This is a genomic window from Mangrovibacter yixingensis (genome assembly GCF_020523985.1).
GTDB classification, from domain to species: domain Bacteria; phylum Pseudomonadota; class Gammaproteobacteria; order Enterobacterales; family Enterobacteriaceae; genus Mangrovibacter; species Mangrovibacter yixingensis.
In genome coordinates this window covers 1-57,671 of sequence record NZ_JAIVKM010000008.1, presented here as the reverse complement: position 1 = coordinate 57,671, position 57,671 = coordinate 1, and the positions used below count along the sequence as shown (strand labels likewise).

Genomic DNA, 57,671 nt, shown 5'->3' with positions numbered 1-57,671 from the left:
AATAACCGATTGTCAGTGCGCCAAGAGGCGAAAAGGACAGAAAAAGCATGAGTGCAAAAGAAAATAACCTGATTTGGATTGACCTGGAAATGACGGGTCTGGACCCAGAGCGTGATCGCATTATTGAGATTGCTACGCTGGTGACCGATGCTAATTTGAATATTTTGGCTGAAGGCCCGGTAATTGCGGTACACCAGTCTGATGAACAACTGGCTCTGATGGATGACTGGAATGTGCGTACTCACACCGCCAGTGGCCTGGTCGAGCGTGTAAAAGCCAGCCAGATGGATGACAATGCGGCCCAGCAGGCGACACTGGCATTTTTGCAGGAGTGGGTGCCCGCCAATACTTCACCCATTTGCGGTAACAGTATTGGCCAGGACCGCCGCTTCTTATTCAAATACATGCCCGAGCTAGAAGCGTATTTTCATTACCGCTACCTGGATGTCAGCACGCTGAAGGAACTGGCGCGCCGTTGGAAACCAGAAATTCTCAGCGGGTTTAAGAAACAAGGTGCACACCAGGCGCTTGATGATATTCGTGAATCTGTAGCGGAACTGGCTTATTACCGCGAGAATTTTATCAAGTTGTAACAAGCCGGATGAGGGCAAGCCCCTCATCCGCTGGGAAAATCACCGTTTTGTTGAATAAGTAGCCATTCAAACAAAAAGCACGAAATTTTCTCATTCAGGGCTTGCGGTAAATGCGAATTCTCGTATAATGCGCCTCCCGTGACGATGCAGTTTTGCAAAGTTACTCAGGGCGGGAATAGCTCAGTTGGTAGAGCACGACCTTGCCAAGGTCGGGGTCGCGAGTTCGAGTCTCGTTTCCCGCTCCAAAAATTTGACAGGCCGTCAGGCCAGCACCACCCAAGCGGGAATAGCTCAGTTGGTAGAGCACGACCTTGCCAAGGTCGGGGTCGCGAGTTCGAGTCTCGTTTCCCGCTCCAAAATTTGACAGGCCATCAGGCCAGTACCACCCAAGCGGGAATAGCTCAGTTGGTAGAGCACGACCTTGCCAAGGTCGGGGTCGCGAGTTCGAGTCTCGTTTCCCGCTCCAAATTTTCTCATCATACTATCCACAGCATTAAAGCGCTGCAGGGTGGTTTTTTTATTGCCTGTAAAAAAGTTTTGAACAAACTTATCCACAGGTTGATAAAAAAGTCACTGGCCCGGTTTCTTTTGGTTTTTTATGGCTGGGCATTATCTAACTTAATGATTATTAAGTGATTTAAATATATTGATAAATGTTACCTGGATCACTTGACGATTTTTTTACTGTTGAATGACAACCTGTTTTTTTTCTTATGAACAGGCTGTGGATACTTAAGCATCCCGAGGTAATCCTTTTTCAATGACCCTGACCAGGCGTTGTTGTTGTGCTGAAGAAACGGTCACATTCAATGCTTCCCGCTTTGCCAATTGTTGCGCAATCGACCATTCAATATGCTCATCCAGAAGTGGGTGCTCACCTCTGCGTTGTTCCAATGCATTAAGTACCGCACTTTCCCAGGGTGCATTCCCCAGTGCTATCGCAATATTTCTTAGCCAGCGCAGGTGCCCTATGCGGCGAATCGCCGAACCTTCGGTGACTTTAAGGAACCGGGTTTCATCCCAGGCAAATAATTCCAGCAGTTCTGGGGTGTGTAACGCTTTACGTGGGGAGAAATCGGCTTCATCCGTCAGTTGGGAAAAACGGTTCCATGGGCAAATTAGCTGGCAATCATCACAGCCGTAAATACGGTTGCCCAGCAAAGGACGGAATTCCTCAGGAATGACACCTTCATATTCAATGGTAAGGTAGGAAATACAGCGCCTGGCATCCACGGTATAAGGCGCGACAATAGCCTGGGTTGGGCAGATAGTCATGCAGGCAACACAGCGCCCACAGCCTTCTTCAACCGGCTTATCTACCGGGAGAGGGATATCGACCAATAACTCGCCAAGGAAAAAAAACGAACCTGCTTCTTTGTTGAGGATAAGTGAGTGCTTACCTGTCCAGCCTAACCCGGCTTTTTCAGCCAAAGGGCGTTCAAGAAGCGGCGCTGAATCCACGAACGGTCTAAAATTCAGTTCAGTGCAGTGTTCACGAATGCGTTCCCCCAGTTGTTTCAGGCGCTGGCGCAGTAGCTTATGGTAATCGCGGCCCAGCGCATAACGGCTGACATAACCAAGACGTGGATTTTTCAGCGTGCTGGCAAAAGCAGCCCCGGTGGGGAGATAATTCATGCGGACACTGATCACCCGCAATGTGCCAGGCAATAATTCATGGGGGCGTGCGCGCATCATGCCATGGCGAGCCATCCACTCCATTTCTCCGTGATACTGTTTGTCGAGCCATGCCTGAAGCGCGGGTTCACTGGCGCTCAGGTCTGTATCGCAAATACCGACCTGCTGGAACCCCAGTTCCTTGCCCCACTGTTTAATTTTTTGCGCTAATTCATCAAGAACGAAGGGCTGAGACATGACGGACCATTACCTGAACAGAAACCCAGAAAGTATACCACAGTCAGTCTGGTCCGCAGACTGGTTACGTAAGGCGGAAGCCCAGGCTGCGTCCGCAACGGGCGTCACATTGAATGAACTGATGCAGCGTGCTGGCGAAGCGGCATTTGCAGTTGGCCGCCGGGCTTTTCCCACTCGCCGACACTGGCTGGTATTGTGCGGCCATGGCAATAACGGCGGTGACGGCTATGTGGTTGCCCGCTGTGCCCTGGCTGCAGGTATTCAGGTGACCGTACTGGCTGTAGAGAGCGTCAAACCTTTGCCAGGGGAAGCGCAGGCCGCACAGAACGCGTGGCGCGCAGCAGGTGGGCATATTTTCCCGGTGACATCATCCTGGCCGCAGGGGGTTGACCTGGTTGTTGATGGGTTACTCGGCACTGGTATTCGCCAGGCTCCCAGAGAAAACCTTGCAGCAGTGATCAGGCAGATAAATCAGCATCCGGCCCCTGTATTAGCCCTGGATGTGCCATCGGGCCTGGATGCTAATACTGGAGCCACTCCTGGTGCAGTGGTTTCAGCCAGCCATACGGTGACGTTTATCGCCCTGAAAACGGGCCTGCTGACCGGCAAGGCTCGCGATGTTGTCGGGCAATTGCATTACCATTCGTTGGGGCTGGAAGGCTGGCTGGCAGAGCAGGATGCGCCGGTGAAACGTTTTGATCAGGATGACCTGAAGCATTGGTTGCATCCGCGTAAAGCAACTGCACATAAAGGGGACCATGGGCGACTGGTGGTGATTGGCGGGGATACCGGCACCGCGGGGGCGATTCGTATGGCTGGAGAAGCGGCGCTGCGTGCCGGTGCTGGGTTGGTCAGAGTGTTGACGCGCCCGGAAAATGCCGCCGCGCTATTAACGGCTCGCCCTGAATTGATGGTTCAGGCTCTTACCCTGGAATCATTGGATGAGAGCCTGCGCTGGGCTGATGTTGTGGTGATTGGCCCTGGGTTAGGGCAGCAGAGTTGGGGGCGAGATGCCCTTGAGCGTGTAAAGCACTGTACCAAACCCATGTTATGGGATGCGGATGCCCTTAACCTTCTGGCAATAAATCCCATACCAGGTGACAATCGTGTGCTAACGCCCCATCCCGGTGAAGCAGCGCGTTTGCTGGGGTGTTCCATTGCTGAAATCGAAAGTGATCGCTTACTTTCCGCACGCCGTTTGGTTGAACAATACGGTGGGTGTGTGGTGTTAAAAGGCGCAGGTACAGTCGTCGCTACAACGCATTGCCAGGCTATTATTGATGTGGGAAATCCCGGTATGGCAAGTGGCGGAATGGGGGATGTGTTGTCTGGTATTATAGGTGCGTTGTTAGCCCAACATCTTCCGTTGTTTGATGCCGCCTGCGCGGGTTGCGTAGTGCACGGCGCGGCTGCCGACAGTTTAGCGGCGCGTTATGGCACACGCGGTATGCTGGCAATGGATCTCTTGTCTGCGCTGTATTCGTTTGTTAACCCTGAAATTGAATTGATAAAATCATGACAAATTGTGTTATCCCACTGGCCGATGAACAGGCAACGATTCACCTTGGCGAACGTCTCGCAAAAGCCTGCCAGGGGGCGACGGTAATCTATTTATATGGTGATCTGGGGGCCGGTAAAACCACGTTCAGCCGGGGCTTTTTGCAAGCGCTGGGGCATAAGGGCAATGTGAAAAGCCCAACTTATACGTTGGTCGAACCTTATGAACTGGGCGATATGATGGTGTATCACTTTGACCTGTACCGCCTGGCAGACCCGGAAGAACTCGAATTTATGGGCATTCGTGATTACTTTACCCGTGATGCGATTTGCCTGGTTGAATGGCCACAGCAAGGTAAAGGTGTGTTGCCAGAGCCTGATTTGGAACTGCATTTATCCTGGCAAGGTGAAGGGCGTGAAGCGGTTGTCACCCCAGTCTCGGATGCAGGAACGGCGTTGATCGCTCGTCTGGCTAATTAACAAGGAAGATTGCATGTCTGTTCGGGGAATCATGTGGCTGTTAGCCACCATTATGTTGTTCTTATGTTTGCCTGTCCGCGCGGCGACGGTTGCGGATATCCAGGTATCTAATGGTGCTGAACAGGCCAGAATTACGTTCTTATTTATGGGAGACCCACAGTATCAGTTCTCCCAGTCCTCTCCCCGAACAGTATTCCTTGATATTCAGCAAAGTGGTGTGATTCAGGGCCTGCCACTGGTATTCAGTGGCGACAACCTGGTGCATCAGATTCGCTCTACCTCATCAGGTAACCCACAAACATTGCGTCTTGCTGTCGATTTAACAGAAAAAGGGACGATTCGCGCCAGTAAACAACAGCGGGGTGCTCAGGTTGCAGTGGTCTTTACTATCGATGCAGTAAAACCGCCACCAATACAGTCCGTCACGCCAACGGTGAAAACTTCCCCTGTAGTCCGCACACCAGTGACTGCCAGTGTGCCAGAAAGTGGCCACAACCCGTTTCACAGTGATGAACCGAAAGTCACCGGCGTGGTGAGTACCCGTACACCGCCTCAACCGGTTAAGCGCCGCCCATCGGGCAGTGGCAGCCAGGTGGTGGTGGCGATTGATGCAGGCCACGGCGGGCAGGATCCGGGCGCGATTGGTGCCGGTGGCACTCGTGAGAAAAATGTCACGTTATCCGTTGCCAGAAAACTGCGTACCTTACTGAACAATGACCCAATGTTTAAAGGTGTGATGACCCGCGATGGTGATTACTTCATTTCGGTTATGGGGCGTTCGGAAGTGGCCCGTAAACAGAATGCGAATTTACTGGTTTCTATTCATGCTGATGCCGCACCAAACCGTGAAGCCACAGGCGCTTCCGTCTGGGTTCTGTCTAACCGGCGCGCAGACAGTGAAATGGCTGGCTGGCTCGAACAACATGAAAAACAGTCTGAGTTGTTGGGCGGTGCGGGTGATGTGCTGGCAAACCAGGTTGATCCGTATTTGAGCCAGGCTGTGCTGGATTTACAGTTTGGTCACTCACAGCGAGTTGGTTATGATGTCGCCACTTATGTGATTCGCCAGTTGAATAATATTGGCGATTTGCACAAGCGCCATCCGGAACATGCCAGTCTTGGTGTGCTGCGTTCACCGGATATCCCTTCATTGCTGGTGGAAACAGGGTTTATCAGTAATAGCCGCGAAGAGCAGTTACTGGCAAGTGATGACTACCAGCAAAAAATTGCCAATGCGATTTACCAAGGGCTGAGAAACTATTTCATTGCTAATCCGTTGCAGGCATCACCTGGTGGTCAAACAAACGGTATGATTAGCCGCAACTCACAGTAAGGAGAGGCCATGCCGATTCAGGTACTACCACCACAACTGGCAAACCAGATAGCCGCTGGCGAAGTGGTTGAGCGCCCGGCATCGGTTGTGAAAGAGCTGGTTGAAAATAGCCTGGATGCAGGAGCAACGCGTATCGATATTGATATTGAACGCGGCGGTGCAAAAATGATTCGCATACGCGACAACGGTAGTGGTATTAACAAGGATGAGTTAGCACTGGCGCTATCGCGTCACGCGACCAGTAAAATTGCTTCACTGGACGACCTGGAGGCCATTATGAGCCTCGGTTTTCGTGGTGAGGCGCTTGCCAGTATCAGTTCAGTTTCTCGTTTAACGCTGACATCCCGGACTGCCGACCAGCAGGAAGCCTGGCAGGCCTATGCCGAAGGGCGTGACATGGAAGTTACAGTCAAACCTGCCGCTCACCCTCAGGGAACCACGCTGGAAGTGCTGGATTTGTTTTATAACACCCCGGCACGTCGCAAATTTATGCGTACTGAAAAAACCGAATTTGCGCATATCGATGAAATTATTCGTCGTATTGCTCTTGCCAGATTTGATGTCACTATCAATTTGTCCCACAACGGTAAAATGGTGCGCCAGTACCGGGCCGTGAAAGAGGGAACGCAAGAGGAACGCCGCCTTGGGGCCATTTGTGGTACGGCGTTTATCGAACACGCGCTGGCGATTGAATGGCAGCATGGTGATTTAGGGTTGAAAGGTTGGGTGGTGGCGCCAGACAGTCGCAGTCCAGCCAATACCGATATCCAGTACAGCTACGTCAATGGCCGGATGATGCGTGATAAATTGATTAATCATGCCATTCGCCAGGCCTGCGAAGACCGCCTTGGGCAAGACCAGTTGCCCGCATATGTCTTGTATCTTACTGTTGACCCGCATCAGGTGGACGTAAACGTGCACCCAGCGAAGCACGAAGTGCGTTTTCACCAGTCTCGCCTGGTTCATGATTTTATTTATCAGGGCGTATTGAGTGTCTTCCAGCAATATCAGGAAAACCCATTAGGGTTAAATGGCGCGCTTGCAGATGCACCAGCGGCCAGTGCATGGCAGCCGGAAAACCGAACTGCCGCCGGGGAAAATCAGTTTGCCCGAGCCAGTTCAACGGCTGAAAAACGTACGCATTCCGTGCGTGAAACGCCTGAACAACCATACTCCGCACGCCAGAATATTGAACGGCCTGAGAATAGAATGTCTTCCGGCCGTTTATCGGGTGGCGAAACCTACTCTGGAGATAACACATCTTCTGGTGGGCGTACCTCGGGAGTACGGCATTCTGGTTCTGGCGAACCAGCGGCTCATAACAGTTGGCCTAATGCCGTGCCTGGCTACCAGAAAAAACAAGGTGCGCTTTACCAAAAACTATTGGAAACACCACAGCCAGCGACAGTACCAGAACAACCCAATCAACCCCAGGCAGATAGCAGCCAGCTCTCTTCTCGCGAGCAAAGTCTGGGGCGAGCACTGGCTGTAGTAGCACCGGATATGGTTCTGCTTGAGCGGCGTGCAGGCATTTGCCTGATGGCATTGCCAGTGGCGCAGCGTTGGCTGCGTCGTGCACAGCTTATGCCGGGGCAGGAAAAAGCCTGTGCTCAGCCCCTGTTGATCCCGGTGCGGCTAAAACTGAACACCGAGGAACGGGCAACCTTAAAACAACAGCAAGAAACACTACAAGAAGTAGGGATAATCTTAGATATTGACGCGCAATTTGTGACTGTGCGCGCAGTGCCTTTACCCTTGAGGCAACAAAATTTACAAAACTTGATTCCTGACCTGATAGGCTACCTGGCCGGACAAGAAGAATGTGATACAGCGCAACTTGCGCACTGGCTGGCAGGAAAGCTGGAAAGTGAGCCACATGAGTGGTCTCTTTCTCAGGCGATTACTCTCCTGACAGAACTGGAGCGCCTTTGCCCACAATTGGTAATGTCCCCGCCTGGTGGTCTGTTACAACCTATAGATTTGGAACCGGCGATAAGTGCTCTGAAACATGACTGAAGTGAGTAAGCAAAACCTGCCAAAGGCAATTTTTTTGATGGGGCCGACAGCCTCCGGTAAAACCGCACTGGCAATTACATTACGGCGTTTTTTACCCGTAGAGTTGATTAGTGTTGATTCAGCCCTGATATACAAGGGAATGGATGTCGGTACGGCGAAGCCGGATGCGCAAGAACTGGCGCAGGCGCCCCACCGGTTGTTAGATATTCTGGACCCAGCCGAGGCATATTCCGCAGCAGATTTTCGTCGTGATGCTTTGGCCGAAATGGAGTCTATTACTTCAGCCGGAAAAATTCCGTTGTTAGTTGGTGGAACAATGCTTTATTTCAAAGCATTACTGGAAGGGCTATCGCCTTTACCTTCAGCGGATGCAGCGATAAGAGCACAGATTGAGCAGCAAGCACAGGCACAAGGATGGGATGCTTTACATCGGCAATTACAGGCGATAGATCCTGTTTCTGCCGGGCGTATTCATCCGAATGATCCTCAAAGACTTTCCCGGGCACTGGAAGTTTTTTTTATTTCGGGTAAAACTTTAACTGAGTTGACGCAAACGTCAGGGGAAGCTCTGCCTTATCAGGTGCATCAGTTCGCCATCGCCCCGGCGAGCCGTGAACTGCTCCATCAACGTATTGAGCAGCGGTTTCATCAGATGTTGGCTTCGGGATTTGAAGCAGAAGTGCGGGCGCTTTTTGCCCGCGGCGATTTGCATACGGATATGCCTTCCATTCGTTGTGTGGGGTATCGTCAGATGTGGTCTTATCTGGCGGGGGAGTACACCAGGGACGAAATGGTTTATCGCGGTATTTGCGCCACGAGGCAGTTAGCTAAGCGGCAAATGACCTGGTTGCGGGGGTGGGAAGGTGTTCACTGGCTTGACAGTGATAACCCGGAACAGGCCTGCAATGAAGTATTACAGGTAGTTGGTGCGAAGGCTGACTGAATGTGTACAATTGAACCGCATCGTGCGCGAGATTTTACGTCTTTTTATGAGCCTGAGGGTTCTTTAGTACAAACAACAAGCATATAAGGAAAAGATAGAATGGCTAAGGGGCAATCTTTGCAAGATCCGTTTCTGAACGCATTGCGTCGGGAACGTGTTCCAGTTTCTATTTATTTGGTGAATGGTATTAAGCTGCAAGGTCAGATTGAGTCTTTTGACCAGTTTGTGATTCTGTTGAAAAACACAGTTAGCCAAATGGTTTATAAGCACGCGATTTCTACTGTTGTTCCGTCCCGCCCTGTTTCTCATCACAACAATCCGGGCGCTACGGGTAGCAATAGTAATTTCCATCATGGTGGTAATGCGCAAGGCGCAGGATCACAACAGGACAGTGACAGCGCTGAATAAGTTGCTGGCTGTTAATCCACGCCGGGGAACCAGATTATCTGTGTTCCCCGCTGGTATTTTGAGAGGTTTTACGCTTGTTTGACCGTTATGACGCCGGTGAGCAGGCGGTACTGGTACACATCTATTTTTCGCAAGACAAAGACATGGAAGATCTCCAGGAGTTTGAATCTCTGGTTTCTTCTGCAGGTGTCGACGCTTTGCAGGTGATTACTGGTACCCGTAAGGCGCCGCACCCGAAGTATTATGTTGGTGAAGGTAAGGCTGAAGAGATTGCTGATGCAGTGAAAGCCACTGGGGCATCAGTTGTTCTTTTCGACCATGCATTAAGCCCTGCTCAGGAACGTAATCTTGAGCGTTTATGCGAATGTCGGGTTATCGACAGGACCGGACTCATTCTGGATATATTTGCCCAGCGGGCGCGTACACACGAAGGGAAATTGCAGGTGGAACTGGCGCAGTTGCGTCATCTTGCAACTCGTCTGGTACGTGGCTGGACTCACCTTGAACGCCAAAAGGGGGGGATTGGCCTGCGTGGCCCGGGTGAAACGCAGTTGGAAACGGACCGCCGTTTATTGCGTATTCGCATATCCCAAATTTTATCGCGCCTTGAACGTGTTGAGAAACAACGTGAACAAGGCCGGCGAGCACGAACCCGCGCTGATGTCCCTACAGTGTCACTGGTTGGGTATACCAATGCCGGGAAATCCACACTATTCAACAGCCTGACGACTGCGGAAGTCTATGCAGCTGATCAGCTTTTCGCAACACTCGATCCTACCTTACGCCGTATTGATGTGGCGGATGTGGGGGAAACGGTGCTGGCGGATACCGTTGGGTTTATCCGTCATTTACCGCATGACCTGGTGGCGGCGTTTAAAGCCACATTGCAGGAAACGCGCCAGGCAACATTGTTACTGCATGTTATTGATGCATCAGATGTCAGGGTGCAGGAAAACATCGATGCCGTAAATGCGGTACTTGATGAAATTGATGCACTGGAAATCCCTACGCTGCTGGTGATGAACAAAATCGACTGCCTGGACGGTTTTGCGCCACGTATCGACAGGGATGAAAACAATGTACCCGTTCGTGTCTGGTTATCCGCACAGACAGGGGAAGGTATACCACTGCTTTTCCAGGCTTTAACTGAACGTTTATCTGGGGAAATTGCGTTGCATACGCTACGTTTACCTCCTCAGGCTGGGCGTTTGAGAAGCCGTTTTTATCAGCTTCAGGCGATAGAAAAAGAGTGGATGGAGGACGACGGCAGCATGGGCTTACAGGTGCGTTTACCTGTGGTTGACTGGCGTCGCCTTTGTAAACAAGAGCCTGCATTGGTGGATTACATCACCTGATGCAGGTATGCCCTGAAGACATTTCCCCTGCGGGGGATATCACCGCATAACAAGTATGGAGCATAAACATGGCGTGGAATCAGCCCGGTAATAACGGACAGGACCGCGACCCGTGGGGCAGCAGCAATAATCAAGGCGGCAACTCTGGGGGAAGCAAAGGAGGGCGGGATCAGGGGCCACCTGATCTGGATGATATCTTCCGTAAACTGAGTAAAAAGCTCGGTGGGTTTGGCGGCGGTAGTGGCTCAGGCAATACACCGCAAGGTTCGCGTAGCCCTATTGGCGGGCGAATTGTTGGTATTGTTGTCGCAGCCGTCGTTATCATTTGGGCGGCCAGCGGCTTCTATACCATAAAAGAAGCGGAACGAGGGGTTGTTACCCGTTTCGGAAAATTTAGTCATCTGGTGGAGCCGGGTCTGAACTGGAAACCGACTTTCATTGATGAAGTCAGGCCGGTTAACGTTGAGTCTGTGCGTGAATTAGCTGCTTCAGGCATCATGTTGACTGCTGATGAAAACGTTGTGCGCGTTGAAATGAACGTGCAGTACCGGGTCACTGACCCTGAAAAATACTTGTTCAGTGTAACCAGCCCTGATGACAGCCTGCGCCAGGCAACAGACAGCGCACTGCGTGGCGTTATCGGCAAATACACGATGGATAAAATTCTGACAGAAGGCCGTACGCTGATTCGTGCCGATACCCAGCGTGAACTGGAAGAAACCATCAGGCCTTACAACATGGGGATTACGCTGCTGGATGTGAACTTCCAGACTGCGCGTCCGCCAGAAGAAGTAAAAGCGGCGTTTGACGATGCGATTGCCGCACGTGAAAACGAACAGCAATACATCCGTGAAGCAGAAGCTTATGCGAATGAAGTTCAGCCGCGTGCGAATGGTCAGGCACAGCGTATCCTGGAAGAAGCTCGTGCTTATAAAGCCCAGACAGTGCTGGAAGCACAAGGTGAAGTAGCACGCTTTGCTGAGTTGCTGCCGGAATATAAAGCCGCACCGGAAATTACCCGTGAGCGTCTGTATATCGAAACCATGGAAAAAGTACTGAGCCACACGCGTAAGGTTCTGGTAAACGATAATGGCAATAAGTTGATGGTGTTGCCGCTTGACCAACTGATGAAGGGGGCATCCTCTTCTGATGCAAAGTCGGAAAGCAGTGACAGCACCAGTAAATTGTTACATCTTCCGCCTGCCTCTGGCAGTACCGCCAGCAGCAAATCGTCATCCAGCCAGGGCGATATCATGGACCAGCGCCGTGCGAATGCGCAGCGTAACGACTACCCGCGCCGTGGAGGGGAGTAACAATGCGTAAATCATTGATTGGAATTATTATTGTTGTGCTGGTCGTCATGTACACCTCGATGTTTACGGTGAAAGAAGGCGAGCGAGGCATTATCCTGCGTTTCGGTAAAGTGCTGCGTGATAACGACAACAAGCCCGAAATTTTCGAACCGGGCCTGCATTTTAAATTGCCGTTTATCACGACTGTGAAAACGTTGGATGCCCGTATCCAGACTATGGATAACCAGGCAGACCGCTTCGTGACCAAAGAGAAAAAAGACTTGATCGTTGATTCCTATATCAAATGGCGGATCAGCGATTTCAGCCGGTATTACCTGGCAACAGGTGGCGGTGATGTTTCTCAGGCAGAAGTATTGTTAAAACGTAAGTTCAGTGACCGTCTGCGTTCTGAAATTGGCCGTCTGGATGTAAAAGACATCGTAACGGATTCCCGCGGGCGCTTAACGCTGGAAGTGCGCGATGCACTGAACTCGGGCTCTTCTGGTTCCGATGATGAAGTTGCTACCCCAGCGGCTGACGACGCCATCGCAACTGCGGCCGCACGTGTGGAACAGGAAACGAACGGTAAAGTTGCTGCAGTGAACCCAAACAGTATGGCTGCTCTGGGGATTGAAGTGGTCGATGTCCGCATCAAGCAAATCAACCTGCCAGCGGAAGTCTCTGAGGCGATTTACAACCGTATGCGTGCTGAACGTGAAGCTGTTGCCCGTCGCCACCGTTCACAGGGCCAGGAAGAGGCCGAGAAATTACGCGCCGCAGCAGATTATGAAGTGACGCGCACTCTGGCTGAAGCACAACGCCAGGCACTGATTGAACGCGGGGAAGGGGATGCACAGGCAGCGAAACTGTTTGCTGATGCATTCGGCAAAGACCCGGATTTCTTCGCCTTTATTCGTAGCCTGAAAGCGTATCAAAGTAGCTTTGGTGGTAACGATGTGATGGTGATGAGCCCGGACAGTGACTTCTTCCGCTACATGAAGACACCAACAGGTAATTCACGCTAAGATAGCGAACATTATTTGCTAAAGAGCCGGTTTAATCCGGCTCTTTTTTTGTCCGTGGAAAATGAAAAATGAACACAACAATTTGGATGGCTGTCGCACTGGTTTTAGTGCTGGAAGGGATTGGCCCAATGATATATCCCGGTGCCTGGCGCAAAATGGTACAGAGCCTGTCGCAATTACCTGACCATTTGTTACGCCGTTTTGGAGGCGGTCTTGTGGTTGCTGGCATCGTTGTCTACTACATGTTGACGAAAACGATTAACTGAGCAGAAATCCGGCAAAAAACTCAAAATCTGTATATAAAAAGGGCTGAACATCGGGGGATCCGGTGGTAGAATCCATTTTTAAGCAAACGGTGATTTTGAAAAATGGGTAACAACGTCGTCGTACTGGGCACCCAATGGGGTGACGAAGGTAAAGGGAAGATCGTCGATCTTCTGACCGAACGAGCCAAATATGTTGTACGCTATCAGGGCGGTCACAACGCAGGTCATACTCTCGTAATCAACGGTGAAAAAACCGTTCTTCATCTTATTCCTTCAGGTATTCTTCGCGAAAATGTCGTTAGTATTATCGGCAACGGCGTAGTGCTGTCTCCTTCCGCGTTGATGAAAGAGATGACGGAACTGGAAAACCGTGGTGTTCCGGTACGTGAACGTCTGTTGTTGTCTGAAGCTTGCCCGCTGATCCTGGATTACCATGTGGCACTGGACAACGCTCGTGAAAAAGCGCGTGGTGATAAAGCTATTGGTACCACCGGGCGTGGTATCGGCCCTGCCTATGAAGATAAAGTAGCTCGCCGTGGTCTGCGTGTGGGCGACTTGTTCGATAAAGCAGTCTTCGCTGAAAAACTGAAAGAAGTGATGGAATATCACAACTTCCAGTTAGTGAACTACTACAAAGTTGAAGCGGTTGATTACCAGAAAGTTCTGGATGATGTCATGGCTATTGCCGACATCCTGACTGCCATGGTGGTTGACGTTTCTGACTTGCTGGATAAAGCCCGTCAGCGCGGTGAGCACATTATGTTTGAAGGTGCTCAGGGTACGTTGCTGGATATCGACCACGGTACTTATCCGTACGTGACCTCTTCCAACACCACTGCTGGTGGCGTGGCAACGGGTTCAGGCCTTGGCCCGCGTTACGTTGATTACGTACTGGGTATTATCAAAGCTTACTCTACCCGTGTTGGTGCAGGCCCGTTCCCGACTGAACTGTTCGATGATGTTGGCGAATACCTGTGCAAACAAGGTAATGAATATGGTGCAACCACTGGTCGCCGCCGCCGTACTGGCTGGCTGGACACCGTAGCGGTTCGCCGTGCGGTACAGATCAACTCCCTTTCTGGTTTCTGCCTCACCAAACTGGATGTGCTGGATGGCCTGGAAGAAGTGAAACTGTGTGTCGCTTACCGCATGCCAGATGGCCGTGAAGTAACAGTAACACCAATGGCTGCAGATGACTGGGCTGGGATTGAACCTGTTTACGAATCTATGCCGGGTTGGTCACAGAGCACCTTTGGTGTGAAAGACCGTAGCCTGTTGCCTCAGGCTGCGCTGGACTACATCAAACGCATTGAAGAGCTGACAGGTGTGCCAGTAGATATTATCTCCACTGGCCCGGATCGTACTGAAACTATGATCCTGCGCGACCCTTACGACGCGTAATCGCTTTCGGGCAGAAAGGCTCCTTTCTGCCCTGTTTATTTTCTGTTGGGTTCAAAACGCCAAAAAACACATCAAAAACAGGATAAACCCTGCCTTTTTTACACCTTTTCCTAAATAAATTAGCGGCCTGGCTGGTGGCTGGTTTATCATCAATACAAATCCCCTGCCAGGGGATGAGCCCTTTGTGAAGCTATCTGAGGTTGATGTGCAGTTAACAAGTTTTACTGACTACGGCTTGCGTGCGCTGATTTATATGGCTGCTTTGCCCAAAGATCGCATGACCAATATTTCTGAAGTGACACAAGTTTATGGTGTGTCGCGTAACCATATGGTCAAAATTATTAATCAGCTCAGCCGGGCCGGTTATGTTGATGCGGTTCGTGGTAAAAATGGCGGTATTCGCCTGGGTAAACCGGCTGAAAGCATCCGTATTGGCGATGTCGTTCGGGCACTTGAACCATTGCAACTGGTTAACTGTAGCGGTGAGTTTTGTCACATCACCCCGGCTTGCAGGCTCAAGCAAGTGCTGGCACAAGGCGTGCAGCATTTTCTTCAGGAGCTTGATAACTACACCCTGGCAGAAATGGTGGATGCAAACCCACCGCTTTATCAATTACTACAGGTGGAATAAATGCCTGAACTGCCTGAGGATGACAACGGAGGAACCGATATGTCACAAGATCCTTTCCAGGAACGCGAAGCAGAGAAATATGCCAATCCTATTCCCAGCAGGGAGTTCATTCTTGATCATCTGTCAAAGCAGGAAAAACCTGCTAACCGTGAAGAACTGGCAAAAGCACTGGGTATTGAAGGTGAAGAGCAAACGGAAGCATTGCGCCGACGCCTGCGTGCAATGGAACGAGATGGCCAGTTAGTTTTCACCCGCCGCCAGTGCTATGCCTTACCGGAACGTCTTGATCTGGTGAAAGGCACCGTCATGGGCCACCGTGATGGCTATGGCTTTCTGCGAGTTGAAGGCCGGGCGGATGATCTTTACCTGTCTTCTGAACAAATGAAAACCTGTATTCACGGCGATATTGTGTTGGCCCAACCGCTGGGTGCAGACCGCCGTGGCCGCCGGGAAGCCCGTATCGTACGGGTTCTGGTACCAAAAACCAGCCAAATTGTTGGCCGCTATTTTATCGATGCAGGGGTTGGGTTTGTTGTCCCGGATGACAGCCGCCTGAGTTTCGATATTCTTATCCCACCGGAAGAGATCATGGGTGCCCGCATGGGGTTTATGGTTGTGGTGGAACTCACCCAGCGCCCCACTCGTCGTACTAAAGCAATAGGTAAAATTGTTGAAGTGCTCGGTGAAAATATGGGCACAGGTATGGCGGTGGATATTGCGCTGCGTACCCATGAAATTCCGTATGTCTGGCCTCAGGCAGTTGAAGAGCAAATCGCCGGGTTAAAAGAAGAAGTACCTGAATCTGCCAAAGCCGGGCGTGTCGATTTACGTGATTTACCCCTGGTCACCATTGATGGTGAAGATGCCCGCGACTTTGATGATGCCGTTTATTGTGAGAAAAAACGTGGCGGTGGCTGGCGTTTGTGGGTGGCGATTGCGGATGTCAGTTACTATGTTCGCCCTTACACCGCACTGGATAAAGAAGCCCATAACCGTGGCACATCGGTTTACTTCCCTTCACAGGTAGTGCCAATGCTGCCGGAAGTGCTCTCAAATGGCTTGTGCTCGCTGAACCCACAAGTTGACCGCCTGTGCATGGTTTGTGAAATGACCATCTCTTCGAAAGGCAAGTTAAGTGGATTCCAGTTCTATGAAGCGGTAATGAGTTCCCACGCTCGCCTGACTTACACCAAGGTGTGGCAAATTCTGCAAGGCGATGAAGAGTTACGCGAACACTACCGCCCGTTAGTGAAACACCTGGAAGAGCTGCATAACCTCTACAAGGTGTTGGACAGCGCGCGTGCCGAGCGTGGTGGGATCTCTTTTGAAAGCGAAGAAGCCAAATTTATCTTTAATGCGGAACGCCGCATTGAACGTATTGAGCAAACGCAACGTAACGATGCTCACAAACTGATTGAAGAGTGCATGATTCTGGCGAACATCTCGGCCGCCCGTTTTGTCGAGAAAAATAAAGAGCCTGCGTTGTTCCGTATTCATGACCGCCCAAGCACAGAGGCTATTACCTCTTTCCGTTCCGTGCTGGCGGAACTGGGCTTAAGCCTGCCTGGCGGTGATAAACCCGAACCGGCAGATTACTCCGCATTGTTGGCATCCATCGCTGACCGGCCAGACCATGAAATGCTGCAAACTATGCTGCTACGTTCCATGAAACAAGCCGTGTACGACCCAGAAAACCGCGGGCATTTTGGCCTGGCGCTGCAATCTTATGCGCATTTTACATCGCCAATTCGCCGTTATCCGGACTTGTCTTTACACCGGGCAATCAAATATTTGCTCGCTCGTCAGAACGGGGAAACTGGCACCAGTACGCCGGGCGGTGGCTGGCATTATGGCACGGAAGAGATGATTCAGCTTGGCCTGCATTGTTCCATGACCGAGCGCCGTGCCGACGAAGCAACTCGTGATGTAGCCGACTGGCTGAAATGTGACTTCATGCAGGACCAGGTGGGTCAAACATTTGGTGGTGTGATTTCTAGTGTGACTGGCTTCGGCTTCTTTGTGCGCCTTGATGACTTATTTATTGATGGCCTGGTGCACGTCTCGTCACTGGATAACGATTACTATCGTTTCGACCAGATAGGCCAGCGGTTAATTGGTGAGTCTGGTGGGCAGACTTACCGGCTTGGCGACCATGTAGAAGTGCGGGTTGAAGGGGTCAACATGGATGAGCGTAAAATCGATTTTGCGTTGATCTCCAGTGAACGCAAAGTGCGCGGAGCTGGGAAAACCGCCCGTGAGAAAAGTAAAAAAGGTGCTGCCAGCGCCCGGCCTCCAAGACGGCGTCAGGGCGGTAAACGTGTGAATTTCGAGCCAGACAGCGAATTCCGCAGTGAAAAGCCGAAAAAAGCACGAGCACCAAAAAATAAAAAAGCGAAAAAACCTTCGGAAAAAACACGTAAAATCGCAGAAGCAACCAAAGCGAAACGTGCGGCGAAGAAAAAAGCGTAATAGTGCAGCCCACGGCTGGTAAACTAGTAGCAGGCTCCGTCCAACCGGGCGGAGCTTTGTTTTTTGACTGTAACCCGGGCACAGTGCCCAGAGTGAGTACCATACATGAGTGAAATGTTACTTATCTTAGTATTCATTACTTATTTCTGTTCTTCCATACACGGTAAATAGCTGCACATATGCCACTGATTAGGCACATGAGCTGCTCTCTCACACCAGGCATGTAGTAGTCGTTAATCTTCATTTGTCACCCTATTGCTGGTGGTGATTTTGCGAATAAGCTCGCTTACATACATCCCTGTGAAGTTACCGAAACAGAAACAGCTCAGACAAAGGAATAATGGATTATGGGTTAGAAGAAAGATGTTTAGATGTTCGAACATTATTGTTACCTATTTGATTAGTTACTGATTTTATTCACATTTCCACCCATACTTCTATAGATGGAACTTGCGATGGTTTCTGATGATGATGTGTACTGAATCTTCCCGCCTGAGACATTGGCTGAAAGTTGGCATCTTGCGAGAGCTTCCCGAGCTTTACTAACATCACTGGGACTGAGACCTTCATAGTTCAGGTTACTGAGGGCTTGGAAGTATGCACATGAACCGGAGACTGTAGAGCTTGTGGTCGATGTGCCAATTTCTTTTTGAGTTGTGACTGCACCGTCTTGGGTTGTTGCTACAGAGCCTGAAGAGTTGATACTTGCAGTTGTCTGACCAATCTGTACAACGAAATCAGCATTTTGGAATGTGAGTGATACTCTTAAACCATTAGAGATACTGGCGTCTTTGTTAGCTTCAAAATTGGTGCAGACAGCGTTAGTGAGGCTGATTCCATCGTCACATAACACTGTTAAAATTTGTTTTTGGCTTCGCCATGTTTGAAGTGTATCGAGGAAATCCTGTACTGCTGTGGCTGAGACTGCATCGAGGCTATAGGCACTGAGGAAATCAACCACCACTACACCATTAATCACAATAGTTTCAGGAACTTCCTGTACATTATCAGTTATTGTTTGTCCAGACTGTACTGGTTGAGTGGTCACCTGTATGTTGCTGGTGTATTTCATATCAGTTGTAGCTGAGAGTGAAAGGACAACCGATAGGTCATCCTTTTTGTGGAACATAATATGGTCTTTATTTGAAGCTTGTAAGATGCTCATTTATTCTCCGATGGGTACCAACCCGCATTGTTGGATTCATTTTCCCATGAACTACGACCTAAGTTACTGTTATTCATAATCATATCTTCGAAACCTAATTGCATAGTTTGGTTCATAAGGGGAACAGCTACCTGTTGGATAGAACCATCAGGGAGTTTCATATCCACGGTGGTGTGCCCTTGAACATCAACCTTTAGATTGCCCTGTAATGGGGGGATAGTTATCTGTCTGGTCAACCAATCAGGGATACCCTTCGTACCAGCATCAAATGAATCACCATCTTTGTATGAAGCCCAGCCATGAGCACGTTTCTGGATAGCGTCCCATACTGATGTAGAACCTTTAGTGCCACTGGTGATTGAATCACTGAGAGTTTTCCACTTATTCCACACATCCCATCCGGCAAGTAATTGGCCTGCTCCTGGAATGAAACGTGATAAGCCTTTACCTGTTTCTGCACCTGCTTCAGCAACTTCTGCCCCACCCTTGCCAAGTAATGAGCCAGCTTTTTTAGCAGTACCTAGAGTGAACTGCTTAATTTTATTAAGAGCTGCTAAACCAGTAATTGTCTCTATAAAGCCCACAAGGATATCTGAAACACGTTTCAGGCTGTCCTGCATTGGTTTGGGTAAGTCATTGAAAAATTTAATCCAGTAGACTTCTATGAGTCCCAGTGCGCCATTGATGTTTAGAACAACTGTTGAGATTTCATCGACTACTGAAGAAAGGCGTGAGAATACATCACCTAAGACAGCACCCAGAATTTCACCATCCTGAGAGCTTGCCTCAAGGAATGTTCCCAATGAGTTAGCCAGTTTGATTAGGCCATTATTGAAGCCTGTGAAAAACGAGTTCTGGGAGTTGGTTACACTGTTCTCCAGTCTCCCGATAGCACTCTGAGTGCTGTTAATCGTTTTCTCAAGTGCATGAGTTTTCTGGTTAAATTGCTCCATCCCTTTCACGAGGTCTTTAACAACTTCATCACCTGTCATACTTTTCCAGTAATCTTTGAGCTGTTCATTACTGGTGAACCCATGCATGTTACGTGCTGCTGAGAGAATCGCCGGGCTATCATTACGTAACTGGTTGAAATCTTGGCCATTGATACCTTTAGGAGTAGCAGAAATCTGCTCTAATGCATTAGAAACTAATTGCTGGTGGGCGTTATCAACTCCGGCAACGTGACCGAAGACTGTACTGGTACGTAAATAGTCAATGATGTCTTTATTTGAAAATAACTTTGTACTGAAGCTGTTACGGAGTCTTGCTGCTGAGTCTGCTGCGTCATCATATTTGATGCCTAGCTGGTCACTCACACCCTTGATGCCCTGCTGAACATTACGAGCATCAGAGCCAAAGGCTGCACTGGTCATATTGGTAACTTGCTGTCTACGCATACCTTCTTGGAGGGATGATTTGAAGAGTTCAACTGCTACAGAGGCTGCTGTAATAAGAGTTGCAAACTTGAGTAATCCAGAGTTTGAAGAGTCTGTTTCAATGGCTTTAGTTTTTCTCAATTCCTGTTCAGCCATACGTGCAGAACGTTGTAACTGGTTGAATTCAAAGTTTAATGCCCTAACCCCCTTTTGGAATGTTGAGAAATTTCCCTCAGCGCTTATCACAAGTTTGGCAAGACGAGACTCAAACTGCTTAGCAATATCTGGAGCCTTCAGGAGCATATTCCCATAGAGGGCACTCTGCTTACTTCTCATAGCGAGGTTGGTGATACGCTCAGAATCTGTTAAGGCAGGTCTTCCCAGCTTAGTGCTGGTGGTCACTGGGATATTACTAAAACCCTTTATCTTGAGGCTGTCATTAATCTTTTTACCAGCCAGTGCAGCTTGTTCTTCAAGAGACTGGAAAGCATTTGCCTTAGTTTTTATGTCGAATGCTTTGTTGAGACTCTTGTTTATATTTGTGGCTGTACTCTGAGCATTACGTTCAATTCTGGCAAACATATTTGCCATCTTTTCTGCCCCAGACATTCTGTTGAAAACTCTGTTAAGAGAGAGTTCCATTTTCTGGGCAATGCTGCCTACTTTCTTCTCAAGGGATTCTAAAGGTTTTATCACCTTTTCGGAGAATCCCATCTCGATTACAAAATTATCTACCGTGTAGTTAGCCATTCATAGTCCTAATGCTAAAAAGCCCCCACTGTGACATATATACACAGATGGAGGCCTTATTGATTGTTTATTTATTTTGGTGATTAACTCATGAGAGCGTCTATTTGAGCTTTAAAGCCACCTTTGAGGGCATTGTAAGTCTTCATCACATGAGTCTTGAGCATTTTGACCTGTTCCAGACGAGCTGTGTAGTGATTAGTGTCACGTTGATATTCACGATTAAGTTCACGCTCTGCAATTTCTGAGGCTTTTTCCATTAGCTCAACATGTGTTAGTTGGGTATGGGTAATAAGGACTTTAATCCCAAGGTTAAGTTGCTCAACAAATTTGATATCCAGGATTCGGTCACCAGATGCTGATAAATTGTTAATATGCTCTGCTTGTGTAATCCTGCTGCATTCTAGTAGCTGTACACCTTCAATCCGTGTTGCATTATTAGCAAGAATGTTTCTTGCTTTCTCTGCAATTGTAATTTCAGAAACTGGGAGAGGCTCTTTTAAGCTGGATAAGTCAAGCATTGCTTGATTAATTACACGGTAACCCTCTTCTTCCACACGTTGCTGTTGAATTGTTGGGCTGGTGGTTTGAGGGTAATTGTCGAGGGCTGCTTCAAATAATTGGATATATTCGTTGTTCATTAGATGTTCTTCTTCTCTGTGGGGTATTTTTACTAATTTAAGGAAATAGAGGCTTGTACGTTCTGGGTATTCATCATGAATGTATCATTTGCCATTGCCATTAAAGTTTCGCTGTATCTCATTTTGGCTTGGTTGAATATCATTGCTGTACATTCAAAGATTTCTTCAACTGGACATAAATTATGGTCACATAATACCTGGCCTATTCTGTCGATGAGGATGCTTGGGTTGTCATACATCTCTTTCCAGACTGCTTCCAGACTTGCATGGGCAATATCGACTGTTAGGTCACCATCACTGTTGATAAATACCTGTATTTCGTCACGTGAGTTCATTAAAAAGCCCTCATCTGTGAGTTGATGGAAACCAGGCGTTTGGCTTCTTCTGCTAATGCCTTGCCCAATGCATCTTGCTGGCGTTGTGATAGGGTCACTGGTGACTGGTGCTGGTGGGAGTAACTCACTGTGTTATCCACCTTACGTGATGATTTCTTCTTCTGTTCTGCGTTGAACCACCCGTCATTAAATCCGACGGTATAGTCCTTTTTTGATTTCTGGTCGGTGGCCTGTTTATATAAGGAGGCTGGGTCTTTAGGTTTCGGGTCACCAGATTCAAATGATTTAAATCCAGCCTTATAACCGCGTAATTCGTGGATGTTTGAGTTTGACATTATTTATTCTCTTCTCTGTGTGCTTATTTTTTGATTAAATTAATGTAGTGATTACATCAATGGTGAGGCTCTGTAGTTTTGCAATCTCATCGTCTGTATAACCAACGAGGTCTTTCACTTCTGCGTTCCTGTATAAAACAGTGTTCTCAATTTGCCCCATACTGGTAAAGCCTGAATCACCAACTGAATCGACAGCAATACCAATAATATCTTCGATAACGGCAGTCTTTTCACCATTACTATTTACGAGGTCACCTGCTTCAACGCCAATCACTGCTGGGATGTTTTTACGTGACCATCTGTCTGGGGTGCTGGCTTCTTTGAGAATAAAGCTACCAGCTAATATTTTACGAGTTTCCATTATTTAACATTTCCTGTTTGACACGCTCGATACTATTCATGAGTTGTGGTTGTTCTACTTTTAAAATCTCAATCACAATTTGATTGATAGCCTCAGCAATCTGTGAGCCATATATGGATGGCTGATTCATAAGCTTTCCACGAATCACTGATTCATAGTATGAGGCTTGTTGCTGTAAAGAGGCCATCTTAGCTTTAAGCTTTAGATTGTACTGTCTACGCTGTACATTCTTATCGCGTAAGTCTTGCTCTTCTTTTTGAGACTGTAGACTTGTTGAGACAAGAGATTGAATATCAATAGTCATTAAGGTATCTCTTGAATATATGTAGGAAGGGCATATTTCAGCCCTTATTTATTTTCTCTTTCGAGAGTTCGCATGATGAGATGACTTACCGAGAATATCTCCAGAACCAACAGAGTAATACCATATGTCACAGTGAGAACGTGGACTGTGCATACCAATGTTGGGGGATATTCTCACCTACGGAGATAGTAGGATTTGTTGCCACAGAGAGAAGCAAGGAGATATTTTCGGTAAACCATATTTTAAAAAAGGGAAGCTATACAGACAGGAAAATCATAAAGAACTGTACAGCCCCAAAGACTAACTATGTGTGATTTATTATTCTTAGAGACTGAAGGAAGAAGTAACCTTTCTTTTTCTTCATGTATTAATATTAACAACTTTTGTGTTATTTGTCAAGATATTTGTTACACTGTTTTAACATTTCATTAACTTTATTTTTACAATTTTTCTCATAAAAAACATAGCGCTTCGCTGGTCACAAGTTGCTGGTGGTGTAGAAATATCTGTAGGTGATACTGTGAAAAGTTGGTCAGACTGTGAATAGTATATTCAATGGATATGTGCTTAAGGGGCTGAGAGTTGGCATAACTATTGCTAAGCAAAATCCTAAAATATGATGATAAATCAATACATTGCGTGATAAGCCCTGCATTACACAAGGCGATAGTAGGTTGCTTTAGAGATATTGAGTTCATTCATGATAGCCTTTGGTGATAAACCTCGAGCAATGAGTTCATGTACCTGCTCAGATGTAGCTTTGATTGGCCTGCCACAGTGTACACCTTCGGACTGAGCACGTTTTATACCAGCCGTTCTACGCTCTGCTATAAGGTCTTTTTCGAGGGATGCTAAGCCAGCCATCATTGTGAGCATTGCTTTACCGACTGGTGTAGATAAGTCAAATCCTTCACGTAAACTAATAACCTTCACACCTTTAGACTGTAAGAGTTCTACTGTTGAGAGTACATCTATTGTGTTACGTCCAAGACGGTCTATAGCGGTCACAATCAATGTGTCACCTTCACGTACATAGTTGAGCATAGCTTTAAAGCCTGTACGCTCAGATGACTGTACAGAGCCACTGACAGCTTCATCTGTGAAGTATTTAGAGACTGTGTACCCTGCTTCTGTGATTGACTGTTTCTGGTTCTCTACAGTTTGGTCACTGGTAGACACTCGTGTGTAAGCAATGATGCTCATATGTTCAGTTTCCTGTCTCAAAAGATAGTCTCAATATTATGAGTGTCTCAAAACTTAAAAGCAACCTTTTGAGATAGTATTTTACAGGATTTTGAGGGGAGTTTTCAGTGTCTCAAAAGGAAGTCCTTTTAAGACAGGTATAGGGTCATGTGAAACTTATGTTTAACTCTCGCCTCTTCGTGCCATGAAAGAGGCTTGTCCAATGTTAAGGGTGAAACTGTTAACGACATATCCGCAGATTCTATAAAGAGGTATTTACAGAGGGTATTTTGCAGAAAATGGTTACACTTTGAAAGTGACGAACCCAGTAATGACAAGGGTTGTAGAGGTATTTTATAAGTAATCTGCGGAGATAGATATAGGGGATGTTTGAGGAATCACATAGAGTTTCGCTAAGAAGCTCAAGGTAAAGAAAAACCCACACATGGTGGGTTAAGGGTTCTATACAGATTTCAGTTTAGCTGTAGGGGTGAATGATGCTGTGACAGGTTGCTGTAAAGGTTTGGTCACTGTAGCTTTTGGTGATTTCTCAACCTTGGGCTGTTTCGTGCCCATCACTAATCTCTGTGCTGCCCATTTTGAGTTACTGAGACTATAGAGTTGTTCAATCTCTTTCTCATCGAGTTTGAATACAGTTTTTAAACGGTGAGTTTGTCTTAACAGAACTGCCATCATGAAATTCTGCGCCTGTTGCTCAGGTGTTAATCGTACTCTCATTGGTAAACCTTTGAAATGTAGGGTATATAAATATTTGTTATTAAAATGTGGATGTGAGTAATCTTAGCGTTATAACAAGGGTCTATACAGATTCTTCAGATACTCTGCAAACCCTTGGGAGAGTAGGCTTGAGCCTGTTTTTATACAGCCATTTTAGGGGTATTTTGAGGGTGATTCTGACAAATAGCTAAAAATCACTGGTAAACAGGCTGCAAACCCTTGTCACGCCTGAGTTTTACCCTTCACGTAGTAGTTGTTAATATGGACAACTTGGCGATATGAGATGTTTAGTTTCTTCGCTATATATGTCATTTTACAGCCGCTTTTAAGTAGTCTTACAACCTCATTAATCACGTTCTGAGGGTGCCTCTGAATAGGTAAGCCAAGACATTTACGAATGGCTATCTGTTCAGTAGGGGTGAGATGACAGGCTTTAGCAGCCTGTGCAGGGTTCATGCCAGTGGTCACATGGTTAACGAATGTGGTGATGTTATCTGGGATGGTGATGTTCATTATTGTGTGTTTCTCTTTTAGTTATAATTTAGAGTGGAAGGTCAAACTGGGTGTAGTCAATGCTCAGGTATTCGTCACGATTTTGAATCCAGTAGATAGTTTCTGGGTCATATTTATTTTCGAGAATCATCAAGTAAATGTTATAGGCCTTTTTGATATCATGGGTGACCAGAGCGCATAGCAATTCTTCAGTGTCACCTCCATAGCTGCGTAAAGCATCTGGGATTTGTCCATAAGAAATATTGGTGAACTCTTCACCGTATTCAATCTCTTCAAGGATATCCAGTGGGGTGTGATTTAAGCTCACCTGACGCTGTAATTCATGTTCCAAGACCTGTTCAACAGTCAGGGTGTGGAAGCTACCAGTGAATGGTTTAAGAGGTGCTATACCGTGTTTAGCCAAGATTTCATTGAAACCTTCTAGCTTCATGCGGTCACATGAGCTGTAAGCTGATTTGTAACCTTTCTTCTTGAGCATGAGCCATTTGTTATAGCGAACTGGTAATGCCAGGTCACCTGAACTGATAAGCTTCTTAATCTGTGTTTTAAACAGTGCTGTGAAGACATCATCGAATTTCCTGTCACTCAGGTCATAGCGCGAACTGTTCCAAGTTCTATCTGATACTTTCACACCTAAACCTGAGAGTGTTTTATCACTAAATTGCTGGTTGAGGCGTTTAGGCCATATGCCTAAGTTATGAGGGTGTAATGAACCGTGTTGTGATGCTGGGATGTAATGAGAGATTTCAAGTGGTTCATTACATGAGAAATTCATTTTACGCCATGTGTTATAGAAACTGTTCAACTCAAGGAGGTCGACATCGTGAAGGATAGCCAGTGTACCAGCACGTTTAACGTTATCACGAATGAAACGATAGAAGCCTGTGCATTTAAATGTGGAGATGTCTACTGTTGCTGCTTTATTGAGTTTTGAGAGTTTGTTTCTGCATACCTGTGAACAAGTTTTAGCTCTACCAGTAATAACTTTGCCACAGACAGGGCAAACATGTACGTGTTTATCAGTATTGTTTTTCATTCATAAAATTAGCTCGTTCAGAATCTAACAGATATTGGGGAGATATGCTGTGAGATATGGATTAAAGAGTTTCGCTTCGTGGGGATTCACTAAGAAGCTCATGAAGCTTAAAGAGTTGGGGTGATGTTTCTGAGAGATGGGCTTGACAGTTATCTGAGAAGCCTACTAATGAAGTAGGTTTGCTCACCTTATCCCCATAAGGATTTTTGAAGGTCTCTTGAGCTTGGCTATGAATGGAACCATTAGAGAGACTTCTCAAATAACTGTCAGGTTTAACCCTATAAGTACAGTATACATGTTTTTATAAAGTTGTCAATAATTTGTTAGTAGAATGTTAAAGTAATGTTGATGGTTATGTATACCTTTCGCCTCTTCGTGCCATGAAAGAGGCTTTGTCCAATGTTAAGGAGTTTCGCTTCGAGAAGCTCAAAAAAGGTCTGTTAGTTACACTGTTTAGAGATATCCGCATAAGGCTATCCAGATAACTGGGAGTATTGGATTTTAAGGGTAATTACCAAAAAATGGTTACACTTTGGAGAGGAAAAGTGATGGTAAGTTGTTGATGTGTAGAGGAATGTTTAGAGGAGGGGATAGATATCTGCGGAGATAGATATAGGGTGGTTGTTGAGAGTGTTTGGTGGTTTGTTAAGAGAGGTCACTGTGATGGGTGTAGGGCTGCTCTGTACAGATATCTGTTAAGAATAAATGTTAAGACTTCCCTTTAGTGAGAGAAGATAATGTTTAGAAGTCTGTTAAGATTTAGGGTCTCATGTTGTCAAGAATTGTCAAGCATTGCTATAAGACTGTTTAGTTATAAAGAATCACTGCTTATGTGATAAATGACATATTGACCTAGAAGCTCATGTAACGCATTCTAAGCCATTTTGGTTGTGAGTAAGGTGATTGTATAGGTGATGTGTTTATAAAGGCTCTGGTGGCTTCCTGTTGGCTATGGGAGTGACTCTAGCTGTTCAGGGTCGTTACCTTGAATCACTAAGGGTGAGTAATCACCTGTAATCATATTCAGTTCATCTGTGTCTGATACACGTTTAAGTGTGAATGTCTGGTCACTGTTTCCATCAAGCTGAAAGCCTGTTATTTCATTCCCATTATGCAGAAGCACATCTACTGTCTTAGCCTTCCCACTAACAGTGATTTGTTTGATAAGCCTTTTGATAATAATGTGTGCTTCTGTTCTACCCTCAACTGTTTCAAGGTTTAGTGAGGAGAGGCTCATATTCTCTGGGGTCACTGTTGATAATCTAGCCTTTATTTCATCAAGGCTCTGTTTGAGTTTATTTTTCTCTGTCTGCTTCTCTGCCAGCTTATCCCTGATTTGTGTGATATTGGGTAGCTGTAATAATGTCTCAGTGAGTATTGTTAATTCTCTCTCTACAGCCTCCAGAGAGGATTCAAGGCTATTGATTAGCTGTTTATCATCTGAATCGTTATAAAGCCGTGTGAGCTGGCTCAGGAGTCTTGAGCACAGTGCTGTGTCCAGTAGCTTCCTTGAGACTGTGCCATGATTGCACCGTCCATCTACAGCACCATGACACCTATAGATTCCCTGGTAGTTACCCCTGATTCCAGTCACCTTGAGAGATAGCCCACATGCACAGGTGAGTAATCCTTTAAAGATATTTGTGTGAATCCAGTCTCTATTTTCGGGTGAGCGGCCTTTACCACCTTCACTGATAAGTGTCTGTACAGCGTTGAATGTTTGCAGGTCAATCACTGGTGGGTAGTAATTAAGTATTTCAGGCCTCTTGTTGGTGGCTGGTAGGTGACCAAGCACACTCCTTGATGTAAGTACATGCTTTACAGAAACACCTGACCAGTTGCCATTACCGGGTTTAAAGGTTTTGCTGATACGCGCCTGTCTGTCATTAATTGGTGGTGTGTTCTGCTCATTAAGCTTTTTAGCAATACTGAACATAGAAACACCTGAGAGACGCATATTAAATATATCACGCACTATCTCTGCTTTTTCAGGGAGTAGTGAAAATGTATTTGTAGCTTTATCTGAGGATATCCAGCCTGGGGTGGCCTTGGTGAGAATCACACCTTCACTTATGGCTTTTTCATGCTTTGCTTTCCATGCTGCTGATATACGTTCTTGTTTTAACAGGCTCTCACTGTGAGCGCGTTCACTGATGAGTATCTGTTTGATTAGCTTGATTGGGTCACGTAAGCTTTTTGAGTCATAGAGTTCATTGTCTGATAGGGTGAGGACATCAACCCCTGAGCGTATGAGGGACTTAACATCATCTATTGCCGTATCAATGTCTGCGCGACTAATCCTGTCCAAATTCTCGCATATTAGAAGTGAACCTTTTGGAATTGAGCCAGAAGCAATGTTATTCAGGAGGCGTGTGTAGTCTGCTGAGGCGTCTTTATTTGCCTGTTTGAAGCCAGAACGACCTTCATCAATGTATCTATGTTCCTGAGACATGTAGAAAATGTCTTGGTGTTTGGAGTAGTAGCTATCAATAAGTGATTGCTGTCTGTTAAGGCTATCACCAGCGCCCTGTTCCTTTGTACTCCACCTGATATAACTCACTAACAAACGTTTCATGATTAATGCACCCACATAGCATACAATAGGCGCATTATAGTTTTCTATTTGATGAGTGAAAAGCTAAGTATGAGTGAAATGATTTACGGCATTCATGCCGTGCAGGCCTTACTGGACAGAGCACCGGAGCGCTTTCAGGAAGTGTTTATCCTGAAAGGCCGCGAAGACAAGCGTCTGTTGCCTCTGATTCATTCCCTTGAATCATTGGGGATCGTTATCCAAATGGCAAACCGCCAGTGGCTGGATGATAAATCCGAAGGCGCTGTCCATCAGGGGATCATTGCGCGCGTTAAGCCTGGCAGACAGTACCAGGAAAATGATCTGCCCGACCTTATCGCTCAGTACGAACAACCGTTCATACTGGTACTGGATGGTGTCACAGATCCCCATAACCTTGGAGCCTGCCTGCGTAGTGCCGATGCTGCCGGGGTTCATGCTGTCATTGTGCCGAAAGACCGTTCTGCACAACTTAACGCGACGGCCAAAAAAGTGGCCTGCGGTGCTGCAGAAAGTGTGCCGCTGATTCGGGTCACTAACCTTGCCCGCACCCTGCGCTTACTGAAAGACGAAAATGTCTGGATAGTGGGTACGGCGGGTGAAGCAGACCACACACTGTATCAAAGCAAAATGACCGGCCCGATGGCGTTGGTCATGGGCGCAGAAGGGGAAGGCATGCGCCGTCTTACCCGTGAACATTGTGATGAGCTTATTAGCATCCCTATGGCAGGCACCGTTTCTTCCCTGAACGTGTCTGTGGCGACAGGTGTGTGCCTGTTTGAAGCGGTGCGCCAGCGCAGCAAATAACGGAATCCGGTCAGGGCGCACGCTTTGTGACTCTGCCCGGTGATAAACCGCCAGCGCAGTCCATACTTTATGTAATGGCATAAAGGGAGACAAACCATGCGCTGGCAAACTCATACCGTCTTTAATCAACCCACACCACTGATTAACAGTAATCTATTCCTCTCTGATAGTGCATTGCGTGACGCCGTTATTCGCGAAGGAGCTGGCTGGGACTGCGAGTTGCTTGCCAGTATCGGGCAACAACTGGGTTCTGCTGAATCACTTGAACTGGGACGGCTTGCCAATGCCAACCCACCAGAACTACTCCGTTATGACCCACGCGGCGAACGCATTGACGAAGTGCGCTTTCACCCTTCCTGGCATCTATTGATGCAGGGCTTGTTTGCTAACCGGGTACACAACCTTCCCTGGTTGAAAGATGCTCAGGCTGGCGCTTTTGTTGCGCGTGCTGCCCGTTTTATTCTGCATGCTCAAGTTGAGGCGGGAACATTGTGTCCGGTAACCATGACCTTTGCCGCAACGCCATTATTACAACAAGCGCTGCCCGCCGAATTTCGCAATTGGCTGCCGTCATTGCTCAGTGATCGCTACGATGCCCATCAGTTACCCGCGACACAGAAAAAAGGTCTGCTGATTGGTATGGGTATGACAGAAAAGCAGGGAGGATCTGATGTGATGAGTAACACCACCAGAGCAGATCCAGAGACAGTTCCCGGTTGTGGCATGCCTTACCGCCTGGTGGGGCATAAATGGTTTTTCTCCGTCCCACAAAGTGATGCACACCTGGTGCTGGCCCAGGCGCGTGGCGGGTTGTCTTGTTTCTTTGTACCCCGTTTACTGCCCGATGGTGAACGTAATGCCATTAGCCTGGCGCGCCTCAAAGATAAGCTTGGCAATCGTTCTAATGCCAGTAGTGAAGCCGAACTGTTCGATGCCCATGGCTGGCTGATTGGTGAGGAAGGAGAGGGTGTTCGCCAGATTTTGCGTATGGGGGCGATGACGCGTTTTGATTGTGCGCTGGGCAGCCATGGCCTGATGCGCAGGGCATTTGCCGTTGCGCTATACCATGCACATCAACGCCAGGCATTTGGTAAGCATCTGGTTGATCAGCCGTTAATGCGCCAGGTGCTCGGGCGTATGGCGTTGCAACTCGAAGGGCAGACTGCCTTTCTATTCCGCCTGGCGGGGGCGTTGGGCCAGCGGGACGACGCCAATCAACAGCTATGGTCTCGGCTATTCACCCCGGCGGCGAAGTTTCATATTTGCAAATCAGGTATTCCTTTTGTGGCTGAAGCCATGGAAGTCCTGGGGGGTATTGGCTATTGCGAAGAGAGTGAGTTGCCTCGTTTGTACCGGGAAATGCCAGTGAACAGTATTTGGGAAGGATCCGGGAATATTATGTGCCTTGATGTACTGCGGGTTTTACAAAAACAACCGGGAGTTGTGGGGTTACTGCAGGCGAACTTTGCCGATGTAAAAGGGCAGAGCCGTCATTTTGACCGTACCTGGCGGCAACTACAGGCGCGGTTGCGTAAGCCTGATGAAGCCTTAAGCCGTCAAATTACTGGCCAGTTAGTACACCTTGCCACCGGAGCTGAAATGTTGCGCCACCTGCCCCCACGCATTGCGGAAACCTGGTGTCAGATGGCGCTGGACTCCCGTGGTGATCACGTAATTGACGAGCCGGTACTCTCCGATATTCTGCTCAGAGCAACCGGTGGTGCAGGTTGATGGCTGTCTTTTACATGGAACAGTTTCACTAATCCCGCCAGGTGATGGCCCTGGCTCCTCAGGCTGTGGGCCACTTCCTCAGTACGAGCAATCCGCCGGGCGTTAATGTGTGTAGACTCGCCAATTTGTGTCATTGCTATATTAACCTGGCCGATACCAGCAGACTGCTCCTGCGAGGCTGTACTGATTGTGGTAATCAGCTGGTTAATGTGTTCGATATGCCCGGTAATGTCCTGCATCGACTGGCTGGTTTGCTGTGATAATACATGGCCTTCGCTCACTTTCTTGAGTGTATCTGCGATTAATTGATCAATTTCTTTCACCGCATTCGCGCTGCGTGCCGCCAGTGCCCGGACTTCCTGAGCGACCACCGCAAAACCTTTGCCGTGTTCACCTGCACGGGCCGCTTCCACCGCCGCATTCAGCGCCAGAATATTGGTTTGAAAAGCAATCGACTCAATAACATGGGTAATATCCGCAATGCGCTGTGATGCTTCACGAATGGCATCCATGGTGGAGACAGCGTGTTTCACTGTTACACCGCCACTGTGAACAGCCTGGGTTGTCTCCTCGACTAACCCTTGTGCAGCGCCCATATTATCGGCGTTTTGCGCAACAGTGGTGGCAAGTTGCCCCATACTGGCCGATGTCTCTTCAACACTACTGGCCTGTTTGGTAATTTGCTCGCCAATTTCATCACTGTCAGTCGCCAGGGTGTCTGTACTGTGGCTGATTTCTTCGGCCGTCTGGCGTACCTGCTGAACGATGGTATTCAGGCCATCGCCAATGCCATTGATTCCTTGTATCAACTGCCCGATTTCATCATGGCGTTGTGTGTGAATAGACTGGCGCAGGTCACCACCGGCGTACAGGTGTGCCAAACCAATAACCTGTTGTAAAGGCTGGCTGACCAAACGGCGGATCAACCAAATAAAGAACAATGCAAAGAGCACAACCAGCACCGCGCCAGCCACCAGGAAGCTATCACGCATACGGGTAATATCGCTCAGTAGCTGGTCTTTATTGACCTCAGACACAATCACCCATTTCCAGTCAGGCAGAGTGGTCCAGACCAGAGCAGTATCCCCATTCTCTGGTGATTGCCAGGAGGCTGAACCAGAAGGCTGGTTTAACACCGCTTTACTGATATTTTCTGGCCAGTCAGGTGTTTTCCCTTCCCGTTTCGCATCAAATAAATACTGCCCCCAGGTTTTCCCCGGAGCGTTGCTCAGAACATAGAACTGGCCACTTTTCCCAATATGGCGAGAAATCACTTTTTTCCGCATCAACTGCCAGTCATCACTGATATCGACGCCAACAAACAACACAGCAATCGTCTGCCCGCTGGCATCTTTTACGGGTTGATACTGGGTGATATAGCGCTTACCAAACAATAGCGCCAGGCCACGATACACTTCCCCTTTACTGACCCTGGCCCAGGATGGGCTATTGCGGTCAAGCAGTGTGCCCATTGCCCGGGAGCCGTCTTCTTTACGCAAAGAGGTTGCCACCCGCACAAAGTCATCGCCCGAGCGAACAAATAATGTGGATATCGCCCCACTGCGCGCCAGAAAGTCATCGGAAAACTGATTATTCTCATGCAGCGGCGTGTTACCACCTTTCAGAAGTGGCACTTTGTGCCCACTTATCTCGACGGTTTGTTGCGGGTCAACAGTGAGTGGTTGTGGCAGAAAACTGGCAAACAGATGAGTGAAGCTGGCAACTTCACTGTTAAGGCTACTGTTAAACATCTGCGCGGTATCATAAATACCGGTGACTTGCGCTTTCATGTCCTGTAAGGCCTGTTGCTCTAGTTGCTGGCTGGCCTGGCGTCCAAGAAATACGGTGAAAACAAAAAAGAGCACCGCGACGCTACCGGCTGTCATCACTGACAGGCGTGCGCCTAATCCCCAGTATCTAAAAGAAGTCATAATATCTCTGCCGTATCTTGTGTTTTGTCATCAATAACGGCAGTGGGTTGGATAATATTTATACAAAAAGTGTAATAATATATTTCATGGAAGATTGATTTAGATCATTGTCATTTGAAAATTAAAGAAATTAGCGCTCAGCAAGCAGAATTAATAAATTAATGCTGTTGCTATTAATCTAATGAGCATTATTACGGCGTTTGAGATAAATCAGAAAATCAATTGCTGTCTGGTGTGCTTGTTGCAGAGCAGAAATAAAACACTCTGGCCTTTTGGTTGATACCAGACGAAATAAGCCACCCGCAGGTGGCTTAACAGGAAAGAAGGCAGTACAGGTTAGATAGAGCGTTACGAGTAGATAATGGCTTCCACGTGCCAGGTATCTTTACGAGGCGTTTCTTCCATATTCACAATACGGTAGATGGAAGCACCCTGTTCATCCGCACTTAATGCAACCAGCCGCTCGATATCCTGAGGGCTGCCAGTGACGTCTTTAAACGACAGAATGCCCATTTCATTGAATGCCGTCACCCGGTCAGCATGCACATCCTCAGCTGACCTTGCACTGGTACTGACCAGTCCTGCGGACAACAGTAGAGAGGTTAATGCCAGTGATCGCTTCATAATTGCCCGCTCCATATCGATGATCTGAAAAAAGCTACAGGTCATTTCCTTGTTATTCAGCATGCAACATCCTTTGCGACATGCTGTATTGTGCCTGGCGGAAAATAAAGTCGTGCAATCCAATGTAAAGTCGTTAAAACCTGGCTTCAGGCCTTACGGTAAAGAATTGCGTTAGCACGGCGTATGCCCGGAATCATATTATCGTTAATAAACAAAATGAGATAATAATCAGCCTGTTCCTTGGTTGCGCGTTTTTTGATCGCCTCTTCTGCATCTGCCGGGCCACCACGTGTCGTGACGCTGATCATCCCCATTCTTACCAGCCCTTCAGTCTGGTTACGCTGAATTTCCTGCGGCCAGGCAGCCACAGCAGGTGCCGGACGGGGAGTTGTCCAGTTGGTACTACAACCTGACAGTACCAGGCATAAACAAAGTGGAAGAAAACGACGCATAGACATTCTATTTTCCTGACAAGTTGATTTTAGTTATTGAGGTAAATCTGGTAAGTCAAAAATTCATTTTCTGCTACGTATAACGCGAATTCTCAGGATATATCACTAAAAAGCGTAATCCGTGTCTCACACTGAAATTTAGAATTTTTGGGTCACAAAGGCACGGCGCTACCCTGCCTGTATCTATAAAGGTATAGAATAGAGCGACATCCACACAAAACGCGAATGTTAAATGACTGAAATAGAAACCACGAATCTGGCCGGTTTTGAAGTCTTGCATGCGGCTCCGTCCGGAAAACGCCTCAAGCCCTTACCAACGATTATTTTCTGGCATGGTTATACATCCTCGAAATTAGTGTATAGCTACTTTGCTGTAGCACTTGCGCAGGCCGGTTTTCGGGTAGTTATGCCAGATGCACCGGAACACGGCGCACGCTTTCATGGTGATGACGCTGGGCGTTTGCAGCGTTTCTGGCAAATTCTTTATGGGAACATCCAGGAATACCCATTATTGCGTGATGCCATCGAAGCCAAAGGGTGGGTGGCTGAAGGGCGGCTGGGGGTAGCGGGAGCATCCATGGGCGCAATGACTGCATTAGGTGTGGCTGGGCATTACCCTGAAGTGCGCTGTACTGCAAGTCTCATGGGGTCGGGGTTTTATCACACACTTTCTCAATCACTATTTCCGCCTCCGGCACAACATGATGCTGTTCTGGCCCCGTTGGCAAACTATGAAGCCACACAGTGCCTGGCAATGCTTGCCAGCCGTCCATTAATGCTCTGGCACGGTGAAGATGATGACCTGGTACCCGCCGCAGAATCAAAACGTTTGTGGCAGTTACTGCAACAACAGCACCTGGATAAGCATGTGGCTTGCTACTGGGAGTCCGGTGTAAAGCACCGAATTACACCATTTGCTTTAGATTCAACCTGCGAATTTTTCCGCCAGTCACTTTAATGCGGCTTATCGCCGTGGGTGGGTAACGCCTGGCTCAGCGGGAGAGGTGGTTGTTTGCGGCCCCTGTGCAAGCTGGGGAGCAGTTTCACCATGGTGGTTAATATAAAGCACACCTGTACTCATCACGTCATCCATATCATGGCTGGGGTTGGGTTGGGTGTTGATGGCTGCAACAGCCGGGAGTGATAACAACATGCCCGTTATCAGGGCTATCAGTTTGGTTCTCATCGTTGGCTCCTCAGTGGCCTTTTTATAGCAAAGTGGCTCTCCTTTCTTCTGGTGGTCGTTCTCTATAACCTATTGTACTGTCTGCACTCTGTACAGAAAGTGAACATTTCTGATAGACGTATTCAAAAAATTTCAGCCATCCTCTGCCAGTAACTTTAGTTCGCACGGTAATGGTGTTTTGGCGCTGTGTGCGTTTCCCCAGTGATTTATTTCTGCATTACGCTTGTTATTAGCGCCCAACTTCCATAGAATGACGCGTCATTTTTCAGCCGTCTTAACACACGTTCCTTGCTTCCATGGGCTACGGCTGACCCTGACAGGAGGCTGAATAATCCGTAAGGAGCAATTCGATGCGTCATTACGAAATCGTTTTTATGGTCCATCCTGACCAGAGCGAACAGGTTCCGGGCATGATCGAGCGTTACACTGGTGCTATCACTGGTGCAGAAGGCACGATCCACCGTCTGGAAGACTGGGGCCGCCGTCAGCTGGCTTACCCGATCAACAAACTGCACAAAGCACACTACGTTCTGATGAACGTTGAAGCGCCGCAGGAAGTTATCGATGAGCTGGAAACTAACTTCCGCTTCAACGATGCCGTTATCCGTAGCATGGTTATGCGTACTAAACACGCTGTAACTGAAGCTTCTCCGATGGTTAAAGCGAAAGACGAACGTCGTGAACGTCGCGATGATTTCGCTAACGAAACCACAGAGAATGCTGCTGGGGATTCTGAAGAGTAATCGCTGATGGCTAACCGCCTGACGTTGTCCGGCACCGTGTGCAGGGCGCCCCTCAGAAAGGTCAGCCCATCAGGAATTCCTCACTGCCAGTTCGTGCTTGAGCATCGTTCAGTGCAGGAGGAAGCTGGTTTTAACCGGCAGGCGTGGTGCAGAATGCCAGTTATTGTTAGCGGGCAGGCTCATCAGGCCATTACTCACAGTATAACGGTCGGCACGCAACTTACCGTTCAGGGCTTTATTAGCTGCCATCAGGCGCGAAATGGTCTGAGCAAAGTGGTTCTGCATGCCGAGCAGATTGAATTGATAGATTCTGGAGACTAGCCAAATGGCACGTTATTTCCGTCGTCGCAAGTTCTGCCGTTTCACCGCGGAAGGCGTTCAAGAGATCGACTATAAAGATATCGCTACGCTGAAAAACTACATCACCGAAAGCGGTAAAATTGTCCCGAGCCGTATCACCGGTACTCGTGCAAAATACCAGCGTCAGCTGGCCCGTGCTATCAAGCGCGCGCGCTACCTGTCTCTGCTGCCGTACACTGATCGTCATCAGTAATCGGCCACGGTCAACCAATACGACTTTGAGAGGATAAGGTAATGCAAGTTATTCTGCTTGATAAAGTAGCAAACCTGGGTAGCCTGGGTGATCAGGTTAACGTTAAAGCTGGTTACGCACGTAACTTCCTGGTACCGGCTGGTAAAGCTGTTCCGGCAACCAAGAAAAACATCGAGTTTTTCGAAGCTCGTCGTGCTGAACTGGAAGCGAAACTGGCTGAAACGCTGGCTGCCGCTGAAGCTCGTGCAGAGAAAATCAATGCACTGGGCGTAGTTACCATCGCTTCTAAAGCGGGTGACGAAGGTAAACTGTTTGGTTCCATCGGTACTCGTGACATCGCTGACGCTGTAACTGCAGCTGGCGTTGAAGTTGCGAAAAGCGAAGTTCGCCTGCCGAACGGCGTTCTGCGTACCACTGGTGACCATGAAGTTCACTTCCAGGTACACAGCGAAGTGTTTGCACAACTGAATGTAAACATCGTTGCTGAAGCGTAATTTACGCTGATGTATGCTAAAACGCCGGCTTATGCCGGCGTTTTGCTTTGTAATTCTTGCCTGTAATTTCTGCCCATTTTAACCACACCTTTATTACTCATCTCACGGTATGGTTCCCCTGTCTGGGTTAACGTGCCCGAATAAAATTACCATTACTCTCGCGAGTAAAAAGCACCTGGCGGTTATCGTTATCATTGACAATCAACCCGGTGACAACCCCATTACCATTCACTCTAACCTGCACTTGCTGGCCGCTTTGCAGTGAACTTAGGGGTTTATCCGGCCCTTCGACATTCGCCATCGCATACACATCCGTGGGGGGCAGGTTATGGTCGCGGAACAGTTGCGCCAATGTTTTCCCCGGTTCGACACGCCAGGTGTGCCATTGTGCTTGCCCGGTAGTGCTGGTGGCGTTACTGGCTGTGCTGCTTCTTTCATGAGATGTCCGCCCGGCGGTACTACTCCCGGACGACTCTGATTCGTTATCTGGCTGAATGCTCTCTTCTGGTGAGCGCAATACAGGCTCTGTTTGCGCCGGTTGTGGTTCATTGTAACGCGGTGGTGTAGTGACTACTGGCTGGTTGAAGGCAGAATTTGTGTTTTGTCCGCCTGGTGTTGCTGGTGCCATGCCGGGAAGACTCAGTGGAGTTTCCCTGGAGACGGGGGCAACAGGGGGATTATCCGCAGGCAACAACACCCCAACAACAACCAAAGCTATACCGATAATGATCCCCCGGCGGTGCAAAGCGGGTAGGGGGTCCATTAACCGGAAATCATCTGGAGCATGCCAGACCCGGTGAATCATGGCTTTTAATGCAAACTGGCCGGGCATGTCGCCTCCTGGTCCATTGTTAATGGATACGGTGTGGTGGCCTTACTATCCATTATTCAGTCTTATGAATAAAAGTATCCATCCACTGTCAGCCTGATATTATCCGCCGAAATTCTTTTCAGACAATCGCTGAATACTTCCTAAGAGTATAGTTTGCTAACTGTTTGATGCGAGTGGAATAGTACGCATTCATGATAATTATCGCATTGGGTGATTATTGAGGTTCATTGCAGACATTTTCCTGGTTCCCTTTTACCTCATGCGCTCTGGCTGTTATGCTGCCGAAGCGTCTGGCGGGTTCGCCAGAAATCGATGAAGATGAACAAACCATCAGTAAAGGAAAATTCATGACGACCCCTTCTTTTGACAGTGTTGAAGCACAGGCAAGTTACGGTATTGGTCTGCAGGTTGGTCAACAACTGCGAGACTCCGGGCTGGAAGGTTTACTGCCTGAAGCGTTACTTGCTGGCCTGCGTGATGCGCTGGAAGGCAACGCACCCTCTGTACCGGTTGATGTCGTACACCGTGCGCTGCGCGAAGTCCACGAGCGTGCTGAAGCTGTACGCCGCGAACATCAGCAGGAAATGGCGGCGGAAGGGCAAAAATACCTGGAAGAAAACCGTAACCGTGAAGGTGTCAGCAGCACTGAATCCGGCTTACAGTTCCGTGTTCTGACTCAGGGTGAAGGCCCGATCCCTTCCCGCAAAGACCAGGTGCGTGTTCATTACACCGGTAAACTGATTGACGGTACTGTATTTGACAGTTCTGTTGCCCGTGGTGAACCAGCTGAGTTCCCGGTAAGCGGCGTAATTGCAGGCTGGATTGAAGCGCTGACGCTGATGCCTGTTGGCTCTAAATGGGAACTGACCATTCCTCATAACCTGGCTTATGGTGAGCGTGGCGCAGGCGCGTCTATTCCGCCATTCAGCACCCTGGTTTTCGAAGTCGAATTACTGGAAATCCTGTAATTTGCTTATCCAACCCCGCTACGGCGGGGTTCTTTCATCTTCCTGCTATTTGCCGCGATTTTATCTTGCAAAAAACGCTATTGCGCGTATTTTTGTGAGGCGCTCCGCGTATCAATAAATATAAACCACACTCTAATAACAAATATTTAACCTATCCGTTAACTTCTCAGGTTATCCCCCCGGCAATGAATCCACCGGGGTACACGTGTTGTTATTGATTAAGCAATTACTGACAGGCCGCAGAGCCTGAAATGACAGACAGGAAAATACTATGGTAGACCAGGTCAAGGTGGCCGAAACGGTGGAAACACCGCAGGAACAAACCCTTCAGCGACATCTCTCAAACCGACACATTCAATTAATTGCCATTGGTGGTGCTATTGGCACCGGCTTATTTATGGGGTCGGGCAAAACGATAAGCCTCGCCGGGCCATCCATTATATTTGTGTATATGGTTATCGGCTTTATGTTGTTCTTCGTGATGCGGGCAATGGGCGAATTGTTGTTGTCGAATCTCGAATACAAGTCGTTTAGTGATTTTGCAGCAGATTTATTAGGCCCCTGGGCGGGGTATTTTACCGGCTGGACCTACTGGTTTTGCTGGGTGGTAACCGGTATTGCCGATGTAGTTGCCATTTCTGCATATGCGCAATTCTGGTTCCCTGGGTTATCGGAGTGGGTGGCATCGCTGGCGGTTGTCATCGTGCTACTGTCCCTGAACCTGGCAACAGTAAAAATGTTTGGCGAAATGGAATTTTGGTTCGCCATGATAAAAATCGTTGCGATTGTCGCCCTGATTATTGTTGGGGCCGTTATGGTGTTTACGGGATTTACCTCACCTTCTGGTGTCACGGCTTCATTCAGCCACCTGTGGGCTGATGGCGGCTGGTTTCCTAAAGGAGTGAGTGGCTTCTTCGCCGGGTTCCAAATAGCCGTGTTCGCCTTTGTAGGGATTGAACTGGTGGGAACCACTGCAGCAGAAACTCACAATCCGGAGAAATCCCTGCCTCGGGCCATCAATTCCATTCCTCTGCGGATAATCATGTTCTATGTTTTCGCCCTGATAATGATTATGTCAGTGACCCCATGGAACGCGGTTGTGCCGTCAAAAAGCCCGTTTGTTGAGCTGTTTATGCTGGTCGGGTTGCCTGCCGCTGCCAGCCTGATCAACTTTGTGGTCCTGACATCGGCAGCGTCTTCCGCCAACAGTGGTGTATTCTCAACCAGCCGCATGTTATATGGCCTGGCGCAAGACGGTGTAGCTCCTGCCCGTTTCGCGCGTCTGTCACGTCGTGCTGTTCCGGCTTCAGGATTACTGTTTTCCTGCCTGTGCTTATTAGCAGGTGTTGTGCTGATTTACCTGATCCCGGATGTAATGACAGTATTCACGATGGTGACGACGGTTTCTGCCATCTTGTTTATGTTTGTCTGGAGCATCATTTTGTGTTCTTACCTGGTGTACCGTAAAAAGCGCCCGGAACTGCATGCGAAGTCGCAGTATAAGATGCCTCTGGGTATTGTGATGTGCTGGGTCTGCCTGGCGTTTTTTGTTTTTGTGCTGGGGCTTTTGACACTTCAGGCAGATACCCGCCATGCATTAATGGTTACGCCACTGTGGTTTGTGGTACTGGCGGTTGGCTGGCAGGTCACCGGGAAAAAACGCCTGGCTCGGGGTTAACAGGGCTCAGCGTTTCACTCCAGTAAACCAAGGCACCTGCGGGTGCCTTTAGATTGATGAAACAGAAGGGAAAAGCGTGGTTTTTCCCTTCTTTTTAGTTAGCAGCCGAAAATCAATGAATTGATTTTCCTGGTTTTTTATTGGGTGACATCCTCTATTTCTGTGCGAACATGAGGTTTGTTATCAGCATCAAGGCACCTGAAGGTGCCTTTTTCATAGCTGGCAAACTACGTTGAGTATTACTCGCCCGCCAGCGCGCGTGGGAACAGATTATTGTTTTCCAGGCTAATGTGATTCATCAGGTCATCAATCAGTTCATTGATTCCGTTATACAGCGCCCTCCAGGTAGTACAGGCTTCCGGAGGCGCAACCACATTGTTCGTAACATGTTTGATAACCTCCAGCAGTTCCCCCGCCTCGCTATGCTCATGCTCCATCACGTTAATTGGGCCGGCACATTCCGGCCCGCGGTTTTGTTTGATTAACGGAAACAACACGCGTTCTTCTTTGAGCATATGCTGGCTGAGTTCGTCGTTCAGCATGGTCAGGTACTTGGTAAGGCCTTTGGGAACCGAAGGTTTGCTGGCATGTACTCGCTCAACTTTTTCGGCTTGCAAAATCAGTTCGGGTAACTGCTCCCGGTGCCTGTCATGGTAGCGCACCAGAATATGGTCGATGATGTCACTAAGGGGTTCGCCAACCCATGTTTGCGCTTGCTGTTGCGTGGAGAGAACCGCCAATTCAGCCTCTATTGCCTGTAAATCCAGCCCCTTGCGTTCTGCTGCCCGTTGCAGGGTTTGGCGGCCACCACAACAAAAATCAAGGTCATAACGGCGGAATAATGCGCAAGCGCGAGGAATGGTTAATGCCAGTTCGCCTAATGCCTGTTCCCGAAAATCCATAACATCACCTCACTCAGTTACTTTATAAGATGTATTTTAAATGCATCTTATAAAGTGTGTCCAGTGTGAGGCTTTGTTTTTAGGAATTTGCAGGTCAACCAGTGACAGCAGCGGCAAAACCCCAGATTGCTGCCGCAGCAGCACCGAAGCTGGGTACGCAACCGGCTGCGGTTGCAGAAAATAATTGGGAAGCCTTTTAACGCGTGAACATTAAGGTGCCGCCAGGAGGCAGCACCAAGTTATTTCTCAAGCGTTACCGGCATTGCGATATTTTTCTGCACCGGGGGCGCTGGCCTGCTGCGTACCGCCATCACTACACCCAATACCAAAAAGGCAATACCGCTCAGAGTAACCAGTGGCGGAATGCTGTGACGCATTAAAAATGTGTACAGCAGGCCAGAGAGCGTTTCAAACACTATCAAAGGCCCCAGTACCACAGTAGGTAACCGCTGGCTGGCCTGGTTCCAGCACAATGCGCCAACCCAGGAGCACAACACAGCAATGGCCACCATCAGCAGGATGAACACCTCAGGACGAGGGCCAAACGGCAGTGGAAAAGTTGCCACCGATGTTGAGATCCACCAACACACAGCCACATAACCGGCCAGCGATACAGGTAATGTCACCAGCGCCTGCGCAGCAGCCCACATCAGCGGGTGGTGTGTCGGGTTCTCTTTCAGCCACCGGGCATTACGCAGGGCGTACCAAGTCCAGCAACCCACCGAAACCAGTGCCAGAACAATACCGCACAGGTAGCGCCAGAACGTAAAGTGAGGGATCCCTTGCGAAAGTTCGGCAATATTGACACAAACTAACCCTGCTAATGTGCATCCCAGCGCAGGAGCCATGCGTCGCCAGGGTAATTTGCCATCACGCTTGCTGTACAGCAGGTTAGCAAAAACAGGAATAACCACCGGCAGTGTGCCAATAATCATGGTGGAAACCGGACCACCGGTGCGCTGAATGGCGCTGGCAAGGCACAGGTAATAAATCAGGTTACCCATCATTGTGAGTTTCAACGCAGTCCACCAGTCGTGCCGGGTCAGCTTGCGTAACTGCTTTCGTCCCGCCCAGGAAACGGGAAGTGCAATGAGCCCTAACGCCAGGTAACGGCCCATCGACTGCAACGAAGCAGGGTATTCCGGCACAATTAACGGGCCAACAAAAATCAGCCCCCACATCAGCCCGGCAACCAATGCGTAAAGTACGCCCGCAAACATGCTTTCTCCTTTGTTCTGTCTGCGGTTACTCTGCCCGACAGCACCCCATGAAATATTGTATTAAATTGCGCTTTTAGCGGGCTATCACCTGGCGTTGATAACGCACGGGAGTCAGGCCATAACGCTGGCTAAATGCCCGCGTAAGATGCGACTGATCAGTCAGCCCCACAGCTAAGGCAACTTGTGCGGCAGGCATACCTTGCGCCAGAAACAACTTGGCGCGCCACAGGCGAATCGCCATTAACATTTGGTGTGGTGTAACGTGGTATTGCGCTTTGAACTGGCGCAGAAAGTGGTAAGGGCTGAGTGCCGCCACCTGGGCAAGCTCCCCCAATGTGACGGGCTGCATATAGTTATCATGCAGGTAGTGGCGTACCTGGTCAAAACGCGGTGCATTCACAGAATCCGGCGAACGACTGTGGCTGGCATATGGCCGGATAGTGTCAATCAGGTCCAGCAACAGGCCTTGCTGTGCGAGTGGCGTTTCGGCAGACCATAATGCCCCTATCAGCCTGCCAGTTTGTGCAGCACGTTGTGCGTCACAGCGCTCTACATCGTTAAACCACCATTGCTCAATACCCGTAATCTCTGCCAGTTGTACCGGTTCAAGGTAGATCATTCGGTAACGCCAGCCATCGGGGGTTTCGGCCTGGCCGGTATGCAGCTCGTCCGGATTCATCGTGACCAGTGAATTTACTGCGGCAACATAATGTGTTCCCCGGTAACGAAAGCGTTCAGCTCCGGCTTCAATGGTGCCAATTCCAAAGGCTTCGTGAGTATGGGGTTCGAAGGCGTAACGGGAAATGTGTGCGTGATATAACTCAACACCGGGAAGGGCAGGAAACTGGCGGAAACGGGCGGTGTCCCGCTCATCCGTAAAATGGTCTGGTACGCCCTGCACAGTCAACCTCGTTATATATCGCTGAGAAACAATCACTAAGTAACAATATGTTTGCGCCGCAGGGGATGCCTGCGGCAGCAGTGATTTTCACAGTATATAACTGTAATTTAACATTTACAGCGCATTTTTTAAGCTGGTCAGTAATGATGTCGTCGGGTGACCCGTTAACTTGCTGATTTGGTGGGTGTCATCAAACAGACCGCCTTTCGAGGCACCGGTATCGGAGTCGGCCAGAATTGCCGCAAATGGTCCCGGCAGGCCAGCACCTTCCAACAATGCCGCATAATCTGCTTCGCTCATGTTCTGGTACACCACCTGTTTGCCGCTGGTGTCACTAATCAGTTTTGCCAGTTCAGACAGTGTCCAGGCTTCATCACCAGCCAGCTCGTATACTTTCCCGGCCTGGTTTTCCAGGCTCAGAACCTGGGCTGCCGCTTCGGCATAATCTTTACGGCTGGCAGAAGCAATTTTGCCTTCCCCGGCACACCCCGGAAATACACCGTGCGCCAGTGCCGCAGGCACACTTGCCATATAGTTTTCGGTATACCAGCCGTTGCGCAGCAGAACATAAGGCAGGCCCGAATCTGCCAGCATCTGCTCGGTTTCCCGGTGTTCTTGTGCCAGTTGCAATGGTGATTTGTCTGCATGTAACAAGCTGGTGTACGCCAGCAGTGCCACTCCGGCCTGTACGGCCGCATCAATCACATTGCGATGTTGTGCGGCACGCTGGCCCACTTCACTGGAGGAAATCAGCAGTACTTTTTCGACCCCTGCTAATGCAATGCTCAGCGCGTCTTTATCACTGTATTCAGCAACCCGCACCTGAATCCCTTTTTCCGCAAGGCTTTGCGCTTTGCCTGGGTTACGCACAATAGCAACCAGTGATTCGGGGGAATGTTTTTTCAGCAGCGCGGTTATCACTTCGTGGCCTAATTGCCCTGTAGCACCGGTAATTGCAATCATGATAAGTCTCCTAGTTTTTCATACGATGTTGGTGTCTGTTGATACAGCATAACAACCGTGCTAACTTTTAGTAAGTACGTACAAAAAGGTAAGTATTAAATGGCGGATGTAAAACTCAAAACAGGCACACTCAGTGAGCAATTACGCGAAGGTAATTTATTTGCGGAAAAATGCCCTTCGCGAGAAGTGCTCAAGCATGTCACCAGCCGGTGGGGCGTGTTGATTCTGGTTGCCTTACGAGATGGTACGCACCGTTTCAGCGATTTACGGCGCCGGATTGGCGGTGTGAGTGAAAAAATGTTGGCACAGACACTGCAATGGCTGGAGGGCGATGGCTTTATCCATCGCCGCGCATTACCTGTTATTCCTCCCCATGTTGAATACAGCCTGACGCCAATGGGGGAAGAAGTGAGCGATAAAGTGTCTGCACTGGCCGACTGGATAGAACAAAACCTGCCTGATGTGCTCTCTTCCCGGCAGGCGCGCCAGTAGATTCAGGTAACTAAACCCGCGTGGGCGTCCACTGTGGGCTGTGCCAGGCTTAAGCTTTATACGGCTGTTGTTTACGGGCAGTTGCCAATGTGAGCATAGCGTGTGGACACGCAATGCGGTATAAACAACATCATGTAAAAACAAGGTATTACAGCGCTATAACTGTTTAGCGCTTAGCGTATGAGGTGGATAATGTTAGAACAGATATGCCAGTTGGCGCGTGATGCTGGTGTTGCCATTATGGCGGTTTACCAGGGCGATAAACCTGTAGAGGAAACCCATAAAGCTGACAATTCCCCGGTGACTGCGGCAGATATTGCCGCACACAAAGTGATACTGGCCGGTCTTCAGTCACTGACCCCTGATATCCCCGTGTTATCCGAAGAAGCGCCTGCAGCGTGGGATGAGCGCCAGCACTGGCAACGTTACTGGCTGGTGGATCCGCTGGATGGCACCAAAGAGTTCCTCAAGCGCAATGGGGAATTTACCGTGAATATTGCATTAATTGAGCAGGGAAAACCGGTTTTGGGCGTGGTTTTTGCTCCGGTACTTAAAGTCATGTACAGCGCAGCTAATGGGAAAGCCTGGAAAGAAGAGTGCGGCATACGCAAGCAAATTCAGGTGCGTGAAGCACATCCGCCATTAGTGGTCATCAGCCGTTCCCATGCCGATGCTGAGTTAACCGAATACCTGGAACAATTGGGCGAACACCAGACAACGTCTATTGGTTCTTCACTTAAGTTTTGCCTGGTAGCTGAAGGTGCGGCGCAACTTTACCCGCGCTTTGGGCCAACCAATGTGTGGGATACCGGTGCAGGCCATGCAGTTGCCGTTGCTGCCGGGGCTCAAGTGCATGACTGGCAGGGCAAAACCCTGGATTATACACCACGAGAATCCTTCCTGAACCCCGGCTTCAGAGTCTCTATTTACTAACTAATTGGTGCAGCAGGTTAATCACTTGCTGCACTTCTTGTGGCGTCAGCGCGCCATCTTTTACCCACGCCACATTCCCGGTTTTATCCAGCACAATAATGGCGGAGCTTTTCGGTTGTAAGCCCCAGGCTTTGCGAACCACACCATCGCTGTCGACAATAAACTGCGACCAGGGGAACTGCTTCTTACTGTCTTCAATGCTGTTACGCACAAACAGACTGGTACCGATAATCGCATCATCAGTATTAACGATACTGGTCGTTTGGTAACGGTCTTTTGGCAGGCCAGCCTGCTTGATTGCTTCTATCAGCGGGTCATTCATCTCTTTTGCCGATGTCCGCCCGGCAATATGCTGAATCACACGCACCTTGCCGCTCAATTGCGCACTATTCCAGGGCTGATAACTGAACTGATCATTTTTCAGTAACAATTCCCCTTTATCGTTGACCCCCGTTGGTGGTACGCGCTGGTTTAACGTCAGGTTATGAGCCGATGTAACCAGGGGAAGCAGCAGCAGGGCGGACGCCAGCAGGGTGCTCAGTCTCATCATCGTTATCCTTTTGTTTTATTGCAGGTGATCGGACCAGATGGCCCTGAGCTTTAAGCATATCGGTTTTTTGTGATCCGCATTGGCAAAGGCGATGCCAGTTTGTGGGCGCGCGCACAATTTGACATGATTTTGAACACTTATACTGGGCTGTGTCGGGGTTTGCAAAGAATCCTCTGAAAAACTGTCATAGAAAGGTAAAAATAATTATAGACGCTAGGGTTCTTCTTAACCTTAGGCTATATTTTACAGCGTTATTTATTCCGTTCCTTAATACGACTGAGTCAGATTTGGCTGTCGGAGGAAGCGGTATTGCAGGAGAAAGTAAAAAATGAAAATCTTTCAGCGTTACAATCCACTTCAGGTGGCTAAGTACGTAAAAATCCTGTTTCGTGGACGGTTGTACATCAAGGACATAGGTGCATTTGAATTTGATAAAGGTCGCATTCTTCTACCCAGGGTAAAAGATAAGCAACATTTAACTATCATGTCTGAGGTCAACCGCCAGGTAACACGTTTACAGGCTGAAATGGCTTAGTTCCGGTAGCGCAGACAAAAAACGGCCCTTAAGGGCCGTTTCTGTTTTTGGGCGTCAGAAATAAGAACCCCCTACCGGGCAGGGGGCTGTGAGGTTATCAGGCAACACTTTTGTCTGAGGCATCCGGGAGCTTAGGCACCAAAGTAACAGGCTTGCTGTCCAGCCGGGTAACCAGTAACTGGTCAATGCGGAAGTTATCTATATCTACCACTTCAAACTTGTAGCCAGAGTATTTAACTGCATCGGTGCGTTTCGGGATCTTACGCAGCATGAACATCATAAAACCGCCAATGGTTTCATAATTATCTGACTGGGGAAATTCATCAATATCCAGTACACGCATCACGTCATCAATAGGTGTTCCGCCTTCAACCAGCCAGGAGTTTTCATCGCGAGCCACGATTTGCTCTTCCATACCCTGGCCCACCAGGTCACCCATCAGCGTGGTCATCACGTCATTCAGCGTGATAATCCCAACCACCAACGCGTATTCATTCATAATCACCGCGAAGTCTTCACCTGCGCTTTTGAAGCTTTCCAGCGCTTCAGATAACGTCAGCGTATCCGGAACAATCAACACATTGCGAATATGAACACCGCTCGTCAGCACCAGGCTTTGGTTGACCAGCACGCGGTTAAGCAACTCTTTAGAATCGACATAACCAATAATGTGGTCGATATCTTCATTGCACACCAAAAACTTGGAGTGGGGGTGTTCTGCTACTTTGGTTTTCAGGCTGTGCTCATCTTCATGCAAATCGAACCAAATAATGTTTTCGCGTGAAGTCATTGAAGAAGGCACTGTGCGGGATTCCAGCTCGAACACGTTTTCAATTAACTCATGTTCCTGTTTACGTAGCACCCCGGCCAGCGCACCGGCTTCCACCACCGCGTAAATATCGTCTGGTGTAATATCGTCTTTGCGCACCATTGGCAGCTTGAACAGGCGGAAAATTACGTTAGCCATGCCGTTGAAGAACCACACTAACGGGCGGAAAACCAGCAGGCAGAAGCGCATGGGGTTGATTATCCGTAGAGCGACTACTTCCGGCGCTATCATACCTATGCGTTTCGGTGTCAGGTCTGCCAGCAAAATAAACATGCCGGTAACCAGAGAGAAAGAAAGAATAAAGCTAAGTTGCTCAGACCACTCCGGCTCCATAAAACGGTCCAACAGGCTTCTGAAAGCCGGTGAGAATGCCGCATCACCAACAATACCGCCTAAAATAGCCACTGCGTTCAGGCCAATTTGCACCACAGTAAAGAACATGCCGGGGTTTTCCTGCATTTTCAAAACGCGTTGCGCGTTCACGTTGCCTTCATCCGCCAGCAACTTGAGTTTGATTTTGCGGGAAGCCGCCAGTGAAATCTCAGACAACGAGAAAAACGAACTGATGGCGATTAGACAGAGTATGACTAATATACTGTTTAACATATCTTATCCGGCGTAACGCCAGATCCTCGGAAGGGAAAGTTGATTATCCATGTGACAGACACTAAAAACCGGCCCGTAAGCGCTGGGCCGGCAATTTCGTATTCAGTATAACCTAAGGGCAGCATGGCCTGCCAGCAGGCGATGATTTAACCAATTTTAAGATGAGATTACAGCTGAGGTGGCAGGCAAACCCCAATTCCGCCCAGCCCGCAGTAACCTTCCGGGTTTTTATATAAATATTGCTGGTGTTCATCTTCCGCATAGTAAAACGGCAATGCTGTGGCAATTTCTGTTGTGACAGCACGATTATCATCCTGCGCACGCATGGCCGACTGGAAACGCACCAGGCTGGCTTTCGCTGCGGCAGACTGCTGTTCTGTCAGTGGGTAAATGGCAGAGCGGTACTGGGTACCAATATCGTTACCCTGGCGCATCCCTTGGGCCGGATCGTGGTTTTCCCAGAATATCTGCAACAATTGTTCATAGCTGATAACTGCCGGGTCATAAACAACACGTACGGCTTCCGCATGGCCGGTTTGCCCGGTACACACTTCGCGGTAAGTTGGGTTAGGGGTAAAACCACCGGTGTAGCCAGCAGCAGTGCTGTACACACCGGGTTGCTGCCAAAACAGGCGCTCGACGCCCCAGAAACACCCCATGGCGAATAACGCCACTTCCATACCATCCGGAACATGGGTCATCGAATGTTCATTAACAGCATGTAACCGGGCCACGGGCATAGGGGTTTTGCGCCCGGGTAATGCTTGCGACTGTGCCACAGGCGTCGACTTGGTAAACAGATTTACCATGGTTTTCTCTCCACTTTTCAGAAACTGGACTGCCCTTGGGCGGTTGTCATAGGCGCTGTATTTGCACACAATATACACTTCGCATCTCAAAGTGGTCATTTTTGTTACATCACGTCAACATAACGTGCTGTCATGGCAAAAATTATTGGGTGCCAGTGTTATTGGTTGGCGGTCTGTCAGCCAGTTTTCAGCTTGTACAGCTTATCCAGGTGAGACAGCTATCAGGCGAATTACAGCAAATACGGCTAATCTAACTAATAGAATTATCAGGGCCAGAATCTGTTTTTCAACCTCAAATGTTGAGGTTTTGTTATGCCGCGGAGCGGTACGTGTTTTTATCCCAGGGTGGGAATAAGGGAAGATCAGGAGAAAAAGTGCCTCATATCCGAATCATTTGTTGCGTAAGTTTGTTACTTACCAGCAGCCTGGCCAGTGCAGCCAGCGTACGTTTGCAAGTTGAAGGATTGTCAGGAGAATTGCAAAAGAACGTACGCGCGCAACTTTCTACCATTGAAAGTGATGAAGTTACGCCAGACCGCCGTTTTGAGGCTCGGGTGGATGATGCCATTCGTAAAGGCCTGCGAGCACTGGGCTACTATGAACCCACTATCGACTTTGATTTGCAGCCACCACCAAAAACCGGGCGCCAGGTACTCATTGCCAAAGTATCACCCGGTGAACCGGTAAAAATTGGTGGTACAGAAGTGATATTGCGCGGTGGCGCGAGTAAAGACCCGGATTACCTCGCATTACTGAAAAATCGCCCGGCAAAAGGCACCATTCTGAACCATGGAACCTACGAAAATTTTAAAAAATCCCTGACAACGCAGGCCTTGCGTAAAGGTTACTTCGACAGCAATTTTAAAAAGAGCCAGTTAGGGGTGTCCCTGGGCCGGCATGAAGCCTTTTGGGATATCGATTACGACAGTGGGCAGCGTTACCGCTTTGGCGCGGTGACCTTTGAAGGTTCACAAATTCGTAATGAATACCTACAAAATCTGGTGCCCTTCAAAGAAGGGGATTACTACACCAGTAACGACCTGGCCGAACTGAACCGCAGGCTCTCTGCCACTGGTTGGTTTAATTCCGTGGTTGTTGCACCAGAGTTTGATAAAGCCCGTAAAACCAAAGTGTTGCCGCTTCAGGGCGTGGTTACACCGCGTACAGAAAACACAATTGAAACCGGGATTGGCTTCTCAACTGATGTGGGGCCACGTATCAAAGCCTCATGGCGAAAGCCCTGGGTTAACAGCTATGGGCACAGCCTGACCACCAGTACCAGCCTGTCTGAGCCAGAACAAACGCTGGATTTCAGTTACAAAGTCCCGTTGCTGAAAAGCCCGCTTGAACAGTATTACTTGTGGCAGGGTGGCTTTAAACGTACCGACCTGAACGACACCAAGGCGGACTCAACCACACTGGCAGTATCCCGCTTTTGGGAACTGAATACTGGCTGGCAACGGGCACTGAACTTGCGCTGGAGCCTCGACCACTTTACTCAGGCCAGTGTCACCAACACCACCATGCTGATTTACCCCGGTGTGAGTTTCAGCCGTACCCGTTCGCGTGGCGGGCTGATGCCAGTCTGGGGGGATTCACAACGCTATTCTGTAGATATCTCTAACAGGTCCTGGGGTTCAGATGTTGATTTCCTGGTGATGCAGGCACAAAACACCTGGATTCGTACCCTGGCAGAGCGCAACCGCTTTGTAATGCGTGGCACTGTGGGCTGGATTGAAACCGGGAATTTCGACAAAGTGCCCCCTGATTTGCGTTTCTTCGCCGGGGGCGATCGCAGTATTCGTGGTTACTCGTACAAATCCATTTCCCCAAAAGACAGCGACGGTAAATTAACCGGGGCATCAAAAATGGTCACTGGATCGCTCGAATACCAGTACAACGTGACCGGCAGGTGGTGGGGAGCGGTATTTGTTGATTCCGGAGAAGCAGTGAATTCCATTGACGCGAATGATTTCAAAACCGGGGCTGGCTTTGGGGTGCGCTGGCAATCGCCAGTGGGGCCTATTAAGTTAGACCTGGCCATGCCGGTAGGCGATAAAGAAGAACATGGTGTGCAGTTTTATATCGGTTTGGGGCCTGAATTATGAGCCGTTGGAAAAAAATCAGCCTCGCTGTACTCCTGGTGGTGGTCTTTATTTTTGGTGCTGTGGGCTTCCTGGTAGGAACAACTCCGGGGTTGCACGTGCTATTCAGTGCGGCAAACCGTTGGGTGCCAGGGCTGCATATTGGCAATGTCGAAGGCGGCTGGCGTAATCTTACACTCAGCCAGATTCGCTACGAACAACCGGGTGTTGCCGTCAATGCCGGGCGGGTGCATTTATCTGTCAGCCTGCGGTGTTTGTGGCACAGTAAATTTTGCGTGAATGACCTGGCACTGAAAGACATTAATGTGGCAATAGACTCCAGCAAAATGCCACCTTCTGCACCGGTACAGGAAGAAGAAAGCAGTGGGCCGCTCAATTTAAGTACGCCTTATGCCATCGCGTTATCGCGTATCGCGATTGAAAACGTCAATGTCAGTATCGACGACACCGCCGTCTCCCTGATGGCATTTCACAGTGGCGTCAATTGGGAAGGCCGCAACCTGACGATAACCCCTACCACTCTTGATGGCCTGTTAATTGCCCTGCCGAAAACGCCGCAAGGCGCGGCCAAAGTGGTTGCAGAGGCAAAACAAGCGGCGGCAACCAAAGATAAGCAACCTGCTGCTGAGGCACAACAGGCGCAGGAGCCACCACTGGGTGAAACACTGGAAAAACTATTTTCCAAACCGCTATTACCTGAAATGGCCAATGTCACCCTGCCAGTTAATCTCACTATTGCGCAATTTACGGGCACACAGTTACGCCTGACAGGCGACAGCGATGTCACGGTTAACAAACTGCTGCTTAAAGTAACGGGGACAGACGGGCACCTGAAGCTCGATACTCTGGATGTCGATTCCAGTGAAGGCTTGGTGGATGCCAGTGGGCAGGCAACCCTCAGTGCAGACTGGCCGGTTGATCTTACCCTGAACGCTTCGCTGAATATGGCACCACTGAAAGGCGAGAAAATTAAACTCAACCTTAACGGTGGCCTGCGCAGCAAACTGGGGCTGGGCCTGAACCTGTCTGGCCCGGTAAACCTGGCAGTCACTGGCGAAACACAACTGGCACAAGCTGGGTTGCCGGTTAACCTGCAAGTGTCATCGCCACAACTGGCCTGGCCGCTGGAAGGCGCAGCGCAATACCAGGCAACCGCACTCAAACTCTCCCTTACCGGGAGCATGCGTGATTACCAACTGAATTTTGCCTCCAATGTGAAAGGTGACCAGCTTCCCCCGGCCACGATTACACTCAACGGCAAAGGCACCACACAACAGTTTGTGCTGGATAAACTGCGCATTGCGGCTCTGGAAGGGAATACCGATTTAACGGCAGTGGTTGACTGGAGCAAAGCGATAAGCTGGCACAGCGAACTGACACTGGCGGGGATTAACACGGCGAAACAATACCCTGAATGGCCTTCTCGGGTGGACGGTGTGGTAAAAACTCGCGGCAGCCTTTACGGCGGCACATGGCAAATTTCTGTACCGGAAATCGCCCTGAAAGGGAACGTGAAACAAAACCCGCTCAATATTGAAGGGAATTTGCGTGGCAACAGCTACATGCAGTGGTTAATCCCGAAACTGAACATTGCTTTAGGCCGTAATACCGTTGCCGTGCAGGGCGAAGTGGATGCAAAAACACTCAAGCTTGATGCCAACATTGATGCCCCCGCGCTGGATAATGCACTACCCGGTTTAGGTGGCACCGCAAAAGGGGTAGTGAAAGTGCGTGGCGATATGGCTGCGCCGCAATTATTTGCTTCAATTCAGGCCCATCGCCTGCGCTGGCAGGCGCTTTCTGTCAGCTCCGTGAATGTAGATGGCGATGTCAGTTCGGGTGAGCAAATTGCCGGGCACCTGAAAGTGCTGGTGGATAACATCGCCCAACCGGGTTTGGCCATTTCCCGTGTCGCGCTAAATGCAGAAGGTAACGAAAACCAGCACCAGATGAAGCTGGAAATTGCCGGGGAGCCGGTTTCCGGCCATTTAAGCTTGAGTGGGCACTTTGATCGCCAACAAGAGCGCTGGCAGGGCACATTGAGCAATACCCGTTTTGAGACACCCGTTGGCCCCTGGTCATTAACCCAGCCGGTTTCACTGGATTACCGTAATCAAGAACAACGCATTGCGATAGGCGTGCATTGCTGGCGCAACCCCAATGCAGAACTTTGCGTGCCGCAACCAATAGATGCAGGCCCCAGCGGCCGGGCGCGTATCAACCTGAACCGCTTCGACCTGGCGATGCTGAAAGACTTGCTGCCGGAAGGCACCAAAGCCTCGGGTGTATTCAGTGGCAACGCCGATGTCTCCTGGGACAGCAGTAAGCCAGGCTTACCGGAGGCGACCGTTCACCTGTCTGGTAAAGGGGTGAAGGTTAACCAGGCAATGAGTAACGGGAGTTTGCCTGTAGAGTTTGACGCCCTGACGCTGAATGCAGCAGTGCACAACGACCAGGTTCAGGCCGACTGGCTGGTTCGCCTGGTCAACAATGGCCAACTGGATGGCAAACTCCAGGTAAAAGACCCTCAGGGGCGGCGGCAACTGGCCGGTAATGTCAACCTGACCAACTTCGCCCTGGATTTCCTGAACCCAATCTTTACTGCTGGCGAAAAAGCCAATGGCAAGGTTAATGCTCGCCTGACATTGGGCGGTGATGCCCAAAAACCACAGCTATTCGGCCAGGTACGAATGAGCGATTTAGGGTTGCAGGCCAACTTTATGCCATTCGATATGCAGCCAAGTGATGTCACTATGGCCTTTACCGGCCAGCGCTCCACTTTGCAAGGTACGGTGCGGACATCAAAAGGGCAAATCAGCCTGAGCGGTTTTGCCGATTGGGCGCAGTTGGATAACTGGAAAGCGCAAATCGCCGCCAAAGGCAGCCGGGTGCGTATTACTGTGCCGCCAATGGTGCGAATGGATGTCTCGCCAGATATTGTATTTGATGCCACGCCCACGGTATTCACCCTCAATGGTAGCGTGGACGTTCCCTGGGCGCGTATTGTCGTGCATGACTTGCCTGAAAGCGCAGTAGGTGTATCAGACGATGAAGTGATGCTGAATGACAACCTGCAGCCTATTGAGCCTAAAACGGCATCCATTCCGATTAACAGTAACCTGAAAATTCACATTGGCAACAATGTGCGTCTGGATGCTTTTGGCCTGAAAGCGCGCCTGGATGGTGACTTGAAAGTCGTTCAGGACAAACAAGGCCTGGGCCTGAACGGCCAGATTAATATTCCGGAAGGGCGCTTTCATGCCTATGGCCAGGATCTGATAGTGCGCAAAGGCATCTTGCTGTTCTCTGGCCCACCGGATCAGCCCTCCCTCAATATTGAAGCGATTCGTAACCCCGATGCAACAGAAGACGACGTCGTTGCTGGTGTGCGTGTCACCGGAATGGCGGACGAACCAAAAGCGGAGATCTTCTCTGACCCTACTATGTCGCAGCAGGAAGCGTTGTCTTATTTGCTACGTGGGCAGGGTTTGAGTAGTGAACAAGGTGATGGTGCAGCAATGACTTCCATGTTAATTGGAATGGGGGTTGCACAAAGTGGTCAGGTTGTGGGTAAAATCGGAGAGACATTTGGCGTCAAAAACTTGTCGCTGGATACCACAGGAGCGGGGGATTCCTCCCAGGTGGTGGTCAGCGGTTATGTACTGCCGGGTCTGCAAGTGAAATACGGTGTAGGTATCTTTGACTCACTGGCAACGCTCACCTTGCGTTATCGGCTGATGCCTAAGCTGTATCTGGAAGCGGTGTCTGGGGTTGATCAGGCGCTCGATTTGCTCTATCAGTTTGAGTTTTAGCAATGCGAATATTTGTTTACGGCAGTTTACGACGCAAACAAGGTAACAGTCACTGGATGACCAACGCGCAGTGGTTGGGCGATCATACAGTAGAACATTATCAGTTATACAGCGTGGGGCATTATCCTGGCGCGGTTCCGGGGGACGGGAGTGTCTTCGGTGAAGTTTACCGTATTGATGCCTCCACTCTGGCTGAACTCGATGCGTTGCGTACCAAAGGGGGGGAATACAGCCGGCAGTTAATTCAAACGCCGTTTGGTTCCGCCTGGATGTATGTCTACCAGCGCCCTGTAGAGGGGCTTACTTACATTACAACGGGTAACTGGCTGGACAGAGATCAATTCAAGTAACCCGTAAGTTCCGTTATGTAAGTTCACCACAAAAACACCGCCAGAAACCTGGCGGTGTTTTTTTATTGCCAGGTGTTAGCACTGAATGTTCAGCCAGGCCATATCAATCGGGTGGTGGTAACCCACCAACGCGCTTAATTTCAACACGAATATTTAAAGCCCCCTCTTCAACAGGTGGCTTTTTACTTCTTAATCTGCCCGTATCAATAATTAATATATTTTCAATATAACCATGAAAAATAAGGGAATTATTCTTTATTTTTTTGTACTGATCGCCCGTAACGATCAATCTCTTAAAATTGATCGATCACTTACGGCGATCAATTTTTCAATATTGATCGTTATTTACCTTTCTCCCCTTAATTTTTTGCGTGCTTTGGTCGCTTTCTATCATCAGACGCCGGGGCGTCTCCCCGGCTGTGGTTTTTGGCCCGCGGCCCCACAAATTAAGGACAGTTTGATGAAAAACAAAACCGCAACACTGAGTGCACTTTCTGTGTGCATATCTCTGGCGCTGAACGGCCAGGCGATGGCACAAACTTCACCCCTTACAGGCACAGTTCCTGCAGACGCCGTGGAATGCCCGGCAGACCTGAGCCTGCTCACCCGGGAAGACCTGGCCGCCCTGCCGGCACAGTGCCAGTTACCCGAAGAAGACACTCCCGCACAGGCTTCCGGCAGTGAACTGCCCGGCTGGATGACCGACCAGACCACCCTGTTAGCCGGGGGCGGTGCCGCCGCCCTGGCTGCCACCATTGCCATTGTGGCGGGCGGCAGCAGTGGCAACGGTGGCGGTGGCAGCGATGACGGCGACCGTAACGAAGGTGGTGACGGAGGCGATGACGGCAACAACTACGAAGAGTGGGAAATTGGCAACCAGCTGGACGGTGATAACCAGGAAAACACCCTGGAAGGCAACACCAGCGCCGGAGACGGGGAAATCGGCAACCTGGTCACCGGTAACAACACCGACAACACCCTGGAAGGCAACACGGACGTCACCGAAGGCGGTAAAGGCACGGTGGTGGACGGCAACAACACCAGCACCACCAATGAGGGCGACATCAATGCCAGTGGTGAAGGGTCCGTGGGGCTGGAAGTGAACGGCAACGATGCCACTGTCACCAACAACGGCAACAATAATGTGGGCGGTGGCAGCACCGGGGTGAACGTGAACGGCGACAACGCCACCGTGAGCAACGAAGGCAACAGCACGGTAACTGATGGCGGCACCGGCACCCAGATCAGCGGCGATAACGCCAGTGTCACCAACACCGGGGAAACCAGTGTCAGCGGCGAAGGTTCGGCGGGCACGGTGGTCACCGGGGACAACGCCAGCGTAAGCAACGAAGGCAACAGCACGGTAATCGGCGGCGGCACCGGCACTCAGATTAGCGGTGATAACGCCAGTGTCACCAACACCGGCGACTCCGATGTCAGCGGTGAGGGCTCGGTGGGGCTGGAAGTGAACGGCAACGGTGCTACTGTCAGCAACAACGGTAACAACAACGTGACTGGCGGCGGCACCGGCACCCAGATTAGCGGCGACAACGCCAGTGTCACCAACACCGGGGAAACCAGTGTCAGCGGTGAAGGCTCCACCGGGATTGCCATTACCGGGGACAACAGCGATGTACAACTGGGCGGTGACCTGTGGGTGACCGGCGGGGCCACCGGGGTGCAGGTGGATGGCAACAACGCCGCCCTGGAAAACCAGGGCAATATCACCGTGCAGGGTGACGGCAGCACCGGGCTGGTGGTGACCGGCTCCGGTGCGCA

At 49.2% G+C, this 57,671-nt stretch carries 53 protein-coding genes, 3 tRNA genes and 1 pseudogene; 33 read left to right on the top strand and 24 right to left on the bottom strand.

The window, feature by feature from the left end; all coding sequences use genetic code 11:
* Positions 1-47 precede the first annotated feature (47 nt).
* The 4 genes from orn to LC084_RS19720 all read left to right on the top strand — a co-directional run bounded on the left by orn (position 48) and on the right by LC084_RS19720 (position 1,059).
* Complete coding sequence (gene orn, locus LC084_RS19735; RefSeq protein WP_226573174.1) at positions 48-593, top strand: oligoribonuclease; 546 nt, start codon at positions 48-50, stop codon at positions 591-593.
* Between the two features lie 169 nt (positions 594-762).
* A tRNA-Gly gene (locus LC084_RS19730) sits at positions 763-838 on the top strand.
* A gap of 35 nt (positions 839-873) precedes the next feature.
* A tRNA-Gly gene (locus LC084_RS19725) sits at positions 874-949 on the top strand.
* 34 nt (positions 950-983) lie between these two features.
* Positions 984-1,059, top strand: a tRNA-Gly gene (locus LC084_RS19720).
* Between the two features lie 266 nt (positions 1,060-1,325).
* On the opposite strand, the gene queG is transcribed toward LC084_RS19720, so the two are convergent.
* Complete coding sequence (queG, locus tag LC084_RS19715; protein WP_226573172.1) at positions 1,326-2,465, bottom strand: tRNA epoxyqueuosine(34) reductase QueG; 1,140 nt, start codon at positions 2,463-2,465, stop codon at positions 1,326-1,328.
* Between queG and nnr the strand changes: the two genes are divergently transcribed.
* The 13 genes from nnr (at position 2,464) to rnr (ending at position 17,581) form a co-directional block, all read left to right on the top strand.
* The gene (nnr, locus tag LC084_RS19710) at positions 2,464-3,984 is read left to right on the top strand and encodes a bifunctional ADP-dependent NAD(P)H-hydrate dehydratase/NAD(P)H-hydrate epimerase (protein ID WP_226573170.1); all 1,521 of its coding nucleotides are present in this window, start codon (positions 2,464-2,466) and stop codon (positions 3,982-3,984) included. The genes queG and nnr overlap by 2 nt on opposite strands.
* The gene (gene tsaE, locus LC084_RS19705) at positions 3,981-4,442 is read left to right on the top strand and encodes a tRNA (adenosine(37)-N6)-threonylcarbamoyltransferase complex ATPase subunit type 1 TsaE (protein ID WP_226573168.1); all 462 of its coding nucleotides are present in this window, start codon (positions 3,981-3,983) and stop codon (positions 4,440-4,442) included. The genes nnr and tsaE overlap by 4 nt, the downstream gene beginning before the upstream one ends.
* 13 nt (positions 4,443-4,455) lie before the next feature.
* Complete coding sequence (amiB, locus tag LC084_RS19700) at positions 4,456-5,775, top strand: N-acetylmuramoyl-L-alanine amidase AmiB (protein WP_226573166.1); 1,320 nt, start codon at positions 4,456-4,458, stop codon at positions 5,773-5,775.
* Between the two features lie 9 nt (positions 5,776-5,784).
* Positions 5,785-7,791, top strand: a complete 2,007-nt coding sequence (gene mutL / locus LC084_RS19695; RefSeq protein ID WP_226573165.1) for a DNA mismatch repair endonuclease MutL — start codon at positions 5,785-5,787, stop codon at positions 7,789-7,791.
* Complete coding sequence (gene miaA / locus LC084_RS19690; protein ID WP_226573163.1) at positions 7,784-8,734, top strand: tRNA (adenosine(37)-N6)-dimethylallyltransferase MiaA; 951 nt, start codon at positions 7,784-7,786, stop codon at positions 8,732-8,734. The genes mutL and miaA overlap by 8 nt, the downstream gene beginning before the upstream one ends.
* Before the next feature lie 99 nt (positions 8,735-8,833).
* Complete coding sequence (hfq, locus tag LC084_RS19685; RefSeq protein WP_036103134.1) at positions 8,834-9,142, top strand: RNA chaperone Hfq; 309 nt, start codon at positions 8,834-8,836, stop codon at positions 9,140-9,142.
* Positions 9,143-9,216: 74 nt separating this feature from the next.
* Positions 9,217-10,497, top strand: a complete 1,281-nt coding sequence (gene hflX, locus LC084_RS19680) for a ribosome rescue GTPase HflX (protein WP_226573160.1) — start codon at positions 9,217-9,219, stop codon at positions 10,495-10,497.
* 68 nt (positions 10,498-10,565) lie between these two features.
* On the top strand, positions 10,566-11,810 hold the full coding sequence (gene hflK, locus LC084_RS19675; protein ID WP_226573157.1) for an FtsH protease activity modulator HflK: 1,245 nt from the start codon (positions 10,566-10,568) through the stop codon (positions 11,808-11,810).
* A gap of 2 nt (positions 11,811-11,812) precedes the next feature.
* Positions 11,813-12,814, top strand: a complete 1,002-nt coding sequence (gene hflC / locus LC084_RS19670) for a protease modulator HflC (protein WP_226573154.1) — start codon at positions 11,813-11,815, stop codon at positions 12,812-12,814.
* Positions 12,815-12,882: 68 nt separating this feature from the next.
* Positions 12,883-13,080 (top strand): DUF2065 domain-containing protein, encoded by a 198-nt coding sequence (locus LC084_RS19665; RefSeq protein WP_064598257.1) that lies wholly within the window; start codon positions 12,883-12,885, stop codon positions 13,078-13,080.
* A 102-nt stretch (positions 13,081-13,182) separates the two neighbouring features.
* Complete coding sequence (locus LC084_RS19660) at positions 13,183-14,481, top strand: adenylosuccinate synthase (protein ID WP_226573149.1); 1,299 nt, start codon at positions 13,183-13,185, stop codon at positions 14,479-14,481.
* A 205-nt stretch (positions 14,482-14,686) separates the two neighbouring features.
* Positions 14,687-15,112: a nitric oxide-sensing transcriptional repressor NsrR gene (gene nsrR, locus LC084_RS19655; RefSeq protein WP_226573448.1), complete on the top strand. Its 426-nt coding sequence runs from the start codon at positions 14,687-14,689 to the stop codon at positions 15,110-15,112.
* Between the two features lie 39 nt (positions 15,113-15,151).
* The gene (rnr, locus tag LC084_RS19650) at positions 15,152-17,581 is read left to right on the top strand and encodes a ribonuclease R (RefSeq protein ID WP_226573446.1); all 2,430 of its coding nucleotides are present in this window, start codon (positions 15,152-15,154) and stop codon (positions 17,579-17,581) included.
* 400 nt (positions 17,582-17,981) lie between these two features.
* On the opposite strand, the gene LC084_RS19645 is transcribed toward rnr, so the two are convergent.
* The 11 genes from LC084_RS19645 to LC084_RS19595 all read right to left on the bottom strand — a co-directional run bounded on the left by LC084_RS19645 (position 17,982) and on the right by LC084_RS19595 (position 28,889).
* Positions 17,982-18,746 carry a phage baseplate protein gene (locus LC084_RS19645; RefSeq protein WP_226573147.1) on the bottom strand — a complete coding sequence of 255 codons (765 nt, stop codon included), beginning with the start codon at positions 18,744-18,746 and terminating at the stop codon, positions 17,982-17,984.
* On the bottom strand, positions 18,743-20,872 hold the full coding sequence (locus tag LC084_RS19640) for a hypothetical protein (RefSeq protein WP_226573146.1): 2,130 nt from the start codon (positions 20,870-20,872) through the stop codon (positions 18,743-18,745). Before LC084_RS19640 ends, LC084_RS19645 begins: the two co-directional genes overlap by 4 nt.
* Positions 20,873-20,955: 83 nt before the next feature.
* Positions 20,956-21,510, bottom strand: a complete 555-nt coding sequence (locus tag LC084_RS19635; RefSeq protein WP_226573144.1) for a hypothetical protein — start codon at positions 21,508-21,510, stop codon at positions 20,956-20,958.
* A gap of 32 nt (positions 21,511-21,542) precedes the next feature.
* The gene (locus tag LC084_RS19630) at positions 21,543-21,845 is read right to left on the bottom strand and encodes a hypothetical protein (protein ID WP_226573143.1); all 303 of its coding nucleotides are present in this window, start codon (positions 21,843-21,845) and stop codon (positions 21,543-21,545) included.
* Positions 21,845-22,180: a hypothetical protein gene (locus LC084_RS19625; protein ID WP_226573141.1), complete on the bottom strand. Its 336-nt coding sequence runs from the start codon at positions 22,178-22,180 to the stop codon at positions 21,845-21,847. Before LC084_RS19625 ends, LC084_RS19630 begins: the two co-directional genes overlap by 1 nt.
* Before the next feature lie 34 nt (positions 22,181-22,214).
* Positions 22,215-22,541, bottom strand: coding sequence for a hypothetical protein (locus LC084_RS19620; RefSeq protein WP_226573137.1), 327 nt, complete (start codon positions 22,539-22,541; stop codon positions 22,215-22,217).
* Positions 22,528-22,845: a hypothetical protein gene (locus LC084_RS19615; protein WP_226573134.1), complete on the bottom strand. Its 318-nt coding sequence runs from the start codon at positions 22,843-22,845 to the stop codon at positions 22,528-22,530. The genes LC084_RS19620 and LC084_RS19615 overlap by 14 nt, the downstream gene beginning before the upstream one ends.
* Positions 22,846-23,499: 654 nt before the next feature.
* Positions 23,500-24,048 carry a recombinase family protein gene (locus LC084_RS19610; protein ID WP_226573132.1) on the bottom strand — a complete coding sequence of 183 codons (549 nt, stop codon included), beginning with the start codon at positions 24,046-24,048 and terminating at the stop codon, positions 23,500-23,502.
* 441 nt (positions 24,049-24,489) lie between these two features.
* The gene (locus LC084_RS19605) at positions 24,490-24,723 is read right to left on the bottom strand and encodes a hypothetical protein (protein ID WP_226573129.1); all 234 of its coding nucleotides are present in this window, start codon (positions 24,721-24,723) and stop codon (positions 24,490-24,492) included.
* 583 nt (positions 24,724-25,306) lie between these two features.
* Complete coding sequence (locus LC084_RS19600) at positions 25,307-26,314, bottom strand: DUF2116 family Zn-ribbon domain-containing protein (protein ID WP_226573128.1); 1,008 nt, start codon at positions 26,312-26,314, stop codon at positions 25,307-25,309.
* A gap of 949 nt (positions 26,315-27,263) precedes the next feature.
* Complete coding sequence (locus LC084_RS19595) at positions 27,264-28,889, bottom strand: recombinase family protein (protein WP_226573126.1); 1,626 nt, start codon at positions 28,887-28,889, stop codon at positions 27,264-27,266.
* 69 nt (positions 28,890-28,958) lie between these two features.
* Here LC084_RS19595 and rlmB point away from each other — a divergent pair, with 69 nt between their 5' ends.
* Together rlmB and LC084_RS19585 are read left to right on the top strand one after the other, a co-directional pair.
* Positions 28,959-29,693 carry a 23S rRNA (guanosine(2251)-2'-O)-methyltransferase RlmB gene (gene rlmB / locus LC084_RS19590; RefSeq protein WP_226573124.1) on the top strand — a complete coding sequence of 245 codons (735 nt, stop codon included), beginning with the start codon at positions 28,959-28,961 and terminating at the stop codon, positions 29,691-29,693.
* A gap of 96 nt (positions 29,694-29,789) precedes the next feature.
* Entirely contained in the window at positions 29,790-31,424 is a 1,635-nt protein-coding gene (locus LC084_RS19585; RefSeq protein WP_226573121.1) for an isovaleryl-CoA dehydrogenase, read from the top strand.
* Here LC084_RS19585 and LC084_RS19580 read toward each other — a convergent pair.
* The 3 genes from LC084_RS19580 to bsmA form a co-directional block, all read right to left on the bottom strand.
* Positions 31,361-33,358 carry a methyl-accepting chemotaxis protein gene (locus tag LC084_RS19580; protein WP_226573445.1) on the bottom strand — a complete coding sequence of 666 codons (1,998 nt, stop codon included), beginning with the start codon at positions 33,356-33,358 and terminating at the stop codon, positions 31,361-31,363. The genes LC084_RS19585 and LC084_RS19580 overlap by 64 nt on opposite strands.
* 345 nt (positions 33,359-33,703) lie before the next feature.
* A complete protein-coding gene (locus LC084_RS19575) occupies positions 33,704-33,979 on the bottom strand; it encodes a YdgH/BhsA/McbA family protein (RefSeq protein ID WP_226573443.1) in 276 nt (91 codons plus the stop codon).
* A 146-nt stretch (positions 33,980-34,125) separates the two neighbouring features.
* Entirely contained in the window at positions 34,126-34,437 is a 312-nt protein-coding gene (bsmA, locus tag LC084_RS19570; protein ID WP_226573118.1) for a biofilm peroxide resistance protein BsmA, read from the bottom strand.
* Positions 34,438-34,663: 226 nt separating this feature from the next.
* Here bsmA and yjfP point away from each other — a divergent pair, with 226 nt between their 5' ends.
* Complete coding sequence (gene yjfP / locus LC084_RS19565) at positions 34,664-35,389, top strand: esterase (protein WP_226573115.1); 726 nt, start codon at positions 34,664-34,666, stop codon at positions 35,387-35,389.
* Between the two features lie 6 nt (positions 35,390-35,395).
* On the opposite strand, the gene LC084_RS19560 is transcribed toward yjfP, so the two are convergent.
* Positions 35,396-35,617, bottom strand: coding sequence for a hypothetical protein (locus tag LC084_RS19560; RefSeq protein WP_226573112.1), 222 nt, complete (start codon positions 35,615-35,617; stop codon positions 35,396-35,398).
* 350 nt (positions 35,618-35,967) lie between these two features.
* Here LC084_RS19560 and rpsF point away from each other — a divergent pair, with 350 nt between their 5' ends.
* From rpsF to rplI, 4 genes are read left to right on the top strand one after another with little or no spacing between them, the layout of a single operon-like run.
* The gene (gene rpsF, locus LC084_RS19555) at positions 35,968-36,360 is read left to right on the top strand and encodes a 30S ribosomal protein S6 (RefSeq protein WP_226573109.1); all 393 of its coding nucleotides are present in this window, start codon (positions 35,968-35,970) and stop codon (positions 36,358-36,360) included.
* Positions 36,361-36,366: 6 nt separating this feature from the next.
* Complete coding sequence (priB, locus tag LC084_RS19550; protein ID WP_226573107.1) at positions 36,367-36,681, top strand: primosomal replication protein N; 315 nt, start codon at positions 36,367-36,369, stop codon at positions 36,679-36,681.
* 4 nt (positions 36,682-36,685) lie between these two features.
* The gene (gene rpsR, locus LC084_RS19545; protein ID WP_000135199.1) at positions 36,686-36,913 is read left to right on the top strand and encodes a 30S ribosomal protein S18; all 228 of its coding nucleotides are present in this window, start codon (positions 36,686-36,688) and stop codon (positions 36,911-36,913) included.
* Between the two features lie 41 nt (positions 36,914-36,954).
* Positions 36,955-37,407 (top strand): 50S ribosomal protein L9, encoded by a 453-nt coding sequence (rplI, locus tag LC084_RS19540; protein ID WP_226573103.1) that lies wholly within the window; start codon positions 36,955-36,957, stop codon positions 37,405-37,407.
* A gap of 127 nt (positions 37,408-37,534) precedes the next feature.
* Here rplI and LC084_RS19535 read toward each other — a convergent pair whose 3' ends face one another.
* Complete coding sequence (locus LC084_RS19535; protein WP_226573100.1) at positions 37,535-38,239, bottom strand: LysM-like peptidoglycan-binding domain-containing protein; 705 nt, start codon at positions 38,237-38,239, stop codon at positions 37,535-37,537.
* A gap of 347 nt (positions 38,240-38,586) precedes the next feature.
* On the opposite strand from LC084_RS19535, the gene fklB reads away from it, so the two are divergent.
* A complete protein-coding gene (gene fklB, locus LC084_RS19530) occupies positions 38,587-39,207 on the top strand; it encodes an FKBP-type peptidyl-prolyl cis-trans isomerase (protein ID WP_226573440.1) in 621 nt (206 codons plus the stop codon).
* 271 nt (positions 39,208-39,478) lie between these two features.
* Positions 39,479-40,885, top strand: coding sequence for a D-serine/D-alanine/glycine transporter (cycA, locus tag LC084_RS19525; protein ID WP_226573097.1), 1,407 nt, complete (start codon positions 39,479-39,481; stop codon positions 40,883-40,885).
* 239 nt (positions 40,886-41,124) lie between these two features.
* Here cycA and ytfE read toward each other — a convergent pair whose 3' ends face one another.
* The 4 genes from ytfE to LC084_RS19505 all read right to left on the bottom strand — a co-directional run bounded on the left by ytfE (position 41,125) and on the right by LC084_RS19505 (position 44,871).
* Complete coding sequence (ytfE, locus tag LC084_RS19520) at positions 41,125-41,787, bottom strand: iron-sulfur cluster repair protein YtfE (protein WP_226573095.1); 663 nt, start codon at positions 41,785-41,787, stop codon at positions 41,125-41,127.
* A gap of 239 nt (positions 41,788-42,026) precedes the next feature.
* Positions 42,027-43,007: a DMT family transporter gene (locus LC084_RS19515; RefSeq protein WP_226573092.1), complete on the bottom strand. Its 981-nt coding sequence runs from the start codon at positions 43,005-43,007 to the stop codon at positions 42,027-42,029.
* A 73-nt stretch (positions 43,008-43,080) separates the two neighbouring features.
* The gene (locus tag LC084_RS19510) at positions 43,081-43,908 is read right to left on the bottom strand and encodes an AraC family transcriptional regulator (RefSeq protein WP_226573089.1); all 828 of its coding nucleotides are present in this window, start codon (positions 43,906-43,908) and stop codon (positions 43,081-43,083) included.
* A 114-nt stretch (positions 43,909-44,022) separates the two neighbouring features.
* Positions 44,023-44,871 carry an SDR family oxidoreductase gene (locus LC084_RS19505; RefSeq protein WP_226573086.1) on the bottom strand — a complete coding sequence of 283 codons (849 nt, stop codon included), beginning with the start codon at positions 44,869-44,871 and terminating at the stop codon, positions 44,023-44,025.
* 99 nt (positions 44,872-44,970) lie between these two features.
* On the opposite strand from LC084_RS19505, the gene LC084_RS19500 reads away from it, so the two are divergent.
* Both LC084_RS19500 and cysQ read left to right on the top strand, forming a co-directional pair.
* Entirely contained in the window at positions 44,971-45,363 is a 393-nt protein-coding gene (locus LC084_RS19500; protein WP_226573083.1) for a winged helix-turn-helix transcriptional regulator, read from the top strand.
* Positions 45,364-45,555: 192 nt separating this feature from the next.
* On the top strand, positions 45,556-46,296 hold the full coding sequence (gene cysQ / locus LC084_RS19495) for a 3'(2'),5'-bisphosphate nucleotidase CysQ (RefSeq protein WP_226573080.1): 741 nt from the start codon (positions 45,556-45,558) through the stop codon (positions 46,294-46,296).
* On the opposite strand, the gene LC084_RS19490 is transcribed toward cysQ, so the two are convergent.
* Positions 46,286-46,843 (bottom strand): YtfJ family protein, encoded by a 558-nt coding sequence (locus LC084_RS19490; protein ID WP_226573437.1) that lies wholly within the window; start codon positions 46,841-46,843, stop codon positions 46,286-46,288. The genes cysQ and LC084_RS19490 overlap by 11 nt on opposite strands.
* Before the next feature lie 331 nt (positions 46,844-47,174).
* On the opposite strand from LC084_RS19490, the gene LC084_RS19485 reads away from it, so the two are divergent.
* Positions 47,175-47,381 carry a DUF1107 domain-containing protein gene (locus LC084_RS19485; RefSeq protein ID WP_226573078.1) on the top strand — a complete coding sequence of 69 codons (207 nt, stop codon included), beginning with the start codon at positions 47,175-47,177 and terminating at the stop codon, positions 47,379-47,381.
* 97 nt (positions 47,382-47,478) lie between these two features.
* Here LC084_RS19485 and LC084_RS19480 read toward each other — a convergent pair whose 3' ends face one another.
* The gene (locus LC084_RS19480; RefSeq protein WP_226573075.1) at positions 47,479-48,816 is read right to left on the bottom strand and encodes a hemolysin family protein; all 1,338 of its coding nucleotides are present in this window, start codon (positions 48,814-48,816) and stop codon (positions 47,479-47,481) included.
* Positions 48,817-48,983: 167 nt separating this feature from the next.
* Positions 48,984-49,625 carry a peptide-methionine (S)-S-oxide reductase MsrA gene (msrA, locus tag LC084_RS19475; RefSeq protein WP_226573072.1) on the bottom strand — a complete coding sequence of 214 codons (642 nt, stop codon included), beginning with the start codon at positions 49,623-49,625 and terminating at the stop codon, positions 48,984-48,986.
* A 374-nt stretch (positions 49,626-49,999) separates the two neighbouring features.
* Here msrA and tamA point away from each other — a divergent pair, with 374 nt between their 5' ends.
* The 4 genes and pseudogenes from tamA to LC084_RS19455 form a co-directional block, all read left to right on the top strand.
* Positions 50,000-51,733: an autotransporter assembly complex protein TamA gene (gene tamA, locus LC084_RS19470; RefSeq protein ID WP_226573069.1), complete on the top strand. Its 1,734-nt coding sequence runs from the start codon at positions 50,000-50,002 to the stop codon at positions 51,731-51,733.
* Positions 51,730-55,542: an autotransporter assembly complex protein TamB gene (gene tamB, locus LC084_RS19465; protein WP_226573066.1), complete on the top strand. Its 3,813-nt coding sequence runs from the start codon at positions 51,730-51,732 to the stop codon at positions 55,540-55,542. The genes tamA and tamB overlap by 4 nt, the downstream gene beginning before the upstream one ends.
* Positions 55,543-55,544: 2 nt before the next feature.
* The gene (locus tag LC084_RS19460) at positions 55,545-55,892 is read left to right on the top strand and encodes a gamma-glutamylcyclotransferase family protein (protein ID WP_226573063.1); all 348 of its coding nucleotides are present in this window, start codon (positions 55,545-55,547) and stop codon (positions 55,890-55,892) included.
* A gap of 460 nt (positions 55,893-56,352) precedes the next feature.
* A pseudogene (locus tag LC084_RS19455) lies at positions 56,353-57,671 on the top strand (hypothetical protein); the annotation flags it as partial.

Excerpts from the sequence above, each read along its gene's own strand:
- orn (WP_226573174.1), top strand. The coding sequence starts at position 48 with ATGAGTGCAAAAGAAAATAACCTGATTTGGATTGACCTGGAAATGACG.
- nnr (WP_226573170.1), top strand. The coding sequence starts at position 2,464 with ATGACGGACCATTACCTGAACAGAAACCCAGAAAGTATACCACAGTCA.
- queG (WP_226573172.1), bottom strand. The coding sequence starts at position 2,465 with ATGTCTCAGCCCTTCGTTCTTGATGAATTAGCGCAAAAAATTAAACAG.
- tsaE (WP_226573168.1), top strand. The coding sequence starts at position 3,981 with ATGACAAATTGTGTTATCCCACTGGCCGATGAACAGGCAACGATTCAC.
- amiB (WP_226573166.1), top strand. The coding sequence starts at position 4,456 with ATGTCTGTTCGGGGAATCATGTGGCTGTTAGCCACCATTATGTTGTTC.
- mutL (WP_226573165.1), top strand. The coding sequence starts at position 5,785 with ATGCCGATTCAGGTACTACCACCACAACTGGCAAACCAGATAGCCGCT.
- miaA (WP_226573163.1), top strand. The coding sequence starts at position 7,784 with ATGACTGAAGTGAGTAAGCAAAACCTGCCAAAGGCAATTTTTTTGATG.
- hfq (WP_036103134.1), top strand. The coding sequence starts at position 8,834 with ATGGCTAAGGGGCAATCTTTGCAAGATCCGTTTCTGAACGCATTGCGT.
- hflK (WP_226573157.1), top strand. The coding sequence starts at position 10,566 with ATGGCGTGGAATCAGCCCGGTAATAACGGACAGGACCGCGACCCGTGG.
- hflC (WP_226573154.1), top strand. The coding sequence starts at position 11,813 with ATGCGTAAATCATTGATTGGAATTATTATTGTTGTGCTGGTCGTCATG.
- LC084_RS19665 (WP_064598257.1), top strand. The coding sequence starts at position 12,883 with ATGAACACAACAATTTGGATGGCTGTCGCACTGGTTTTAGTGCTGGAA.
- LC084_RS19660 (WP_226573149.1), top strand. The coding sequence starts at position 13,183 with ATGGGTAACAACGTCGTCGTACTGGGCACCCAATGGGGTGACGAAGGT.
- rnr (WP_226573446.1), top strand. The coding sequence starts at position 15,152 with ATGTCACAAGATCCTTTCCAGGAACGCGAAGCAGAGAAATATGCCAAT.
- LC084_RS19645 (WP_226573147.1), bottom strand. The coding sequence starts at position 18,746 with ATGAGCATCTTACAAGCTTCAAATAAAGACCATATTATGTTCCACAAA.
- LC084_RS19640 (WP_226573146.1), bottom strand. The coding sequence starts at position 20,872 with ATGGCTAACTACACGGTAGATAATTTTGTAATCGAGATGGGATTCTCC.
- LC084_RS19635 (WP_226573144.1), bottom strand. The coding sequence starts at position 21,510 with ATGAACAACGAATATATCCAATTATTTGAAGCAGCCCTCGACAATTAC.
- LC084_RS19630 (WP_226573143.1), bottom strand. The coding sequence starts at position 21,845 with ATGAACTCACGTGACGAAATACAGGTATTTATCAACAGTGATGGTGAC.
- LC084_RS19625 (WP_226573141.1), bottom strand. The coding sequence starts at position 22,180 with ATGTCAAACTCAAACATCCACGAATTACGCGGTTATAAGGCTGGATTT.
- LC084_RS19620 (WP_226573137.1), bottom strand. The coding sequence starts at position 22,541 with ATGGAAACTCGTAAAATATTAGCTGGTAGCTTTATTCTCAAAGAAGCC.
- LC084_RS19615 (WP_226573134.1), bottom strand. The coding sequence starts at position 22,845 with ATGACTATTGATATTCAATCTCTTGTCTCAACAAGTCTACAGTCTCAA.
- LC084_RS19610 (WP_226573132.1), bottom strand. The coding sequence starts at position 24,048 with ATGAGCATCATTGCTTACACACGAGTGTCTACCAGTGACCAAACTGTA.
- LC084_RS19605 (WP_226573129.1), bottom strand. The coding sequence starts at position 24,723 with ATGATGGCAGTTCTGTTAAGACAAACTCACCGTTTAAAAACTGTATTC.
- LC084_RS19600 (WP_226573128.1), bottom strand. The coding sequence starts at position 26,314 with ATGAAAAACAATACTGATAAACACGTACATGTTTGCCCTGTCTGTGGC.
- LC084_RS19595 (WP_226573126.1), bottom strand. The coding sequence starts at position 28,889 with ATGAAACGTTTGTTAGTGAGTTATATCAGGTGGAGTACAAAGGAACAG.
- rlmB (WP_226573124.1), top strand. The coding sequence starts at position 28,959 with ATGAGTGAAATGATTTACGGCATTCATGCCGTGCAGGCCTTACTGGAC.
- LC084_RS19585 (WP_226573121.1), top strand. The coding sequence starts at position 29,790 with ATGCGCTGGCAAACTCATACCGTCTTTAATCAACCCACACCACTGATT.
- LC084_RS19575 (WP_226573443.1), bottom strand. The coding sequence starts at position 33,979 with ATGAAGCGATCACTGGCATTAACCTCTCTACTGTTGTCCGCAGGACTG.
- bsmA (WP_226573118.1), bottom strand. The coding sequence starts at position 34,437 with ATGTCTATGCGTCGTTTTCTTCCACTTTGTTTATGCCTGGTACTGTCA.
- yjfP (WP_226573115.1), top strand. The coding sequence starts at position 34,664 with ATGACTGAAATAGAAACCACGAATCTGGCCGGTTTTGAAGTCTTGCAT.
- LC084_RS19560 (WP_226573112.1), bottom strand. The coding sequence starts at position 35,617 with ATGAGAACCAAACTGATAGCCCTGATAACGGGCATGTTGTTATCACTC.
- rpsF (WP_226573109.1), top strand. The coding sequence starts at position 35,968 with ATGCGTCATTACGAAATCGTTTTTATGGTCCATCCTGACCAGAGCGAA.
- priB (WP_226573107.1), top strand. The coding sequence starts at position 36,367 with ATGGCTAACCGCCTGACGTTGTCCGGCACCGTGTGCAGGGCGCCCCTC.
- rpsR (WP_000135199.1), top strand. The coding sequence starts at position 36,686 with ATGGCACGTTATTTCCGTCGTCGCAAGTTCTGCCGTTTCACCGCGGAA.
- rplI (WP_226573103.1), top strand. The coding sequence starts at position 36,955 with ATGCAAGTTATTCTGCTTGATAAAGTAGCAAACCTGGGTAGCCTGGGT.
- LC084_RS19535 (WP_226573100.1), bottom strand. The coding sequence starts at position 38,239 with ATGCCCGGCCAGTTTGCATTAAAAGCCATGATTCACCGGGTCTGGCAT.
- fklB (WP_226573440.1), top strand. The coding sequence starts at position 38,587 with ATGACGACCCCTTCTTTTGACAGTGTTGAAGCACAGGCAAGTTACGGT.
- cycA (WP_226573097.1), top strand. The coding sequence starts at position 39,479 with ATGGTAGACCAGGTCAAGGTGGCCGAAACGGTGGAAACACCGCAGGAA.
- ytfE (WP_226573095.1), bottom strand. The coding sequence starts at position 41,787 with ATGGATTTTCGGGAACAGGCATTAGGCGAACTGGCATTAACCATTCCT.
- LC084_RS19515 (WP_226573092.1), bottom strand. The coding sequence starts at position 43,007 with ATGTTTGCGGGCGTACTTTACGCATTGGTTGCCGGGCTGATGTGGGGG.
- LC084_RS19505 (WP_226573086.1), bottom strand. The coding sequence starts at position 44,871 with ATGATTGCAATTACCGGTGCTACAGGGCAATTAGGCCACGAAGTGATA.
- LC084_RS19500 (WP_226573083.1), top strand. The coding sequence starts at position 44,971 with ATGGCGGATGTAAAACTCAAAACAGGCACACTCAGTGAGCAATTACGC.
- cysQ (WP_226573080.1), top strand. The coding sequence starts at position 45,556 with ATGTTAGAACAGATATGCCAGTTGGCGCGTGATGCTGGTGTTGCCATT.
- LC084_RS19490 (WP_226573437.1), bottom strand. The coding sequence starts at position 46,843 with ATGAGACTGAGCACCCTGCTGGCGTCCGCCCTGCTGCTGCTTCCCCTG.
- LC084_RS19485 (WP_226573078.1), top strand. The coding sequence starts at position 47,175 with ATGAAAATCTTTCAGCGTTACAATCCACTTCAGGTGGCTAAGTACGTA.
- LC084_RS19480 (WP_226573075.1), bottom strand. The coding sequence starts at position 48,816 with ATGTTAAACAGTATATTAGTCATACTCTGTCTAATCGCCATCAGTTCG.
- msrA (WP_226573072.1), bottom strand. The coding sequence starts at position 49,625 with ATGGTAAATCTGTTTACCAAGTCGACGCCTGTGGCACAGTCGCAAGCA.
- tamB (WP_226573066.1), top strand. The coding sequence starts at position 51,730 with ATGAGCCGTTGGAAAAAAATCAGCCTCGCTGTACTCCTGGTGGTGGTC.
- LC084_RS19460 (WP_226573063.1), top strand. The coding sequence starts at position 55,545 with ATGCGAATATTTGTTTACGGCAGTTTACGACGCAAACAAGGTAACAGT.